The organism is Pseudomonas putida NBRC 14164 (genome assembly GCF_000412675.1).
In the GTDB taxonomy this organism is placed as follows: Bacteria; Pseudomonadota; Gammaproteobacteria; order Pseudomonadales; family Pseudomonadaceae; genus Aquipseudomonas; species Aquipseudomonas putida.
In genome coordinates this window covers 3,479,493-3,537,163 of sequence record NC_021505.1, presented here as the reverse complement: position 1 = coordinate 3,537,163, position 57,671 = coordinate 3,479,493, and the positions used below count along the sequence as shown (strand labels likewise).

The window sequence follows — 57,671 nt, the reverse complement described above, 5'->3', positions numbered from 1 at the left end:
GCTGTACTGGAACACCTCGGTCAGTTGGTCGGCATCGGTGCGCAGGGCCTGAACCGCAGCGTTGCCGTTGTCCACCACGTAGCGGTAGTTGCCTTGGGCATCGAGTATCAGGCTGCCGTAGTTGCCGGCCAGGGCTTGGCCCGGTATGCCGTTGAACCCGCTGGAATTGACCACCGCGCTGACGATCAGGGTATCGCCGTCAGGGTCGGTATACGCGCCGCGAATGCTGCCGCTTGGGTCCAGCCCTGGCTGACCGTTGTTGATCCCACCGGCCTCGATGGCATCGACCGTGACCGGGTTGACCAAGGGCGGGTCGTTGACGCCGGTAACGGTGATCACCAGTTGCGCCTGGTCGGTCAGGCCACCGCTGTCGTGAATCTGATAAGTAAAGATCACGTCCAGACTTTGCCCGGCTGTCAACGCACGGAGGGTTGGGTCGGCGCTGTTGACCTCGAAGGTATAGCTACCGTCCTCGTTGAGGATCAGCTGGCCGAAGTTGCCACTGATCAGGCTGTTGTCTGCCAGCCGGGCTACCGTGCCTGTGATGCTGGCGGGGGCGCCGCTGGCCACCGGGGTGAGTGTGCCGCCCGTGACTTCCAGGCCGTTGCGCACGCCATCGACCTTGAGCTGGGTCGCGGTTGGCTGATCGAGGTTGTCGACGTCGGTGTCGGCGCCTACGCCGGCATTGCCGGTGATCACGTTCCCGCTGGCATTGGCCGGCCCCGGGCTGCCATCGGTAGCTCCCGCGCTGGCAGTACCATGGTCATCCACGGCCACCGGCGCATCGTTGGTGCCCTGAATGGTGATCACCAGCACGGTGACCGCGGTCAGGCCGTCGGTATCGACCACCTGGTAGGTGAACTGCTCGACCAGTGTCTGGCCTGGCGAAAGCGCCTGAACGGTGGCATTGCTGTTATCGATGACGTAGCGGTAGCTGCCGTCAGTGTTGATGGTCAAGCTGCCGAAGCTGGCTGGCACGCTGGTCGCTTGGCCATTGGCTACCGGTACCAGTTGGCCGCCCCCGGTGCCATCGAAGCGGATTGCGTTGACTTGCTTGGTTTCGCCTAGCGCTGCGGCGTCGACGTCGGTGTCGTTGTCCAGCACGTTGCCGGTGGCATCCAGCCCAGGCGTGCCATTGTTGGTGCCACCGGCTTCGATGGCAGCGGCGGCGTCACTGGTCGGAACAGGGGTGTCGTTGCGGCCGTGGATGACCACGGTGAAAGTGGCAGTGACGGTTTTGCCGTTGCCATCGCTGACGCTGTACTGGAACACCTCGGTCAGTTGGTCCGCATCGGTGCGCAGGGCCTGAACCGCAGCGTTGCTGTTGTCCACCACGTAGCTGTAGTTGCCTTGGGCATCGAGTACCAGGCTGCCGTAGGTGCCGGCCAGGGCTTGGCCTGGCGTGCCGGTGACGCCGTCGGCGTTGACCACGGCGCTGACCGTCAGGTTATCGCCATCCGGGTCGTTGTACGCCCCGCGGATGCTGCCAGTCGGGTCCAGGCCCGGCTGGCCGTTGTTGACCCCACCGGCCTCGATGGCATCGACCGTGACCGGGTTGACCACGGGCGGGTCGTTGACGCCAGTGACCATGATCAACAGTTGCGCCTGATCGGTCAGGCCGCCGCTGTCGTGGATCTGGTAGGTAAAGATCACGTCCAGGCTTTGCCCGGCCGCTAGCGCACGGATGGCCGGGTCGGCGCTGTTGACCGCAAAGGTGTAGGAGCCATCCTCGTTGAGAATCAGTTGGCCGAAGTTGCCACTGATCAGGCTATTGTCGGCCAGCCGGGCCACCGTGCCTGTGATGCTGGCGGGGGCGCCGTTGGCCACCGGCGTGAGCGCGCCACCGGAGGTTTCCAGGCCGCTGCGCACGCCATCGACTTTAAGTTCAGTGGTGGTCGGCTGGTCGGCGTTGTCGACATCGGTGTCGGTGCCCACGCCGTTGTCGCCAGTAATCACATTACCATTGGCATTGACCGGTATCGGGCTGCCGTCGCTGGCGCCGGCGGCGGCGCTGCCCTGGTCGTCCACGGCCACCGGCGCATCATTGGCGCCTTGCAGGGTGATGACAAGGACGTTCACAGCGCTCAGGCCACCGGCATCGGCCATCTGGTAAGTGAACTGCTCGACCAGCGTCTGGCCGGGCGAAAGCGCCTGGACGGCGGCGTTGCTGTTATCGATGACATAGCGATAGCTGCCGTCGGCATTGATCGTCAAGGTCCCGAAGTTCGCCAGCACGCTGGTCGGTTGGCCGCTGACCAGCGGTATGATCCTGCCGCCACCAAGGCCTTCGTAGCGTATCGCACTGACCTGCTTGGTTTCGCCCAGGGCTACGGAGTCCACGTCGCTGTCGTTGTCCAGTACATTGCCGGTGGCGTCCTGGCCGGGCGTGCCGTTCTGGGTGCCGCCTGCTTCGATCGCGGTGGCGGAGTCGGCCTGTGCGACAGGGGTGTCGTTGGCGCCGTGGATGTTGATCTGCAGCACAGCGCTACTGCTCAGGCCGCCGCTGTCGACGATGGTGTAGCCGAAGGTTTCGGTGATGAAGTCGCCGGCCGTGCGCAGCGCCTGCACTGCGGGGTTGGCGTTGTCGACGATGTACTGGAAACCGCCGCCCGCGGTAATCGACAAGGTGCCGTACAGCCCTTGCAGCGTGGTGACTCCGTTGGCGGCCACGGCCACGCCTGCGGGGGTGATGTTGTTGGCCACACGGGTCACGGCGAGCACATCGTTGTTGGTCTGGATATCAACGTCGGTGTCGTTGGCCAGCACATTGCCAGTCGGATTGACCCCGGGGTCGGCGTTGTTCAAGCCACCGGCTTCCACGGCAATGGCCAGGTCGGCGTTGGCGATCGGCGCATCGTTGACCGGGTCGATGATGATGTTCATCACGTCCGTGTCGGTCAGCGCGTCGCTTGGGTTCTGCCCGGGGATGCCATCGCCGTTGAGCGGTGCGTCGCCGAAGTTGCCTTGGTCATTGGTGACCATGGTCAGGGTTTCGCTGTCGCGGAAGGTGTTGAAGTCCTGGTCGCCTTTGTAATACAGCTGGCTCAGCAGCACGTTCAGTGCGTTCAGCGTGCCAGTGAGCACCAGGCTGCGGCCGGCATCCGCGGGCGGCGTGGCCGTTGCTGCGGGCGGGGTGGCGGCCTGCCAGATGACGCCGTGCACCACCGCCAGGGTGATGGTCATGACGCCGTCGGTATTGCCAGCGTTGACGTCGATGTCGCTAGTGGCCAAGCCACCGATGTGCAGCACCGTGTCTTCCTGGCCGTGCTGGTCAGACACGGTGTTGACCGGCGCTTCATTGACATGCACGTAGCCAGCGTCGGCTGCGGCGGTAGCGCCTTCGCCGAGGGTGAGGTTGATGTTGCCAAGGCCGGCGGCCGCAGTGCCGGTGTCAGTATCGATACGCACGTGGAAGTTGTTGTTGGCGCTGGCCTGGTGGTTTTGCGCCACTGCGATCAGGTAGCTGCCCGAAGGCAGCAGGGCAAACTGGTACACCCCACCATTGGCGGTGACGGTCGTGAAGGTACGGTCATCGGCGGTGCCGAACTGGCCATCGTCACCGGCCCAGCTGAGGGTCACGTCAATGCCGTCCAGGCCAGGGCCGTCGGGGGCGACGTTATCGGTGGCGCTCCGGGTGTCGTCCCACAGCGTGCCCTGGATCACGCCCATGCCAGCGCCGTCGCTGAGGATGTAGTTGTTAAGGCCACTGGCGCCGTCCTGGCCGGTCCGCTCACCGTCGTTGCTACCGCCGGTATCGGGCAGCGAGCCCCCCCAGCCGTTGGTTTCGAAATCGGTAGGCAGGCTGGTCCAGGTGAGCACGGCGGCACTGGCAGTGTTGTCGGCGATGGTCTGGTTAGGCAGGGTGACGGTGTAGATCACCTGGATCGTGTCATTGGGTGCAAGCCGGGCGAAGTCCACGGTAATGCCCGCGCCATCGGTGAAGCTGACACCACCGGGCAGGTTGGCAAGGCTCAGTGCTGCGCCGTTGAGCAGGATGCTTTGCACCTGGTAGTTGCTGCCATTGGGGAACTGGTCGGCCAGGTGAGTGTTGTAGGCGGGCGCGCCGCCGTCCTGAGTGAAGCTGACCGACACGGTGGCATCGGTGGTGCCGGCCACGGTGCCTGGAGCCACATCGATGACCGATTTGTCCATGCCGGTGAAGCTGGGCTCCACCACGCGCTCGAACAGGGTGTCACTCTTGCCACGGTCCACGCCGCCGTTGTCGCCAACGTGCTCGAACACGGTCATGCCCAGCTGGGTGCTGGCCTGGTTGCCGGCCACGTTGCTGACCCGCACGTTGAACTCCAGGATCACGCCTTCGATATCGCTGTCGCCAGCCTCGGTGTTGGTCACGTTACCGAGGTTGAAGGTGATGGTCTGGCTGCCGTCGGCGTTGGTGGTAACCTCCAGCCGGCCGTTAGTGCCATCGAAAACGCCAGCGGGCGCAGTGCCGCCCAGGTCGGTGTGGATCGGCAAGGCCACATCGCTGTTCTGGTTGCCAATCATGTACAGCGAGCTACCGCTGGTGACCAGGTCGGTCGCATCGGTGGTCAGGCCACCCAGCTGGCTCGACACCATGGCGATCAGGATGTTGTTGAGGTCGGCGGTAATGAACTCAAGGCCCGCAGCCAGTTCGATGCGGATCTGGTAATTGGGGTTGTCACCGGTCGGTACCAGCACGGCCACGCGATAACGGACGATTTCGCCGACCACCACCGTCTCCACCAGGCCGCTGGTGTCGGTGGCGCCGCTGCCATTGGTGGCGGGGGGGGTATCGGCGACGCCGCCCACGCGTGACACCTGGATGCCGTTGGTGACCGGAATCAGCAACGCGCTCAATACCCGGTAATCGTTGAGCTGCCCACCATTGAGCAGGCCGTCGTCGCCGCTGCGTTCTCCATTCACGGTATCGGTGGTGGAAGTGGTGCCGTTCAGGCTGCTCCAGCGAACCTCGACATTGTTGGGGATGACTGCCTCACCCGCAGCAGTGGCGTTGACCACGCCGCTCAGGGTGATGACGATACTGCCGCCGTTGACGATGTCGATGTTGGCGCCGTTGGCGGTGACCAGTTGGCCATTGAGGATGACGAAGTCGATACCGCCGTTGTTGGTGGCGCCGCCGTTGTACTGGATGGTGCCGCTGATCGCCAAGCCGTCGATTTCGGTCGGCAGCACGTCGAGCAGGCTGATGTCGAAGGCGTCGGTACCGGAGTTGTTGGCCACGGTGATGGTGAAGGTGACAGTGTCGCCCTCGTCGAAGCCACCGAATGTGGGCGTCGAGGTGATCTGCTGGGTAACGCTGAGGGTCGGTTCGACGACGGTCACAGCGGGCTGCTGGGTGCTGTTGACATTGCGGTCCACCGGCGCGTTGCCGTTGGGGGTGTCGCCGTCGGGGTCGCTGTACAACAATTGCGCGCCGTTGTTCAGCGTGGTGCCTTGCTGGTTGCTGGTGACGTTGCTGGCCACCAGCACCAGGCGGATGACGAAGCTGTTGTTGCCGATTACGTTGTCGGCCGTGGCCCCGGCGCTGCCGAATACCAGCATCAGGTCGGCGCCGTCGCTGCCGTCGAGGGTCATCGGGTTGACGCTGAGCACGCCGTTGAAGTCGGCTGACAAGGCGCCGCTGCCGGCCGTGGTGGTGATGATCTGATAGCCCAGGTTGCCGTTGAAGCGCGGGTCCAGGCGCAGGCCCGGTGGGATCAGGTCACTGATGCGCAGGCTGCCGGTAGAACCCTCGGGCAGGGTAACGACGATGTCGTAGGTGATGCTTTCGCCTACCACCAGGTTGCTGCCGGTGGTGTGCGTGGCGCTGGAATCATCCTCGGTGAGGCTGCCGTCCTTGTAGGTCTTGCTGATGGTCGGCGCGGCGACTTGCTGGTTGGCGACTTCGGTGATATCGGTCGGGGTGAAGTCCTGCCCGCCGTTCACGCTGGCGTAGTACGTCAGTGAAGCGGTGCTTTGCAGCGTGCTGGAGGCGAGGACTGCATTATTGACGGTGACGTCGTAGGTGATCACCACGACGTTGGCGCCAGACAAGTCGCTGGCGGTGCCTGCGCGGCCGGCCAGCAAGGTGGCCTGGCCGTTGGCGTCGAGGAAAGTGATAGCGTTGCCAGTGACACTGTAGTCGGTACCCTGTACCAACAAGGTGCCGTCGCCGCGGTAGATCTGCAGGTTGGCTGCACTCAGGCTGCCGCCGACAAACGACAGGCCGGGGGGCAGGGTGATGCTGGTGCTGACGTCGTAGGCGCCACCGCCGCCGCTGTTTTTCAGGGCGGTGGCCAGGCGCAGGGTGTCGGCGCCGTCAATGCCGCTGACATTGCCGTCAACTGCCGCCAGGCTGGTGACGCTACCGCTGAACGGCACGCCACTGGTCCCCGGTGCAGTCCAGCTGCCGGTGGTGCCGGAGACTGTGCCATTGGTGCTGGAGACCACGCCGTGCTTGATGTCCAGTGCGGGTTCGGCGACCGACGCGATTACCGCCACATCCGATGAGGTGAGCACGGTCTTGTCGACTGTGGTGGTTTGCGTCGATTGCGCCAGCACGTCGAGTTCACGCTGGTCGGCGAACGGCTGGTCGCCAACTACCATCGTGAAACGCACCTGCACGGTGCCGCCGCCGAGGCCGCCGGAAACAAAATTGCCGAAGTTGAAGATAATCGAGTTGCCAGGGCCAGTAGTGACGCTGTCCGGCACATCGATAATGGTGTTGCCGCTGCCAAAGCTCCATTGGCCCACACCCGTGCCGAAGCTCCAGTTGATCCCCGTGGCGTTGAGCAAGGGCAGGGGCAGGTAGGCCGTGAGATTGAAGTTCTCGTAGTCGGCCACCTGCAGGTCGTAGCTGATGGTGAAGGTGACCACGTCGCCTGGACGCAGCTCGCCGTTGCCCGGTGGGTTGCCGCCGTTGACCTGGGTGAGCTCGATATCCACCGTGGACGTGTCGATCGTGCTGGTGGTGCTGGATCCGTCGGTCTGGGTGGCGCCGAGGTTGACTGAGTCGCGCAACACTGTGGCATCTACCGTGGCGTTGTTGCTGACGCTGTCGCCTTCGTTGAGCTGGTCGTGGGGTGGGTGATCAGTGGTATACGTGGCGTCGATCAAGGCGTCGTAGACGATGCTCAGACGGGTGGCACCTTCTTGCGCGGTATCGTCGTAAAGGTCTCCGAACAGCGCCGCAACGCCGGGCCCGGCTACTGCCTGGCGCAGGGATTCAGCGATGTCGAAGACCAGCGTGGTACTGCCGTCGGCATTGACCGTCTGGGTGTAGACCAGGGTGATGGCCTGCGAGCTGCCATGCTGCTGGATGACCAAGGTTGGCGCATTGCCCGGATCGAACGTCTGGCCATCGCTGAGCAGGTCGGTCAGGGTGAACTGGCCTTGCTCGAGGATGTTCTCGCCAAAGGCAAAAAAGTCGGAGATCGCCACATCCATTGTGTAGCGCAGGGTGTCGCCAGGTGTGAGGCCGGGCGTGCCGACATCGTTTTGCAGGTTGACCTGTTTGAGCAAGGTGATCGACTTGGCGACGAAGGTTATGCCCTGGCCGTTGCCGGTTTCACTGAACGGGTAGCCATCCGGAGTGACGGGGCGGTCACGCGGGTCGAGCGGGTTCCATGCGCCGGTTACGCTGGCAGTGCCGAAAGTGATGGTCACAGGGTTACCGGTGGTCGGGTCGATCACTGGCCGGCCGTTGGCGTCGATTTCCGGCACGTAGAAGCTGACTTGAGTTTCGCTGGCCGTGTTCAGGGTGTCGTAGTGAATGTCATAGCTAGCCACGAACGCATTGGGGTTGGCCAGGGCCAGGGCGATCAGTGCCGGGTTGGTGAGCACGGTACCGTCGTGCAGGGTGACCGACGTCAGGGTACCGCCTGGCCCAGGGGTAATGGCACTGACATGCACCTGTTCGGGCACCGTCTGTGTGACGGTGAGATTGCTCAGCGTCTGCCCTGGGGCCGGTGTGAGGGTGACGGTCTGGGTGCGGGTGAAGTTCGGCCCGGTGACTGTTTCGCCCTCCGGCATATTTACTGCCTGGGTAACCTTTAGCAGGGTTGGGGTGACCACGAAACTGTGCAGCGCGCTTTCCACCAGGCTTGGATCCTGGGTTGGGTTATTCAGCGAATCGTTGCCGTATTCGAACCCTGCGCGGGTATTGATGGTGAGATTGGGGGTGCCGTCGGAATAACGCGTATCGGCCAAGCTGCTCAATTGCGCGGTGATCTGGATGTCAATGCTGGGCTGGCCGTTGGTGACACTGGCGTAAGGCAGTTGCAGCACCACCATCTGGTCACCGGGCTTCATGCCCACGCTGGCAGCATTGATCACCAAGGCGTTACCGCTGGCGTCCTTGGCGAGGGGGTGCGTGGCATTGCCGTTGGCATCGAATGTAATGACGAAGGTGTTAACCGGTTGGCCCAGGTAGGTGGCCGAAACGAAGGCGGCACCGTCATCCCCGTCACGCCCGGTGACCGGCATGAACACATCGAGGAAGGGGGCATAGCCTTCTTGGGTCGAGGGGTTGCCGAAGCTGACGGTAAAGGTGAACTGCTGGCCAAGGGCAACCTCAGCACCGCCGCTGCTCAGGCTCGCGGTGGGGCTGGCATCGGCTAGCAGGCCCTGGAAGCTGTCGAGGGTGGTGGCCGCCAGCGCGATGGTCTTGTCAATATCGCCATGGTTCACCTCAAGGCGCCAGTCGCCACCGGCCAGCGGGCTGCCGGTAGCATTGCTGGATGCCCCGACGTCGGCACCTGTCCAGCGTGCCAGTTCGTTGACCAACGCCAGGCCTGCGCTGCCTGCGCCTACATCGCAACCATAAAGCTGAATATCCGCACCGGCGTTCAGCTCACCGCGCCAGGCACTCAGGCGGTCGCCCAGTTGCTCTACCGTCTGGCTGGTGAACGTTTGGTTGCCCAGGGTGAACTGACCCGAGGCGCCGTGCGAGAACACCTGGATGGAATCGACCTTGCCGAGTTGCGCCAAGGCATTGCTGATGGCCGCGATAGCATCCTGGCCGGGGTCCACCACCAGCGCAGTAGTGCCGGCTGGCAGGCTGGCAGCCAGTTGGTCCCGGTTTTCCACGCGCGCGTCGATTACTACCAGGTTTCGCGGCGCCGGCGCTGGAACAGTGGTTTGTGCTTCGCTGGCGGTGGGGGCGGGGTGGGCGCTGTCCTGAGGCTCGGCAGGGCCGGGATCGCTCTGGTGCTGCTGATCGACAGCGGCGGCTGCGGCACCGTCAAACAGTATGCGTTGCTCAAGGGCAACGGTCTGCGACCTGGGGCGCGAGACAGTGGCGAAACCGGCTCTGCTCTTGATGTCCATTTCCCTACCCTGCTCAAAAGATTGACGCCAGATACGAAGCTTTAGCAATCGTAGTCCGGTTTTTCCGTGGTGGGTAACCAGGTGCCGGAAGGCAGGGTTCAGAACCCGCTTTCCCGCAACCCAACCCCTATTACCCATGTCAGCGCCTCGCCCACAACGCTGCGCTTTTGCCCTTCGATCTTCAGCTTGCCGCGGGTTTCGCGCACACCAGCCAGCGGCTCATCCAAGGCCACCAGCACCTGGAAAAGTGCATGGCTGGGCACCAAGGGATCACCGGCCGTTGGTACTGGGCCACCGAAGTGTGAAGAAAGCATGCGGTGGGCTAACTGCGCAGCCCGAGTACTGCCGATTGCCAGCACCTTGCCGCGCAGCGCTATGGCCTGGCCTTCGGGATAAAATTTCACGGCATTGCCGATAGCCAGGTAATGCACCTGGTCCTGGGCGACGTAGGCATCGACCTGCCAGTGGTTGGTGTCAATGAGGATGCCCAGCGGCTCCTGGCGGTTGAGCCACTGGCCGGGTGCCACGTTAGGGTCCAGGTCCAGCCAGTTGCCCGCGAACGGTGCCTGCAGGCTGAGGCGAGCGATCTCGCTGCGCACGGCACGGGCTTCCTCATTTTGCACGTTCAGGCGCTGCTGGGTGGCAGCGTCCTCGGCCAGCCCGGCCGGGTCGGCCAGCAGGCCCGAAAGACGCGCTTGATAGCTGCGGGCACTGGCTTGGCTGCTGCGCATACGCGAATCGAGGTCCGGCTCTTCGAGCACCGCAAGTACTTCGCCGGCCTTTACCTGGCCCGCCTGGCGAAGGCTTTTCAACCGCGCAGGGTAGGGGGTGTAGAAGCGCAACTGGTGTTCGGCACGGGCGACGCCAACGGCATCGACCTGGCTGTGCCAAGGCATCGCCAGGGCCAGTCCGACCAGCGCCACGCACAGGTAGAACACCTGCTTGCGCCGGCCCGGGATACGTGCGCGTTGTTGCCACCAGTGGCTCAGCTCTCGTTTCACCGGCAGCGCGATGAACCACGCTAACTCGACCATGAACAGCACGATCCCCAGCAGCTTGAAGAAAAACAGATAGACCGCCACGGCAATACCGAGAAACAGCACCAGCCGGTACAGCCACGTGGCGAAGGCGAACGCTACCAGCAGCCGTCGCTGGCCCACCGCAAAGGGCTCGGGCCATGGCTCGTTCAGCCCGAGCAGGTTGCGCCGCAGTGCCACCCTCGCCAGTGCCGAGGCGCGTTCGTGCAGGTTGGGGAAGTCGAGCAGGTCACTGAGGATGTAATAGCCGTCGAAACGCATGAAGGGGCTGGCATTGAGCGCCAGCGACAGCACCCAGCTGGTGGTTGCCAGGTACAGCAGTGCGTTGCGCAGCGCGCCATCGTCACACAGGGCCCAACCGAGTGTCGCAAGGCCCGCGAGGGAAAGCTCGGTAATGATGCCTGCCGAAGCAATCGCCAGGCGCTGGCGGGGCCGTTTGAGTTTCCAGCTTTCGCCGGTGTCGGTGTAGAGCATCGGCCACAGCACCAGAAACGCCACACCCATGTGCCCGACGCGTAAACCCAGGCGCGTCGCCACCAGGGCATGACCAAGCTCGTGCAGGGTTTTCGCCACCACCAGCGCCAGGGCAAAGCTGAACAGGCCTTCGGTGGAGAACGACTCGACCACAGCATGGGTGAAGCTGTCCCATTGTTGCATTACCAGAAACACGCCAATCAGAGTCAGCCCGATCACCAACAGGCCGGTGAGCGGGTGAAACAGCCAACCGAGCGCAGCGGCCAGGCGCTGCAAGCCCGCTTGCGGGTGCAGCAGCGGTATGCGAAAGAACAGGTAATGGTGCAGCCACCAGCGCCAGCTCGACCAGGTGCGCGCTTCGCTGGCGTTTTGCAGCCTGGCCAGTTGCTCAGGCCCTGGGCGAAGCAGGTGGTGCTGCTCAAGGAACGCACGCAGCTCCAGCACCTGCTCGACATCCGGCTTAAGTGCGCTATCGCGGGAAACCTGCTCGCTGATCTGCCGAGGTGTCTGCCCCCAGCGCAGCAGGCATTCGAACTCCAGCCAACCGATCCGGTAGAAGCGGTTGACCACCGTGTCGTGAATCATCCAGGCCGGTTCACCCTCTCGGCTGTCTGCGGCCTCGCACAGGCGCAGGTCCTCACGAAGGGGGGGCAGCGGCAGGTCGGTCAGGTCCAGCATTACCAGCCGCTCCAGGCTCGCAACGTTGCCAGTGGGCGACGCAGCAGGTAGTAACCGAGCATCACGCGGTCACCGTAGAGCTTGGCGGTGCCATGCAGGCCGAGGCGGGCATGCTCGGAATGCTCGTCGATGCTCGCCAGCAGTCGATAGGCAACAACGCCGTCATCGCCAGGTTTGGCCTGATAGCTGGTTTCCAGGATCCTCCCTCTGAGCGGGCTGAGCGGATAGGCGGTGAGGAACAACGTCACTTCGGCACCTGGCTCCAGCGCAATGGCATCGGCCACGGCCAGCTGGATCTGCATGGCCGGTTGCGCCGGGTCGGCCACATGCATGATGCGCTCACCGGTCGATACTGGTTTGCCCAGCCAGTCGTTAGGGTCGCTGAACACAGCAACCCCCGCGCGCGGTGCCAGCACTTGGGTGCGCCGCAGTTGCGCCTGTACCGCAGCCAGTTCGGCCCGCCGTTGCTGGACGCGGCCTTGCAACAGGGTAAGCTCATTTTTACTTTGCGGGTTGTCGAATGCTCGCTGGCTGGCGGCCTGTAATTCGGCATCCGCCACGGCAACTTCTTTGCCAAGCACCTCGGCGCGGCTGCGCAGGGTGGTTTCATCAAGGGTAAACAGCGGTGTACCGGCTTTAACCGGCTGGTTGGGGCGTACCAGCATCTGGGCGATCACGCCGTCGATCGGAGAGCTGACGATCTGTGCGTGGAGGGAGACGATCTGCGCAGGCGCCAGTGCCGTCTGGCGCACCGGCACCAGCAACAGCCCGGCGGCCACCAGCAGGGTGATCAGTACCTGACGCCTGCCAGGGCGCCACCGACCCAAGTGGCGTCTCCGGGTCAGTGTATTCCAGCAGTAGGCCCAGGTGCGGATCAGGCCATCCAGTTGCTGGTGTACTACCCCTGGCGGGGGCTCTTCCAGCAGCAATACCAGAACACCGAGGCGCTGGCCGGCAGGCGCATGTAACGGTATGCACCACAGGCCGGTGGGCCACCACTCGGCCCAGCCCTCGGCAATATCTTCAGGCGGCGCAGCATCGGCCTGGGTCAACCAGACAGGCTGGGCGTCTACCAGGCGCTCGGCCAGCCAGCGGCTTGCTCGGCGCAACCACACCAGATAGGGTGAATCCTCGGTGGGCCGAGCCAGGCCGGACACGCACAGCAGCTCCAGGCTCGACTTGCCCTGCGCGAATACCAATGCCTGGTGAAAGGGGAGTAGCGGGTACAGGTCATTGGCCATGCTGAAAGCCAGTGCACCAAGACTCTCGGCAGCCATGGCCTTGTCGCGCAGGGCATCGAGCTGCAGCAATAGCTGCGGATGGGGCAGTGGCCTATTCACGGTCATCGTCGAACCGCGCGGTGCCGCTCATGCCGGCCATCAGTTCGGGGAAGGGCTGGTCGAAGCGTGCTTCGAGCTCAACCGTCTGCGCCACGGCATCGACCCTGGAATTGATCACACTGACTTTCGCCGGGTAAGTCTTGCCCGTCTCGTGCACATTCACCTCCAGCGGCTGGCCGGCGCTGAGGTTTTTCAACTGGCTGGAAGGCACATTCAGGCGAACCTTCAAGTCTCCATCACCGACCAGGTCAAACAACGGTGTGCCCGCACTAACGGTCTGGTAAGGCTTGACGTACACCTTGGCCACGTGCCCCGAGAACGGCGCCACTACCAGGCAATAGCTCATCTGCGCCTCACCCATGGCGCGGGCGCCATCGGCTTTCTGGACCTCGGTGTTGGCGGCTGCCACTTCAATATCGCCCACGGCGTCGAGCTTGCGCAGTTGCTTCTTCGCCTCAAGGTTCTGCCGGGCCATGGCCAATTCGGCCACCGCGACCTTGCCGCGCGCCTGAGCTTCGTTGCAATTGAAGCGGGCCAATGTTGCGCCCTTGGCCACTCGTTCGCCGAAGCGGGCCTTGAGTTCGCCCAGAGTGCCACTCATCTGGCTGGACAGTGTGGTTTCCATCTCCGCTGCCAGGAGTACGCGGATCAGTTGTGGATCAGGGTCAGCAGCGCCTGGTTCGGCCTGTGCAGCAGCGCTGGTGATGGCCAGTAACAAAGCTACATAACGGCATGCAATTACGCGTGAAGGCATTCTCGACTCCTTGCTCTAAGGCATCGTGGGCGCTGCGTGCGCGGCAAGATGCCTTCATCCCTGATACGAAACTGCACCGCTTGCGCACGCGGGCCCAAACTACAGGCAAGTCAGCATCAGCGCGAAGGATTGGCCATTACGGCGCAGGTTTGGCGGCATTGGCTGCCAACTTTTCTTCTGCCAGCTTGTAGGCCACGTAGTATTTGTAGATGTTACCAACGTAGTCCACGGTTTCGCGGCCAACCACCTGGGCCGCCGCTTGTTCCACATTGCCGAACCAGATGTTCTTGTCCCGCCCAGACTTTTCTGCCAATGCGCGGAACTTGCGCAGGTTGCCAGGGCCAGCGTTGTAAGCGGCGAAGGTCATCAGTGTTTTGTTCATAGGCGTCAATTGCGGGTCGTCAAGGTACTTATCTGCGAGCAGGCGCATGTATTTGCTACCTGCCTCAATGTTGCGGTCAGCGCTCTTGTCGATGTCGCCGATGCCGACGGTAGGATCTTTGGCCGTTGTGGGCAGCAACTGCATCACCCCCACCGCGCCCCTGGGACTACGCGCACCTTGATTGAGCTGCGACTCCTGAAAGCCTTGTGCCATAAGCATCAAATGATCAAATCCGTAGGTATCGGCATGCCGGGTGAACAACGCCGCCATTTCCTTGAACTTCTTCATTTCCGCTTCGGACGTGGCGTTGAGCACCCGCTTGCTGCTATTGGTGACGTATTTGGTGCGCAGGCTGTTGCCGAACGTAGTGCCAATCTTGTGCGATTTGACGAAAGCAGCCAGCTGGCCCTTCAACTGTGGGCTGTTGGGACGGATCGCCCAGGCGAATTCGGAGTTGTCGTGCAAGTGGAATTCGTCGTGAATCAGCAGGTCGGTATAGAGGGGCGCCCATATCTTGCCGATATATCGGTCCACTACCGTGGCCTTTAGCAAGCCGGCGTTAACCATTTGTAGAAGGTCTTCGGCCTCGAGGTTTTCATCCGCGGCCCTCAGGTTGATCGGTGCCAGCCCCTTTTCCTTGAACGACGCATTCAGTGCTTGCAGGTGTTCGTAGTAACTGCTTGAGGCGCGCACGGTAATGTCCATGCCGGAAAGCGCCTCGATGTTATCCAGTGGCGTGCTACCAGGGCCAGTCACCAAGACTTCTGGTATGTTCACCGCGAAGGGATCGGAGAATTCCACGGTTTTCAAGCGTTCGTCGGTGACGGTCAGGCCTCCAGCAGCGATGTCCCCTACGCCTTCAATCAGGCTGGGCATCAATGCGTTGCGTGCCGTAGGAATGAACATCACCCGCCATTGCATGGATTTTTTCGCGTAGGGCTGAGTCTTGTTTAGCCAGGCTTCAAGCCCTTTGCCCAGTTCATAGCTCAGCCCGCGCTGACGCCCACGATCGAGCTCGAAAAAAGTTCTGCTGTAAGGCACCAGCACTCGGATCAGTCGCCGCTCGCGCATGCCCTCGAAGTCACCGACCCAATTCGCTGGAACTGGCAGCACCAGGCGTTGCACTTCGGCTTCTTCTGCGGGGCTAAGCGCCACCGCAGGCAGCTCGACCGCAGTTTCGGCAAACACGGGGTTGATGCACAGCAAGAGGCAAACGGACAAACGCTCAACAGCAGAACGCAGACTGTTCATGTTCACTCACCGACAGGGCAGGATGATCAGGAAGTTCACACTGTTTGCAGGGCTACACCGTTAAAAGCGCCATACCAGCCCACCACCGATCACATGTAGCGCCGCATTGGAGTATTCCCCTGAAACCGTACCGCCAGACCGGGTTTTGGTCTGTTGGACCTCCATGTCACCTAGCCATATGAGGGTATAGCTCATGTGTACGTCGAGGTCCTCCTTCAGTGCGTAATTGAACCCGGTGGCCAACCGCCAGGTTTCGTTCATCGGGTTGTCGACGGTGCGGTCCTGGTCGTCAACCGCTGAGGAATCATAGGCAAGCCCTATGTTCCAGCGCAGCTTCGAGCTCAGCTGGTTCTGCGCACCCATCGACAGGTGCCAGGTATCTTTATACTGGCGTTCGGCGGTTCTTGAGGTGGACGCCGAATCGGTGTCGACTTCGACACCGAGCTTGCCGAAGTCGCTCCACTCCTGCCAACCCAGGCTGGCAAGCAGGGTCCACTGAGGGTCCAGTTGATAGGAGAGGCTGGCGGTGACGGTCTGCGGCACGTTCATTTCCATGCTCAACTGGTCAACGTCGAGGCGGTTGAGGGCCACGCGCAGCAGCGGGTTGGTGATGTTGTCCAGATCGGGTTTGTCTTTGAACTCCAGCTTGATCTTGCTGGTGTAGGCGAGCCCCAGCCTGGTTCGCTCGTTCAGGCTGTAGAGCAGGCCGACGTTCACCCCGGTGCCCCAGTCGGTGTCTTTGTAGCGCAGTTGACCGTCTTCGGCATTACCCAAACCAAGCACATTATTGTTCACCGCAACCTCGGTGCGGAAGTAACCGAGCATGAACCGCGGGCCGATGCCCAGCGACAGCTCATCGTTGATTTTGTAAGCGAAGGTTGGCTGGAAAGAAACCCCGATGATCGCCGACTCCTGGCTAAAGTAACGGCCAGCCCAATCGTCGTCGTAATCCAGTGCCAGGCCAAAGTTGCCGTACATGCCGAAGCCTACCGAGGTCCTTTCATCGAGTTGATGACTGATGAAAAAACTGCTACCGGGCAGGTACTTCAGGCTGTTTCCGCCTTCGTTGCCATCAAAGGTATTAGCGTTGTCACGTGAGAAATTCACGTCACCGAAAATCACCTGTGTGTTGAGGTTGACCTGGGTGCCGGCCAGCTGACTGATGCCGGCCGGGTTGGTCATCAGCACGCTGGGGTCGGTGGCCAGCACCGCGGAACCGGCATTGGCCAGCCCCGTACCTTCGTGGCCCGCCTCGTAGATCATGATTCCGCCGGCAACCGCAGGCAGGCTCGCGCCCAATAAGCCACCGAAGCCGAGGATGGGCAGGGCTGCGCGAAACATGGACGGCTTGAACCGGCAAATGTGCTTTGCGGACATGGAGCGGTCTCCTGACGAATTACAACGCAAAGTTCACTGGGCTGAAGGACAGCTGCTTTGGTCGCCGCTGGCCGCCCGGCTGATCAAGTTGGCGAGGCGTTTTACATTGTTCTGTTGTGCGCTCACTACGTCATCGATGGAAGGGCCGGCGGGCGTCTGCAGGGTGCTACGGCAGGTAAGCAGCTCACTGGCATCCGCCGCGCGCAGGCGCCACTTGACGTCAATCAGGCCGTACTGGCCGGGGATCGAATCAAAACGCTGCACCTCCAGCCGTACGGAGGCTTTGCGACGCCCGCCGGCATGGCTCAGTTGGTCGGTCAGGGCACTGCGTAGCTCATCGGCCAGGCTGGCGCCCCACCATTGGGTTTCGAGGATTGCCAGGCCGCTGTTGCCCTGGCGGATGACCATTTGCGGCCGGTCCACTTGCGGCGGAACACTCAAGCCCTCGATGACAACATCCGCACCGCCGTGGGCGCCGCCCGGTTGCGCGGGCGTCAGGGTGTGAAACTGGATCGGATCGCTGCGGCAGGCGGCCAGCAGCGTACACGCCAACAGAAGGGTGATCTTGAAGGGTAAGGCCATGGCTCAGCTCCTTTGCTCAATTGCGCGGCGGCCCTTGTAGATCCATCGGCGCAGCGTTGTTGGGGCGCCCGCGGATCAGCGATTCAGGGTTGCGGCCCAGATAATCCGAAAGCTCTCGCAGCGAGCGCGACATGCGTCCGAGTTCGTCGAGGGTTTCGGTCAGCTTTTCCCGTTGAGGAGAGTCTTCGGCCAGGGTCGAATTTGCCGATTGCAGGGTCTTGCTGACATCCGTCAGCGTGTTCTGCACGCCAGGCAGGGTTTTCGAATTGAACTGAGCCAGGCTTTTGCGTAACTCCACCAGGTTGCCGTCCAGGTTGCTTGCGATACGCTCCACCGGCAGTTTGTTTATCTTGTCGACCATCGCCTGTAGTTGTTCCTGCAACAGTTCAAGGCTGCCGGGGACGGTCGGTATTGCGATGGGCCTTGCGCTGGTGTCGAACGCCACCTTGGGTGCCTTGGGGAAGAAGTCCAAGGCGATATAGAGCTGCCCGGTCAGGAGGTTGCCGCTGCGGGCCTGGGCGCGCAGGCCGTTATCGACGAAGGTGCTGAAAATCTGTGCAGTGCCCGCGATATCATCGGGGTTATGGTGGAGCGCCTTGAGCAGCTTCTCGTGTGCCCGGCCTAGGCGTTGTGGGTAGACCACGATACCGACGCTGACCGGGAAGCTGCGTTTCACCTCATCGAAGTCCAGATTAACCGACACAACCTTGCCGATTTCCACGCCCAGAAACTCGACTGGTGCGTCCACCTTGAGGCCCCGTAGTGCCTGATCGAAACGCAGGGTCAGGTACTGCGCCTTGCCGTTTGGTGGGGCCAGGGCTGTTTGCTGATCGGCGAACAGGTCGAAAGCTCTGTCCTCGGCAGCCGCGGTATCGTTGGGGCTGTAGTCCGGCGCGCGGAAGGCGATCCCCCCCACCAGCAATGTTGAAAGCGATTCGGTCTTCACCGCAAAACCATTGGCGCCGACGTTCACATCGATGCCGCTGGCATTCCAGAAACGGGTATTTTCAGTAACGTAAGCATCGTTCGGGGCATGGATGAACACCTCGATGCTGACGCCTTTGCCGTCGGCATCCAACGCGTATGCCACGACCTGGCCAACGGGGATCTTGCGGTAGTAGACGGGGGAGCCGATGTCCAGCGACCCCAAGTCCTGGGTGTGCAGCGTGAAGCGTTTGCCTGGCTCACCATAGGTAATCGGCGGTGGGTTTTCCAGGCCTTTGAATTGCCTGACGCGGCTATTGGACTGGCCGATGTCGGCGCCGATATAGTCACCGGAAAGCAGTGTGTCGATGCCGGATACGCCCCCGGCACCGATGCGTGGACGCACTACCCAGAATTTTGAATCTTCCCGAGTGAACCCCTCCGCCTGCTTGGCCAGCTTGACTGTGGCATTGACGCTCTTCTGGTCGTCGCTGAGCTCGACTTCGGATACGTGGCCGATGACTACACTGCGATACTTGACTTCGGTTTTATTGGCGGTAAGGCCATCACCCGTCTTGAAGGAAAGGACAATGGTCGGGCCTTCTTGCATCTTGCTGTGGATGACCAGTGAAAGGCCCACCAGCACGGCGACGATGGGCACGATCCACACCAGCGACACACCGAACCTGCCAGTCTTGACTGGGGCATGCTCCGGATCTTGTGGTCCTTCATTGATGGATGGCTTCATCCAAGGGCTCCTTGGCGGATGGGCTTTCCCAGATCAAACGCGGGTCGAAACTCATTGCTGAAAGCATGGTGAAGACCACCACCAGGCCGAAGAACAAAATGCCGGGCCGCGGTTCAATGTCACCCAGGGCCTGAAACTTCACCAGCGCGGCCACCAGGGCGACCACCAGCACGTCCAGCATCGACCAGTACCCGATGAGCTCGACAAAGCGGTACAGCTTCGAACGCTCTTTGCGCGCCCATAGGCTTCCACGTTGCACAGTGATCAGCAGCATTGAAAGAGCAACGAACTTGATGCCGGGTACTGCGATGCTGGCAATGAAGATAATCAGCGCGATGTCCCACGCGCCATGCTCCCAGAACTCCAGCACGCCGCTCATGATGGTGCTGTCGGCCCCATCACCCAACATCGTTGTGTTCATCACCGGCAACAGGTTGGCCGGCACATAGAACGCCAGGGCTGCAAACATGTATGCCCAAGTGCGCGTCAGCGAGTTGGTCTTGCGCCGGTGCAAGGGGGCATCACACCGCGGGCAATGGTGCGGCTCGTCAGCCATGTCGCAAGCCAGGCCACAGCTGTGGCACAGGCACAGGTTGAGCTGGCTGGCCGTTGGTGGTGGGTTCATAGGATGCCCCATAACTCGCGAATGTCGCGCCCGGCGATGCGGATCATCAGCAGACTGAGCACGGCCAGTGCGAAAAGGCCGATGCCGGGCAAAACGTCGAGCATGCCGGCCAATTTGAAGACCGCTACCATTGCGCCAAGCAGGCAGACTTCGAGCATGCTCCACGGGCGCAATGTTTCCAGCCAGCGCATGGCCGGTTTGAACCCCGGTGCGCGACGGGAGGCCAGAGCGAAGCTCAGTACCCATACCAGCAGCACCAGCTGGAACCCCGGGGCGATGATGATCGATATGGCTGCGACCATGGCCATGAAGGTGATCGGCCCTTGGCTCAGGGCAACAACCGAATCCCATAACGTCGCACTGTTTTTTAGGCCTTTCAGGCTGATGCTCATCACTGGATAGAAGTTCGCGAACAGCCACAATATTGCCGCTGTGAACGTAAGCGCCAGGCGCTGCTGCACTGTCAGACCGTTGTAGCGTTCCAATACCCCGCCACACCTGACACAGATAGTTTTTTGGTGCCTGCCGAGCGTGGATTTTTTGTACACGCAATCGCAATGCTCGCAGATAATCAACGCGTCAGTTGTCGGCATGGATTTGCTCGATGAAACACACTGATGTGGGGTCTCAGTGAATATAGAAGCACTGTGTCATTCGGCAAATAATTCAGATTTCCCCCTCGTCAAGCCCGGCAACTCGGCTGGTGGCGTCCTTGAACAACTGGTAGCCGGGCAGGTTGCCCAACACTTTGTCTTCGAGCGCGTGCAGCGCCGCAGAGGCTTTCTCTGTTTTCGCCAGCAAGCCTGCCAAGAAGCACCCACCCACCAACTCGAAGATTCGCTCGGGAGGCCTTTGGGGCGGGTGTGAACTTCGGAGGGTTGTTGCCGAATGGCCCTTGCCGGCCCAGTCTCGCACGTGCGGCTCTTTGAGCGTGGCACCGATGAACGGTCGTTTCCCGATCCAGCAACGGGACAGATGCTGCTCTACGCTAACCCATGATTTATCGAGTATGCGGCGTCTGAGAGTTGCTCAATGCAGGATCAAAGTAGCCAAGGAGAGACGGTATGCCAGCAACTCTGCGCGCGAGGATCGCACATGCGGTCTTTGCTACCTGTGTGGCGGCCTGTTGGTAGCCCGCAGTGGCAACAAATCAGCTGGCCCAGAATGTAACGGCCTGGCGAATGCTGGCTCGGCGGCGCAGGGCACCGGTCCGAGCGTGATAATGGGCAAGCCCGCAGGTGTCGCGCTGCTGCCCGGCACGCAGATTAGCGCTGACACACAGGTCATCCTCGGCGACCTGCTGGGGTTAGCCGAGCGCCCCGACGACCAGCCCGCATGTCAGCGACATGAACCAACCCCTGATCAACGCCGTACTCATCCGCTTGGCGGTAGACACGCCGGAGTTGGACATCAGAGTACCGCAGCCCCAGCAGCACTGTTGATTGCAGCAAGGACACACGCTGGTCTGGCTTGGCAATATGGACGTGGAGCAGACAAGAGCGCGCTCCGGCGATACGTTGTCAGGCAGTCTCGATAGCGCCGCCTTGCACATCGTCGGTGGCGGTGCAACTTGGCGATTCTGATGGTTTTCATCCTGGGATAACCGCTTCAACGTGGAAGGAGAAGTTGCATGAAAAGTAGGGCGCTTATTGCAACCGTTTGTCTCACATCGCTGTTACTGCATGGCTGCGCCAGCAAATACGTGGAGCCTGATGAATACTCCGGATTTTTGAAGGACTACAGCAAGCTCAAGGAGGACAAATCACCTTCGGGCGCGGAGGTTATGCGCTGGATAAAACCTGGCATCAATGCAAACCAGTTTTCTAGCGTCTATGTGGAACCCAGCCAGTTTTACCCCAAACCACAACCCACTGAGAAAATTCCGCAACAAACCTTGCAAGGCATAACCCAGTATTACGATCAGGCGTTGAAAAACCAGTTTTCAACTGTACTGCCGCTAGCCACGAGCCCCGGGCCAGGTGTACTGGTAGTGCGCCCGGCGATCACCGGCGTAAGTGCCAAAACCAAAGGGCTGCGGCCGTATGAGGTTATCCCGATTGCGTTGGTGGCCGCCGGCATCAGTACGGCCACAGGTATTCGCGACCAAGACACCAGCGTGGCCACCGAGGCCGCATTCATTGACGGGAGTACCAACGAGGTGGTGTCCGAAGTGGTACGCAAAGGTGCAGGCGCGGACCTGGACAATTCCTCCCAGACCATGCAGGCCAATGACGCACGTGCTGTGCTTGATGGCTGGGCCAAGGACATGGTCAGTTCATTCAAAGCCCTGAAAAAGTAGCCCGTATGTTCCCCCTGGCGTGGATGTGCGTCAGGGGGCCATCGGCATCTGATACACGGATTCGATGTTTTAGGGCCCCGATGAAAACGGTCATGCTAAAGATCAACCTTCAGTTTGCGACTATGCTCAAGAACCAGTCGCCTGCAGCCGGAATGAAGCTGACGCAGGTAGCTTTCGCAGCCTATGCCTACTCCACGGATGTGCAATAAGGACCCTACATGCTTCGATCCTCGTGGTGTAACAGCGCAACGCTGCTGGGTTTCAGTATCGCTGCCTCCATTTCCAGCATTACCGCTCAGGCTGACAACGCTCGCGACTGGCAAAACCTGCCAATCGACCTGAACATGGTCTTCGGCTACTACAACCTCATCGACACCAACACGCCCATCGACACCTCGTTGCCGATCGATGGGCTGTCACTGAACGCCGACCTGTACATCCTGCGCCTCGCGCGATCCTTCGGGATTGACGGGCGCAATTCTGCGATCCAGCTGATCCAGCCGTATGCCGATGTGAGCGCATCGTTCGACGATGCGCGGTTTTTCGACGGTACCAAGCACAATGGCGGCATGGGTGATGTGCAGCTGGTTTTTGCCCACAACCTGTTCGGCGGGCCGGCGCTGACCCAGGAAGAATTCGCCACGTGGCAACCCGAGACATTCCTGACCGGGGGCTTGTGGTTAACGGCGCCCACCGGCGATTACGACAAGAAGCGCATCATCAACATCGGCGCCAACCGCTGGGTGTTCAAACCGGAGCTGGCGTTTGGTACACCTATCGGGCCGACCTGGCTCGAGGTCAACACCTACGTGTCCCTGTATGGCGACAATGATGATTACCAGGGCGACAACAAGCTTGAGCAGAAGCCGCTGTATGCCGTCGAAGGCCACTACAGCTACACCTTCAACCGTGCGCTTTGGGCCTCTCTCGATGCCACCTACAACAAAGGTGGTGAAACCAAGATCAATGGCGTTAACCAGGATAACCAGCAAGAGAACACACTGCTGGGTGCCAGCCTGGGCTTCATGCTATCGCCCCAGTTCGGGGGGCTGATTGCTTATTCCGATACCGTGTCCGAGCGCACAGGTTCGCCGGATGTAAACACCTGGACCTTGCGTTTGCAATATGTGTGGTGAGCACTGTCCGAAAGTAACGACGTTATTCACGCAGGCGTCTTTATCTGGACTCCAGAACAGCCTGGCAGGGTCGCTGACTCGTTTGATCACGGAGCTAAGGATGGGGCGTCGCAACAAAGGCAATATTCTGGGGTTGTCGTTGAAGGCCTTGTCCTGTTTGGCAGTTTTGATTACCTGCCTGCTCGGCCCGGTAAGCATTGCACTGAGTGCCGAGAAGGTGGGGGCTGTACCCAGGTTTGCGACCGAGTCCAAAGGCTATGTGCCTCCCGCTACTTGCCTTGGCTGTCACGTTGACCAGGCCAAGGCCTGGAAGGACTCGGACCACGGTTGGGCGATGCGCGACGCCGACGAGGCCAATGTGCTTGGTGATTTCAAGGATGCTCGCTTCGACGAGGCCGGTGTCTCGGCGCGTTTCTTTCGCAGGCAGGGGGGCTTTTACGTCAATACCGAGGGTGAGGATGGCCAGCCGGCAGACTTCAAGATTCTCTACACCTTCGGCCACTATCCACTGCAGCAGTACCTGGTCGCACTGCCCAGGGGGCGTCTGCAGGCCTTGACCATCGCCTGGGACAGCAGAGCCAAGGGCGAGGGCGGGCAACGCTGGTTCTCGCTCTACCCGGGGCAACGCTTCGCTCCCGATGACCCATTGCACTGGACCGGCCGGTACCAGAACTGGAACGGCATGTGCGCCGATTGCCATTCCACCCGCTTGATGAAGCAGTACGACGATCGCCAGGACAGCTTCGCCTCCACCTGGAAGGAGCAGAATGTTGGCTGCCAGAGTTGCCATGGGCCTGGCCAGGCGCATGTCGATTGGGCGAACAAAACCAAACCTGCGGAGCAAGCCTATGCTTCGGCCAAGGACATAGGGCTGGCTGTCGATTACAAGGCGTTGGGCAGCCAGGGCCTGGTCGAGCAGTGTGCGTTCTGCCACAGCCGGCGGCAGACCCTTGGCGTGGGTCAGCTCCCCGGTCATCCGCAGCTCGACCAGAGCCTCCCGGCAACATTGCGTCGGGGCCTTTACCACGCCGATGGCCAGATCGACGGAGAGGTGTACGAGTACGGCTCGTTCACTCAAAGCAAAATGTACAACGCTGGTGTTGGCTGCACCGACTGCCACAATCCCCACACCACCAAAGTCAAGATCGAAGGCAACGGGCTGTGCCTGCAATGCCATAACGGCAACCCACCCGTGACCCGCTTCGCCACCTTGCAGGCCAAGGACTACGATACCCCCGCGCATCATCACCATGTCGCCGGCAGCCCTGGCGCCCAGTGTGTCAGCTGCCACATGCCTACCAAAACCTACATGGTCGTCGACCCCCGTCGCGACCATAGCTTGCGAATCCCGCGTCCCGACCTGGCCAGCAAGGTCGACAGCCCCGATGCCTGCACCGCCTGTCACAAAGACCAGCAACCGGCCTGGGCGGCCAAGGCAATAGAGCAGTGGTTTGGCAAACCGCAGCGGCCGGTTTTGTTCGGCGAGGCATTCCAGGCGGTGCGCGATGGTCAAGGCATCCCGTTGAGCCTCTTGAACACGGTGTTGGCAGACAAGACCAAGCCGACCATCGTCCGGGCCACTGCTGCCGAACAGATGGCCGACCTGGGCCCTCAGGCCCTCATCAGCCTGGGTTGGGCGTTGAAAGATCCGAGCCCACTGGTGCGTGCCTATGCCACCTCCGGGTTCTCGAGCGTACCGCCAGAGCAGCGCCTGAAGCCGCTGTTGCCCCTGCTCGAAGACCCGTCCCTGGCGGTACGCGATGAGGCAGTGCGGGCGCTCGCCGATGTGCCTAAGGCGCAGATGCCGGCCCAGGCAGTTGAGGCGTTCAGCACCGCGCTGGCGGACTATGAGTCGCGGCTGCGTGGCAATGCCGACCTGCCTGGCGGGCGCTTGAACCTGGCGGTCCTGTTGAGCCGCCAGGGGCGTCAGCAAGAGGCCATGGACCAGTACCGTCAGGCATTGCACCTTGACCCTTACTTTGTGCCGGCTCGGGTCAACCTGGCCAATCTCGCAACGGCCGAACACCAGCTCGATGAAGCGGAAAAGGTGCTGCGAGCAGGCCTTGCGCTGGCCAAGATGCCGGTTACCGACCACGGTAACCTGGCGTACATGCTGGCCCTGTTGCTGGTAGAGCGCCGCCAGCCCGAAGAGGCGGTGGGGTTGATGGAAAAGGCAGCGGTCGCGCTGCCAGGCAATGCGCGCATCCGCTACAACCAAGGTTTGCTGCTGTCGCGCATGAACCGTCGGGATGAGGCCCTGGTGGCGCTGGAACGCGGCCTAGAGCAGGCCCCCGACAACGCCGACCTGCTTTATTCGTTGATCTACCTGCATGCCTTGGCCGGTGAACGCCGTGAAGCCTACGGCTATGTACAAAGGATGCGTAAAGCGGCCCCCGATGATTCACGCCTGCAAGGCATCGAGCCTTATTGGCAAACGTACGAAAGTACCCAATGAGGTGGCGAGCACGCGGCGAGCGACTAGATTTACCTCGTCGCCTTTGTGCAGTTGCGAACATCCGTGGGGCCTCCTGTCGATGCCCCGACTGACTAGGAACGGACAGTGGATATACGCGAGCAGATCGCCGCGCTCGAAGCCCGTGTGGCGCAGAGCGTGCTGGGCCAGGCCGAAACCATTCGCCATGTGATACTTGGCTTGCTGGCCAATGGTCACGTCTTGCTGGAGAGCCTGCCAGGGCTGGCGAAGACGCGCACGGTCAAGGCGTTGGCCACCCATCTGGAAGCCAGCATGCGGCGCATCCAGTTCACCCCTGACCTGTTGCCATCGGACATCACCGGCGGCGAAATCCTCCAGCAGACAGCGCAGGGGAACGAGATCAAGTTTCAACCCGGGCCGCTGTTCGGCAACGTGATTCTGGCCGACGAGATCAACCGCGCCCCGGCCAAGGTTCAGGCGGCTCTGCTCGAAGCCATGGAAGAACGCCAGATTACCGTGGCCGGCCAGAGCTACCCGATGTCGGGCCTGTTCATGGTGCTGGCGACCCAGAACCCCATCGAGCAAGAGGGTACTTACCCATTGCCCGAGGCGCAGATGGACCGGTTCCTGATGAAGCTGCAACTGGACTACCCCAAGGTCGAGGATGAAACCCAGGTGTTGCGCCTGGTGCGCGATGAGGAACAGCAAGCCGGACATCCGCACGCTGCACCTGAGCGCCTGGCCCAGGAGGTGGTGTTCGCTGCCCGCAGCGCGATCGCCGGCATCGCGGTATCGCCTGCGATCGACCGTTACCTGATCGATTTGATCAACGCCACGCGCCACCCGGCGGAGCACGACGCAGACCTCGGTCGCTGGATCAAGATCGGTGCCAGCCCGCGTGGCGGTATCAGCCTGGACAAGGTGGCGCGCGCCCACGCGTGGCTTGCCGGGCAGGCCTTTGTCACCCCAGACGATGTTCGTGCGGTTATCCACCCGGTATTGCGCCATCGCCTGCAGCTCTCCTACGACGCGGTCGCCGATGGCATCGGGGCCGACCAGGTGATCGACCGGCTGCTGGACAACGTCGCCATCCCGGCCTGAGCGGAGCGAGCCCATGCAACCGACCCAGGACGGTTTCGTCTACGCCTCGCTGAGCCAGCTGATGGCCTTCGAACACCGCGTGCGAGGTTTGAGTTTTCTGGCGCATCAGCCGCTGGCGAGCATCCTGGCGGGCAATCATGCCTCCCGCCTGCGGGGCCGGGGCTTGAGTTTCGACGAGCTGCGCCGTTACATCCCCGGCGATGATCTGCGCCACCTCGACTGGCGCGCTTCGTTGCGCTATGGCAAGCCGTTCGTGCGCACCTTCACCGAAGAGCGCGACCGGCCAACGCTGCTGCTGGTCGATCAGCGCATGAACATGTACTTCGGCTCCAGGCGCAGTTTCAAGTCGGTCACCGCTGCCGAGCTTGCCGCGTTGTCGGCATGGATCGCCCTGCAGGCCGGTGATCGGGTGGGCGGGCTGGTGCTCGACGATGAGCAGGTGGTGCACATCAAGCCGTTGCGCAGCCGGGCACGGGTGCAGGCGCTGTGCGCGGCCGTTGTGCACAGCAACAACCGCCTCAGTGCGGCAGGGCCGGACAGCGAGCAAGAGGGGCAACTGGACGCGATGCTGCGCGCTGCCATCGGCCTGGCCGGGCATGATGCGCTGGTGTGCATCATCAGTGACTTTGCCGGGGTGACGGAGCAGACCTTGAAGCTGTTGCGCCAACTGAGCGCGCACAATGATGTGATTGCCATGCAGGTGTACGACCCCATTGCGCTGGATGTGCCTGACAAGGGCCGCTTGAGCGTGACGCAGGGTGAGATGCAGATCGAACTGGAAGTCGGTCGGCGGCAGGTGCACCGGCCGTTGGGCGAGTTCCTCTCCGGGCGCCTGCAGGAAGTAGCCCAGCTGCTGCGTCGCAGCCAGATACCCTTGATGATGATCAGCACCGGCGACGAGGTGCTGGGGCAGGTGCAGCGGGAACTGGGGCGGCTTGGCGGTACTGCCCGATGAGTGCCCGGCCGTCGCCTGCCGCCATCGACCAGCTCAAGGAGCTGCCGTTGCCGGTACCTCCGTTCAGTTATGCCCCGCAAACCTGGGGCTGGGCAGTAGTGCTGGCAGTCGTGTTACTGGCCGGGCTCGCCTATGCCCTGTGTGCCTGGCGGCGCTGGCAGCGCAACCGTTATCGGCGCGAGGCGCTGTCGCGGCTCGATACCCTTGTGGCTGCGCTGGCCCATCCCGAACAGCGCCTGCCAGCGCTGCGTGAGTTGCCAGAACTGCTCAAGCGCGTAGCGCTTTCCATGCCCGACGCACCTGCGGTACACAGTTTGTCAGGCCCGCAATGGCAGGTGTTTCTGCAGCATCGGGCACGCTTTGCGTTGCCTGGGCAGTTCGCCGCGCAACTGCACACGCTGGCTTACGCGCCTGACCTGCAGGTGCAGGCGATCGACGAGCCGCAGTTGCGCACCCTGGTACGCACGTGCAGACGCTGGATCGAGGCCCATCATGTGGCAGTTTGATTACCTGTGGGTATTCCTGGTGCTGCCCTTGCCTTGGGTCGTTCGCCGCTTCATGCGGCCTTACCACGAGGCGCGCAGCGCGCTGCGGGTGCCATTTTTCTTCGCCATGAGCCGCGCGGTGAATCAGCTGCCGGGCACTTCGCCAGCGTCGGGGGGGCGCTGGCAAGTGCTCTTGAACCTCCTGGTATGGGGGCTTCTGGTGGCAGCCTGTGCGCGGCCCGTGCTGGTGGAAAAGCCCATCGAGCGTGAGCAGCCTATCCGTGACATGTTGCTGGCGATCGACATTTCGCAGTCCATGCAGGCCACCGACTTTACCGACGCCAATGGCCGCCAGATGGACCGATTGAGCGCGGTGAAAGAGGTAGTGCGTGACTTCATCGCTCAGCGCAAGCAAGACCGCATTGGCCTGATCGTGTTCGGCACGGGTGCCTACCCACAGTCGCCCCTGACCCTCGATCACGCCAGCCTCTCGCTGCTGCTCGATGAAGTCGGTGTGGGCATGGCCGGTCCGAACACCGCCATAGGCGACGCCCTTGGCCTTGGCATCAAGCTGCTGGACCAGGCCAAGGAGCAGGAGAAGGTGATGGTGCTGCTGAGCGACGGCAATGATACCGGCAGCGCCATCACACCCGCGCACGCGGCGGCCTTGGCCAGTGAACGGGGTATCGTGGTACATACCATTGGTATCGGAGATCCCCAGGCCAGCGGCGAAGACAAGGTCGATTTGCAGGCGCTTGAGCGTATCGCGCGCACCACCGGTGGCAGGTTCTTCCGCGCCGATGACCGGGGCGCGTTGGCGCAGGTGTATGCAACGCTCGACCGGATCACCCCGCACCGCGTCAAGACCTTCAGCCATCAGCCCAAGCGTGACCTGTTCTGGTGGCCACTGGGTGCTGCCCTGCTGTTGCTGGCCGTGGGGCATAGCCTGGCCGCCATCACCGGCACGTTGGGCGTGCAGTCAGCGCAGGGGAGGCGGTGAATGGATATCGACCTCAGCGCCTTGCATCTGTTGCGCCCTTACTGGTTGTTGCTGTGGCTCCCGGCCGTGCTGCTGCCTTGGGCCTGGCAGCGGCGGCATGACCTGAAGCGGCAATTGCACGGCGTGATCGCTCCGCATCTGGTCGAGCACCTGCTCGTTACCCCCGAGGCGCAACAGCGTCTGCGGCCCGCTCACCTTCTGGCGGCACTGCTCGGCCTGGGGGCCCTGGCCGCTGCCGGGCCGACTTGGCAGCGCGACATCCCGGCGTTCGTTGACAACCGGGCGCCATTGATCCTGGCGCTGGACCTGTCGCCGTCGATGGATGCCGACGACGTGCCCCCGTCTCGCCTGCAGGCCGCGAAGCATACGTTGCACGACCTGGTGATGCGCCGCGCAGGGGCACGTACGGCGCTGATCGTGTATGCCGGCAGTGCACACCTGGTGCTGCCCGCCACGCAGGACCCGCAACTGCTCGACACGTTTTTGCAAGCGCTGACCACCGATCTGATCGCCAAACCCGGCAAGGACGTGGTGGGCGTGATCGAAGTCGCTAAACGCTTGCTCGCTGCCGAGCAGGTGCCCGGCACGCTTGTACTGCTGACCGATGGCGCCGATGCCGGGCAGCTGCCGGCACTGGCGAGTCGGCTCAAAGGCAGCGACCTGCAGGTGATGGTGCTGGCAGTCGGCAGCCACGACAGCGGAGTCGTGCACGATGCCAAGGGCCGTCCCCGCGTCGATGCCGAGGGGCGCCCACTACAGGCGGACTTCGATCAGCAGGGCTTGAGGCAATTGGCCAAAGCCGTCAATGGCCCGCTGGGCAGCTTGACCCTGAACGACGACGACCTGGACTGGATCGAATTGCATGCACAACAGCATTTTCAGGCAGCCCAGGGCGACCCCCAGCAGGTGCACTGGAAGGACGCCGGTTACTGGCTGTGCTGGCCGCTGGCGCTGATCGCGCTGTTATGCCTGCGCCGAGGCTGGAAGGTGCACTGGATGGCCACCATACTGGTGACGGTGCTGCTGGGCGCGCAGCCGCAGATGGCGCGTGCGGGGCCTGTTGCCGACGCGTTCTTCACGCCTGACCAACAGGGCCGTTGGGCCTTTGAGCACGGCCACTACCCACAGGCCGCGGCGAATTTCAACGACCCGTACTGGAAAGGCCTGGCAGCCTATGTCGCCGCCGACTACGACGTTGCCCTGGTCAGCCTGGGCAAGCTCGATACCGCCCAGGCCTTTTTCTACCGGGGGAATATCTATGTGCGCCAGTTCAAGTTTCCCCAGGCGGTCCAAGCCTATCAACAGGCCTTGAAACGGCAGCCGGCATTTCCCGAGGCCAGTGCCAACCTGGCGTTGGCACAGGCACTGCTCAAAGACTACGAAGACCAGCAGAAGGCAGGCACACCGGACGAGAAGGCCGACAAGGTGGTAGAGGACCAGACGCCCTCCAAAGGCGCCACGCAGAAGCAGCAGCAAACGCCCCAAGCCGCTTCGGACCAGCTCTGGCTGGATAACCTGACAACGTCGCCGGCGCAGTTCCTCAGGCGCAAGTTCCTGCTTCAGGATGCCTCACGGCAAACAGGGGAGGGCAGCTGATGAATCGCCTGCTGTTGCTGCTAGCGCTTTACCTTCCCCTGCTCGCGGTGGCAGCACCCGAGGCACGTGTGCAGGCGCGTTTGCTGCCGGCTGGTGACACGGTGGCGGGCGCAACGCTGGAGTTGCAGGTCGACCTGTTGGTCGATACCTGGTTCACTCAGCCGGCCGTGTTGCCGGTCATCGAATTGCCGGGTGCTACGGTGAGTGCACCGAGCGGTGAAGCGCAGCACCTGAATGAACGACTCGACGGCAAGACCTTCTTCGGGCTGCGCTACACCTACCAGATCACCCCGCAAACCGCCCAGACCTTTACACTCCCTGCGCAAACTTTTCAGGTGTTCCCCGGCCAGGCAGATGCCCCGGTCACGCTCGCCAGCGAGCCGCTGTCATTTGTTGCCAAGCCCTTGGCCGGCGATGCGTCCGCGCACCGCCTGGTGGCGCGAGAGGTCAGCCTTGAGCAACGAACAGCGCTGTCGCATTCGCCGCTGCGGGCAGGGGATAGCGTAACCCGCCACGTGCTCACCCGCGCCGAAGGTGCGCAGGCGATGCTGATACCGCCGCCCCCGCTGGTTGAAATCGAAGGCCTTAAACGCTACGTGCAGACACCCCGTGTCGCGCCCCTCAGTGATGGCCGTGGGGGCTCTATCGGTGGCCAGCGCGAGGACAGTGTCAGCTATGTGGTATCGGCCGCCGGACGTTACCAGCTGCCCTCGATCGAACTGCAGTGGTGGGACGCGGCGACCGGGGAGGCCAGGCAAGCAACGTTGCCCTCGATAGACGTCGATGTCATCGACGGGGGCTACAAGGCACCGTTTTCCATCGACCAGGACCTGCGCGCGCTCGGCCGTCAGGCGCAGTTGCGCCTACCCGATAACGGGTTGTGGGCGGCCGGCTTGCTAATGCTGGGCGCAGGGCTGATTTACCTTGCGCGGCCGTGGATGCAGGCGCTGTGGCGGTACTTGAAAGGCTGGCGAGCCGCACGACGTGCGTCGCGCTTGCAGTCTGCCGACCATGCCTGGCGGCAGGCGCGGGCACAACTTGCGCAAGACCCACCCCAGCTCGACGGGCTATACCTGTGGATCCGGCGGGTTACCGGGCATCGCACGGTGTCGGAATTTTCCTGCGCTTTACCGCCCTCATTGCGAATACGTCTACTAGACTGGCTCCAGAACCGTTACGCCAACAGCGATGACGTGCGCCTGGCCCCGCCGTCATTGAAGCCGGTGCTGCCCGCGCTGCGGCGAGCGGCAGTGAGCACACGGCAGGTCAGTCACCCTCAAGGCTTGAAACCACTCAACCCCTGAGTCTTTTGCCTGAAGTGGATAGGCAGCACAGAGGAGGGATACTTCATGCTCGACCTTTACCGCACGCGCTGGTGGTTGACCTTGTTGCTGGTGTTGCCTTTGGCGGTGCAGGCCGCGAACCCGCTGCCGTCCTGGCGCGATGGCCCCTCACGGCAAGCCATCGAAGCCTTCGTCGGCGCCGTGACCACCGAGGGCAGCAAAGATTATGTGCCTGTGGCCGAGCGTATTGCCGTCTTCGACAATGACGGCACGCTATGGAGCGAGCAGCCCCTGTATTTCGAAGTGCTTTTCGCCCTCGATGAGGTCAAAAGGCTCGCACCGCAACACCCGGAATGGGCCAGCCAGCAGCCGTTCAAGGCAGTCCTGGAAGGTGACCAGAAGGCACTGAGTGACAGCGGCATGGACGGCATGTTGAAAATTGTGGCCGCCACCCATGCTGGCGTCAGCACCGAGGCATTCATTGCCAACACCCAACGCTGGCTGGCGACGGCTGTGCACCCCCGCACGCACAGGCCGTACACCGAGATGGTCTTCCAGCCGATGCTCGAACTTCTGCAGTACTTGCGGGCCCACGGCTTCAGGACCTACATCGTTTCGGGCGGCGAGGTGGCCTTCATGCGTGCCTTCGCCGAGGAAGTGTATGGGGTGCCGCCCGAGCAAGTGATCGGCACCATGCTGGAAGCGCGCTTCATTGATGACAACGGCAAATTGTCGATCGAGCGGCTGCCCAAGTTGCTGCACAACGATGATGGCCCAGGCAAGCCGGTGAGCATCGATGCGCATATTGGCCGCCGGCCGATCCTGGCCTTTGGCAACTCCGATGGCGACCTGCAAATGCTGCAGTGGACCATGGCCGGCGACGGCAAGCGCTTTGCCGGGCTGGTGCACCATACAGACGCAGCGCGTGAATGGGCCTACGACCGCGACAGCAAGGTCGGGCGCCTGGACAAGGCGCTGGATGCCGCCACGGGTGCGAACTGGACCGTGGTTGACATGGCCCGCGAGTGGCAGCGCATCTACCCATTTGAAAGCAACCAGGCTCGATGAAAGAGAACCGCAGGCACAGGGAACCAGCCGAGCAGTAGGTCGATCGTGCACGTAGTCGTGGCACATGCCAGCAAACGTGATACGGAGAAATCGCCTTATGAAGTCCAGTAGAAGATGGTTAACCACATTCGCCCTGGCCGCTACGGCGGCGGTGAGCGTATGTGCGGCAAATGCCGCAGAAAAACCGAATATCCTGGTGATTTTCGGTGATGACATCGGGCAGACCAATATCAGCGCCTATGGCAAGGGCGTGGTCGGCTACCAGACCCCGAACATCGACCGCATCGGCCAGGAAGGGATGATGTTCACCGACTATTACGCCGAGAACAGTTGCACCGCCGGTCGCTCCTCTTTCATTACAGGGCAGACGCCGCTGCGCACCGGCTTGTCCAAGGTCGGCATGCCAGGTGTGCCGGTCGGCCTGCAAGCCCGTGACGTAACCATCGCCCAGGCACTGAAGGCGCAGGGTTATGCCACCGGCCAGTTCGGCAAGAACCACCTCGGCGACCGCGACGAGTACCTGCCCACCAACCACGGTTTCGATGAGTTCTTTGGCAACCTTTACCACCTCAATGCCGAGGAGGAGCCCGAGCGCCCATTCTGGCCCAAGGATGACCCGGACTTCATCAAGGCCGCTTCACCGCGTGGCGTGATCAAGTCCAGTGCGGACGGCAAGATCGAGGACACCGGCGCCTTGACTCGCAAACGCATGGAAACCATCGACGATGAAACCACCCAGGCAGCGATCAATTTCATCGACAAACAGGTCAAGGCCGACAAGCCGTTCTTTGTCTGGATGAACACAACACGCATGCACGCCTTCACCCATGTGCGTGAGTCGATGAAAGGCCAGAGCGGCATGGTCGGCAACGATTACGCCGATGGCATGCTCGAGCATGACGGCGACGTAGGCAAACTGCTCAAGACCCTGGATGATTTGAAGATCACCGATAACACCATTGTGGTCTACACCACGGACAACGGACCGAACCAATGGTCGTGGCCGGACGCAGCTACCACGCCGTTCCGCAACGAAAAGAACTCCAACTGGGAAGGCGCCTATCGCGTACCTGCGATGATCCGTTGGCCAGGCAAGGTCAAGCCGGGCACGGTGTCCACCCAAATGTTCTCGGGGCTGGACTGGTTCCCGACACTATTGGCAGCAGCAGGCGATACAGGCATCAAGGACCGACTGCTCAAGGGCGCCGATGTAGGAGGCAAGAACTTCAAGGTTCACCTCGATGGCTATAACCAGCTCGATTACCTGACGGGTAAAACCGACAAGAGCGCGCGTGACGAGTTCTATTACTTCAACGATGACGGTGTACTGGTTTCCATGCGCTTCGCAGACTGGAAACTGGTGTTCTGCGAGCAGCGGGCACCCGGCGGGCTGCAAGTCTGGAGCGAACCGTTCACCTGTCTGCGTGTGCCCAAGATGTTCAACCTGCGTATGGACCCTTACGAGCGTGCTGATATCGTCTCGGACCAATACTACGATTGGATGACCAAGAACGATTACTTGATCTTCCAGGGTACCCGCAAGGCAGCCGCATTCCTGCAAACCTTCGTCGAGTATCCACCGAGCCAGCGTCCGGCAAGTTTCAGCATCGATCAGATCCGGGCTGACGTGGACAAGAAGATCGAAGAGAAGATGAAGCAATAACGGCAACGCCCCGCGCCCGCCCTTGGCGGGCGCATTCTTTCATATCCAGTGCGGACAGGCCTTCGGGTCCGCTAAGGCTTGATGATGCCAGCAGTTGTGAACCTTCCCCGTACCGACAATCCCGGCGCTGCCGAAACGCAAGCACCGCTGCAATGGCTGATGCCTGCGGCGCTGCTGTTCGCCTCTGGCGGTGCAGCGCTGATCTACCAAGTACTTTGGGTCAAGCAGCTGTCGCTGGTGGTCGGGGTTGAGGTCTACGCCATCACGGCAGGCATCAGTGCGTTTTTTGCGGGGCTGGCACTGGGTGGCCTGCTGTTCGGTCGCTGGGCAGACCGGCTGAGTCAGCCGTTGAAACTGTATGCGGGGCTGGAGTTGGCGGTTGCGGTACTGGCCGTGGCGGCGACCCTGGGCCTGGCGCAGAGTGCGGCACTGTTTGCTCGCCTGGAGGCGAGTGTCGGCTTGCTGGCCTGGCTGCTGCCATTCAGCCTGGTCGGGCTACCGGCATTTTTGATGGGCGGAACCTTGCCTGTGCTGGTTCGCGCGCTGACCCCCACTGAGGCGCAGACGGGCGAGGCAGGTGGTCGATTGTACGCCGCCAATACCGCCGGCGCGATCTGCGGCACCTTGCTGGCGGCATTCGTCTTGCTGCCTCTGCTCGGGGTCACCGGTGCCGCCTGCGTGGCGGGGGCATTGAACCTGCTGGCCGCGTTGGGCGCCTGGTGCGGTTGCAGCAGGGACGAGCGGCCCCTGCCGACCTCGGGCGACACTGCGCTGCCGCGCACGCCGCAGGCTCGCCTGGCGATCGCCCTGTATTGCCTGGCGGGCGGCGTGGCGCTCGGATACGAAGTGGTGTGGACGCAATCGATCGTGCAATTCATGAGCACGCGCGCGTTTGCGTTCTCGGTGGTGCTGGCCACTTACCTGGCGGGGCTGGTTCTGGGCAGTGCATTGTACGCCCGGCGCGCCGACCGCATCCGTGACCCTTGGGGCCTGTTCGCCTTGCTGATCGCGTCCGCCGGGCTGCTGGCGTTGTTGCAGATTGCCGGGCTCGGGCGTTGGCTGGTGGCCTTGCAGACGCTGCTGGAAAGCCAAGTGGTGCACCTGACCGGCAGCCAATTGGCAGGGATGTGCGCACGCTTTGCGGCTGCCGCATTGTGCGTGGTGTTTGTACCGACCACTTTACTCGGTGCGGCATTCCCCCTGGCACTGCGACTGGCCGTGGACAGCGGCCGGGTGGGGCGTGACGTTGGGGCGGTGATTGCCCTCAATACCCTGGGCGGGATCATTGGTGTCATGCTCACAGGGTTTGTCCTGGTCCCTGAACTTGGGCTGGTGCGTACCCTGGTTGGACTCGCATGCGTGGCGGCGGCGATCGGGGCCGTCGCGGCCTGGCGCGGCCACGCTGTGCACAAGGGCATGCGGGCCGTGGTGTTGCTGGTTGGCGGTGCAACCCTTGTTACCGGCGTCTTCACCCCATCAGACCGGCTGGCGCAGTTGTTGCCAGGCGCTCGGAGCGGCGAACTGGTGTTCTACCAGGAAGGCCGCGGTGGCACGGTGGCAGTGGTCAGCCAGCAGCGCCAAGGGCAAGCGTTCAACCGGCTGTACATCCAGGGTGTGTCCAACACCGGTGATGCCATGCCGTCCCTGCGCTACATGCGGTTGCAGGCATTAGTGCCTTTGCTGATCCATCGCGGCGAGCCGCGCTCGGCACTGGTGATCGGCTTCGGCACCGGCATCACCGCCGGGGCGATGCTGCGCTATCCAGGCCTTGAGCACCCGGTGGTGGCCGAATTGCTGCCGCAGGTGCTGGCTGCAGCGCCACTGTTCTCGGGCAACTATGGTGCTGTTAACGATCCACGCCTTGACATCCGTCTGCGTGATGGGCGCCGCGAGCTTTTGCGCAACGAGCAACGATACGACGTGATCACCCTTGAGCCACCACCTCCCTCAGCGGCAGGTGTGGTCAACCTGTATTCGCGCGATTTTTACCAGTTGGCAGCGTCTCGATTGCACGAGCATGGCCTGGTCGCGCAATGGCTACCGCTTCCTACACAGAATGACGAGGACACGCGCGCGCTGGTACGCAGTTTTCTGGACGTGTTCCCGCATGCCGCGTTATGGACCACCGAGTTCCACGAGATGCTGTTGATCGGTTCGGCAACGCCGATGGTGCTGGATGTTTCGCGCATTCGCCAACGCTTCGAGCAACCCCAGGTTTCGGCGGCTTTGGCCGAGGTCGGGATAAGTTCGGTCGAAGCGATGCTGGCCACCCGGGTGACTGACAGGCAAGGGCTTGAGCGTTATGCCGGCGACGCCCAGCCGGTGACCGATGATCGGCCCCGTATCGAGTACGCGCCGTGGGTCCGGCCCCGCGAAATCACCCGTGTCCTGCCAGCATTGCTGGCGCTGCGGGTAAGGCCGCCATTGGAAAATGCCAACCCTTCGGTGCAAACCGCGGTGGATGAGGAGTGGGCGTTGCTGCATCGTTTTTATGAGTGGTCGCTGCTGGCGTACAACGGCGATCGTCAGGCCTGGATGCGTGAGGCGCGGGCCTTGGCGCCAATCGCCGCAGAGAACCCTTACATGCGCTGGTTCACCGGCGGCAAGCGCTGATCGCAGGGGTAGCGCCCGGGCCAGGCCGACGGTGCAGCAACGCAGGGCACCTGCATCACAGTGAGTGAAGGGACAACGCCAATGATCGAGTTCGTGCTCCAGGCACTTGCGTGCAAACCCTGAAATCGCTGTATTCCTGGCCATCGCCTCGGGCGTCCTGCTGGGGCGGATACACCTGGGCAGCATTCACCTGGGCTCCGTTGCCGGTGCACTGCTCTTGGGGCTGCTCATTGGGCAAATAGGGATTGAAGTGCACGAGCGTTCGAGCGCTCATTGGGCATCGAGCAGAAGGACGCTGCCTTGGGCATTCCCTATACGCGTATCGTCGTGCGTGCTCACCTCGCGCAAGCTGGCGGGCAGAACCTTGAGACAGATCAAGCAGGCGTTGGTGGGTGCGACGCGCATGGGCTGCTATGTCGCCGGCATTACTCGCCAGGCCTGGATTTGCCACTGTTGCCCGACACGTTATTGCGCCGTGGCGATGTGATTACCCTGAGCGGGCGCAGCGGCAGTGTCGAAGCGCTGGCCGGCGCGCAAACTGAAGCGGTGTCGATGAACAAGATCATCGGGCAGTCCGGCAGCAATACGCCGGTCATCGGCTTCACCGTGTGCTATGCCATCTCCAACGTTCTGCTGGCGGTCTGTGGGCCGGTGATCATTGCACTGACCATCACCTGAGCAGATTGCCTTGCCAAACGGAGGTCTCCGCGTTGCCCCTGATTTTGCCGACACGTACTGGCCACATCGTTTTCCGCCGCTTCTGACCGATAGCTGTGGGTGAGCCTTCTATTTGACTGCCTGTATCGTTACAATTCGCGGGTTCCACCAGAACATTCCCCATACGTCGTCCGGCAACAGCGACGACGCCACCCCTGGCGATGCTCCCTGCCCAGGGCTTCCACCCTCAATTGAGCCAAGGCTCAGTTGAAACGCTTGATTGACACTGCGGGCCTGAACTGCGGTGTATCCAGCCGACATGCGTAACACTCTTGTGCTGTCTGCCTTGCGCCCGGCCAACGGAGCCTGGTCCAGATCCGGCAATCCTGCCCCGCACGATCAATGTGGTCGTCATCATCAGGCCCTTTCACGCACTTGCGCTGGCGCCGGGCGAGCCTGCCTTGAGGACTGCTGCCCAAACGCGCATACGCGCGCGTGCAATCGCATGAAACAACCGAATGGATGGAATTCGCTCCTACTGTGAGGCAGGCCTGATCAGGCGGAGTTGAATGAAGTACGCAACAGGAGAAAGCTCATGCCCTTCGTACCTCCCAAGGATCAACACTGCAACGGTAACGATCCGACCACTTCAACGACTGCTGGCCCCTGCGTGAAGTCGATGCCAGCACTCGAGCGCAGCAAATTCGGCGGCACGGCACGCCGCCCTGGCCGACCAGGCGACGCTGACGATCCTCCCGTATCTCGCAGTGACCTCAGCAAAGGTCACGGCCAATTGGTCGTACATCAGGAGGCGCGCATCAACTGGCGCGTTCTGCTGATCTCGTCAATGGTGATCCTGGTGTTTTCCATTACCACGATCCTCATGCCCGATGCAGCACGCTCGGCGATGAAGCGGACAACCGACTGGATTGCGACGAACCTGGGTTGGTACTACGTGCTGACGATGACCCTGGTCGTCGGCTTCGTGCTGTGGGTGGCGTTATCCAGGGAAGGGGACGTGCGCATCGGCCCTGACCACTCGCGGCCGCAGTACAAGCTGGTGACCTGGGTTGCCATGCTGTTCGCCGCAGGGGTCGGCATAGACATGCTGTTCTATTCGGTCACCGGCCCGGTCGTACAGTACTTGTACCCGCCCAGCGGCGAAGGCGGTACTGCCCAGGCCATGCAGGACGCGGTCATCTGGACCATGTTTCACTATGGCATCGCAGGGTGGGCGATGTATGCCCTGCTGGGAATGGCCATGGGTTATTTCGCCTATCGGTGGGACATGCCGCTGTCGATTCGCGCCGCGCTTTACCCGCTGTTTGGCAAACGCGTACGCGGCCCCTTGGGCGATGGCATCAGTATCATTGCGCTGGTCGGCACCGTGTTTGGAGTCGCCACGTCGATGGGTATAGGTGTGGTATTGCTGAGTGTTGGTTTTTCGCTGATATTCGCCCTGGAACAGGGCCTCTCATTACAGATCGCATTGGTGATGGGTGCTGTGGCGCTTACCATTGCGGCCACCACCTCCGGGGTTGACCGAGGCATCCGCTGGATCGCCGAGTTGAACCTTTGGAGCGCCGTGGCGATGATGCTGTACATCCTGATAACAGGGCAGACGGCGTTCTTGTTGAATGCACTGGTGTCGAACATCGGTCAGTTTCTCGTCACCTTTCCTGCGCGTACATTCCAGACGTTTGCCTACGAGCCCGACGGGGCCGGCTGGATGGGGGGGTGGACGTTGTTTTTCTGGGCCTTCTGGCTGGCCTGGGGGCCATTCGTCGGCGTGTTCCTGGCGCGAATCTCGCGGGGCCGCACCTTGCGTGAATTCGTCCTGGCGGCAGTCACAGCGCCGGTACTGTGCGATTTCATCATTGTCTCGCTGTTCGGCAACAGCGCACTTTTTCAGGTGCTCCAGGGCAACACCGAGTTTGCCACGCTGGCGATGGACAGCCCCGAGCGGGGTTGGTATGCACTGCTTCAGATGTTCCCGGGCTCGACGTTCCTGATTGGACTGGCAACGCTGTCAGGCTTGCTGTTCTACCTCACCAGCGCCAACTCCGGGGCGATGGTGATGTCGAACTTTTCTGCAACGATTCCCGACCCTTCCCAGGACGGCCCGAGCTGGTTGCGGATTTTCTGGGCCTTGCTCACGGCCATGCTCACTGTGGCGATGCTGGTCGCAGGTGGGGTCACGACCATGGAGTATGCAACGCTGATCTTTGCGCTACCGGTGACGGTCATTGCTCATCTGGTGATGGCATCCTTCTACAAGGTATTGCGCATGGAACGTGCCGAACGTGAAGGGCGCGTGCTGCGCCGTCCCTCGATGGCGGCGAGCGGGGGGCATGTACCGGAGCGCTCCTGGAAGCAACGGCTCGAGCACCTGCGGGCGTACCCATCGCTGCACCAGGTCACCCAGTTCCTGGACCGGACAGTCGGGCCAGCGCTGGGCGAAGTCGTCGCTGAATTCCGCCATCAGGGCTATCACGTCACCCGGGAAAACCTGGTCAATACCAGCGGTATCGAGGAACCGCTGCTGCAGGTATCGATGGACGAATTCCGTGACTTCCATTACCACGTCGCTATTGTCGAGGCGCCTGTGCCCATGTTCAGTGGCCGCATGACGCGCGAGATCGATGTCTATTACCGTTTGGAGGTGTTCACCCAGACGGGGTCTGGCGGTTATGACTTGATGGGCCTGACCAAACAGCAGGTCATAGATGATGTGCTCAATCGCTATGAGGCCCACTTGGCGTTCCTTGTTTTCTCCAGCGAGAACGCTACCGCCTCTGTGTTGACACCCAGGCAGTCGTAATGCTGTCCGTGACATTTTTGGCGTGCGCAGCGACCTTCCGTGGGTGACGCACCCAGTGTTCTGGTTCAAACGGGCTTTGCCTGGCTGTTTGGCACAGGTGGCGCTGTGATTGCCCCTAGCGCCTGGCCAGGCCGGCGCTGAGAAATGAGCTTCGAATGAGGGGCCTGTTAACGAAAGCTGCTAATGCTGGTATAGAGACATCCGCGAACCGTCTTTGTCAGCAGGAGCCGCCCATGCAACTCAGCCGTGCCAACCTGGCCGACTTCGTTTACTTTCTGGCTATTGTCCGCCACCAGAGTTTTAACCGGGCAGGCCTTGATGTGGGTATCAGCGCGTCGGCGCTCAGCCATGCAATCAAAGGTCTGGAGACTCGCCTTGGTGTTCGGCTGCTGAATCGAACCACCCGCAGTGTGACGCTGACCGCCGCCGGCGAAGAGTTGCATTCCCTGATCAGTGGGCCTATCGATGAAATCGGCCAGGCGATGGAGGTGCTCAATCGCTACCGCGATGAGCCCACTGGACGCATTCGTTTAAACACCTTGAGCGATGGCGCGGATTTTCTCCTTGGCCCCGTATTACCCCTTTTCAATGACCGTTACCCCGACATCGAAATCGACCTGACGGTCACCAACCGTTTGGTGGATGTGATTGGTGGCGGGCATGACGCAGGCATTCGTTATGGCGGTACGGTGCCGGAAGACATGATCGCCCAGCGCCTGTCGCCGGACATTCGCTGGGTGGTGGCAGGCTCTGCCAACTACCTCCATCGCTTTGGCGAGCCGAAGCATCCGCTCGATTTGCTCAAGCACCGCTGCTTACGGATTCGTCTTGGCAATGACCGGATGTACGACTGGGAATTCGAGAAGGATGGCGAACAGTTGGCCATCGCTGTTCCGGGGGCGATCACCATTGATGAGACGCGCATTGGCGTGTCATTGGTTCGGCACGGCGCTGGCTTGATGTACGCGCCTGAGCCGGTGATCACGCCGCTGGTGGCCTCCGGCGATTTGCTCAGGGTGCTGGATGACTGGTCCAGCGTCGCGCCGGGTTTTCACATGTATTACTCAAGCCACCGGCAACTGCCGGTGGGCTTGCGGTTGTTGATTGACCTGATTCGCGAGGTTCAGCCGTTGGGGCCGATCAGCCCCTGATCAGGCCAGTTCGTGTTTGCTGAAATCAGACACCTCGCGGTTTGGCACTCAGCTTTTGTGCTTCCACACTTCATTCGGCGGCCTCGTATTGCGCTTGGCTGACGGGTTCCAGCCATTCAACGTTCTTGCCGTCGAGAGACTCTTGAATGGCCATATGGGTCATGCCGGTGGTGGCCGTTGCGCCGTGCCAGTGTTTGACACCTGGGGGCGTCCAGATCACATCCCCTGGTTTGATCAACTGCTTCTTACCACCCGCTTGCTGAACCCAGCCTGTGCCGGCGGTCACCACCAAAGCCTGCCCCAGCGGGTGGGTGTGCCACATCGAACGGCCGCCCGGTTGGAAGTTGACGTAACCCGCCGACACCCGAGACGGCGCTCGGGTGGGGAATAGCGGATCAATCCGCGCGCTACCGACAAAACCGCTCGCCGGCCCCTCGATGGAGGGCTGCTCACCATTCTTCACAATCAGCATGGGTTGATCGGGGGCAGGGTGGGCTGCAATGGCCGCATTCGAGATCAGTGCAGTAGCAAGGGCTAACCCGGCGGTGATTTTTGGCATCAGTAAGCTCCTGAGGCGAAGATCATTTCAGTGGGCAACTTAATGCAGCACAAGCGTAGCGACTACTGAGGCCAATCGGCATGAAGTTGTGAGTAACGCTCATCAATTACCCAGATCTGGCGCCCCCATTGATGAGCCTTACTCACTGGAGCATCCTGTTTTCCCTGCCTAGTTCTCAGAAGCTTTCCTGATTAGCCTGCCAACCATAAGAGATGCCGCGGGTCCGGCCTCGCAGTTTTTCGGTGAATTGTGCTAGCGGAGATCTATCCTTGAGCTTTTCCTTTCAAAACCAAGTCGCACTGGTCACCGGTGCAGCATCTGGCATTGGCCTGGCTACCGCCAAGGCATTCGCTGATGCCGGCGCTGCCGTTGCTCTGGCCGACATCAACGGCGCAGCCGCCCAATCGGCGGCTGAAGCGCTGGTCAGCAAGGGCCACAGAGCCATCGGTTTGGGTTGCGATGTCAGCGACCTGGATCAGGTTGAAGCGATGGTTAAAGCCACCGTTGCCGCCTTTGGCCGCTTGGACGCCGCGTTCAACAATGCCGGCATCCAGAACCAGTTAGCCGAAACTGCTGATGCCTCCAGCGAGGATTACGACCGGGTCATGTCGGTGAACTTGCGGGGTGTGTGGGCCTGCATGAAATACCAGTTGCAGCACATGCGTGAGCAAGGCAGCGGCGCCATCGTCAACTGTTCCTCGCTGGGTGGCCTGGTGGGCGGCGCACAACGGGCCAACTACCACGCTGCCAAGCATGGTGTGATCGGCCTGACCAAAAGCGCCGCTCTGGAATACGCCGCCCGGAACATTCGTGTAAACGCCGTGTGTCCCGGCCTGATATGGACCCCCATGGCCGATCAGATGGTGGCCTCGGGGCAGAAAGACGCGCTCGACGGCATGTTGCAACTCATCCCTATGGCCCGCCACGGCCGCCCCGAAGAAATTGCCGATGCCGTGTTGTGGCTGTGCAGTAACTCCTCCAGCTACGTGACAGGGCAGTCCATTTCTGTCGATGGCGGCTTTGTGATGCGATAAGCCACGCCCACTGAACGCCTATTCAAATGGATTCGGAGCCGTAAGCATATGCCACCTGCCGTCACCGCAACTTTACGCTCAGCGATGCTGGTCATCCTTGGCTTGTTCATCCTGTTGGTCGGGCTTGGCATGGCCGTTGGCGGCGCCTACCTGATCAGTTTGGGAGGCTCCTGGTACTTTGCCTTGGCAGGGCTGGGGCTGCTGGTGGCGGGGGTATTGATTGCCCGGCAGCGTTGGCTGGGTGTGGTGCTGTATTTGCTGGTGCTGGCGGGCACGGTGGTGTGGTCGTTGTGGGAAGTCGGTCTTGGGTTCTGGCCGTTGTTTTCCCGCTTGGTACTCTTTGCGGTGTTGGCGGTATTGCTGTTGTTATGTGCTCCGACTAGCCCCAAGGCCAAACGCCCCAGTCTCTGTCTGGCCGCTGTGCTGATTGTCGCCCTGGGCGCAACGTTTTACACGGCACTGCAACCACAGCCGATTCAAACCGCAGATGGCGCCACTGCCCCGGTGCCAGGCGTCGCGGTGGGACGAGTGGACGGCCCTGACTGGCGTTACTTTGGGCGGACGCCTTCCGGCACTCGGCACGCTGCGCTGGAACAGATAACCCCAGACACCGTTGCCGGACTCAAGGTGGCGTGGACCTACCGTACCGGCGAAATTCCCGAGGGCCGCCAAGGTCACGTGGTTACACCTCTGCACGTCAACGGCATACTGTACGGCTGCACCCAATCCAGCAAATTGTTCGCCCTGAATGCCGATACCGGTGAAGAAATCTGGCGTTTCGACCCTAAGGCCGCAACCAACAACGTTTACCCACGTTGCCGTGGTGTGGGCTATTACGACGACGCGGCAAACACTACGGCGAGCAGCGCGCAGAACGCCTCTTCCCTGTGTATGCCTCGGATTATTGCCACCACCGTAGATGCCCGCATCATCGCAGTTGATGCCATGACCGGTGCCCCCTGCACACACTTCGGTGACGGCGGCAGCGTAAGCCTGCGGGTGGGTATGGGTGAGCAAAACCAGGAACTGTATTTCCCCACTGCAGCGCCCACCGTGGTGCGGAATCTGGTGGTGGTAGGCGGGCTGGTATGGGACAACCAGAAAGTCGGCGAGCCTTCGGGTGTGGTTCGGGCATTCGATGCACACACCGGGGCGCTTGTATGGGCCTGGGACCTGGGCAATCCCGCGATCACCCGGTTACCGCCGGAAGGTGGGACTTACTCGGCAGGCACGCCAAACGTCTGGTCGACCCCGGCATTCGATGACGCCTTGGGGCTTATCTATTTGCCAACCGGCAACGCGACGCCCGACTTTTGGGGCGGTCACCGCACGGCGGCAGACGAGCGTTATTCGTCGTCCATCGTGGCGCTGGACATTGCCACCGGGCGCGAGAAGTGGCGCTTCCAAACCGTACGGCACGACATCTGGGATTACGACGTGCCTTCGCAACCGGCGCTCTACGATGTGCCGGACGGGCAGGGTGGGACGATCCCTGCGCTGATTCAAACCACCAAACGCGGCCAGATTTTCATGCTCGACCGTCGCACAGGTACGCCGATTGCCAAGGTTGAAGACCTCGCCGTGCCTCAGGGCGGTGTGGCAGATGACTGGACGGCACCGACACAGCCGTACTCGATCGGCATGCCTTCCATTGGTACCGAGCCGCTTAGCGAACAGCGCATGTGGGGGCTTACTCCGCTCGACCAGTTGATCTGCCGAATCGACTTTCGCCGCTCCCGTTACGAGGGTGAATTCACCCCACCGAGCGAGCAGCTGACCTTGCAGTACCCAAGTTGGCTGGGAGGCATGAACTGGGGCTCGGTAACCATCGCCGAGAACCTGGGTTACCTGGTGGTCAACGACACCCGTGTAGCGACCTGGAGCCGGATGATTCCGCGCCAGGCCTACGACAAGGGCATGAGCAACGGCGGCCATGAAGGCAACGCCCCACAGCTCGGCACCCCGTGGGGCATCGAACAAGGGCGCTTCCTGTCCCCACTCGGTGTGCCGTGCCAACAACCTCCGTATGGAACGATCAGTGCGATTGACCTGGCAACGCGTCAGTTGGTCTGGTCCATGCCGTTGGGAACGGCCGAAGAAACCGGCCCGCTTGGTATCGCCACACACCTGCCCATGCCCGTCGGCATGCCGACCCGTGGCGGGCCGATATCCACTTCCGCCGGCTTGGTGTTCATGGCTGGCACACAGGATTTTGCCATTCGTGCACTGGACGTGCGCACCGGCAAAGAGCTTTGGAAAGGCAAGGTTCCGGTCGGCGCCGAGGCCACACCAATGACATATCTGTCACCCCGTAGTGGTCGCCAGTTTGTGGTGGTCAGCGCTGGTGGCAATTCCGCCACAACTGAAAAGGGTGACTACGTGGTGGCGTTTGCGCTGCCCAAGCCCGAACAACGCGATTAACTAACTCACCACGAGGACAACCCAATGGAACTCAAGCGCGCAGGCTCACAGCCATCGATCAAAGGCCCGGAGGAATGGTTTACCGGCGCCGTTCGTATCGACCCGCTCAACTTCCCGCCTGAACCCGCTCGCGTCTCGGTCGCCAGCGTCACCTTCGAACCGGGCGCCCGCACCGCCTGGCACACCCATCCTCTGGGGCAGACCCTTGTCGTCACGGCGGGCTGCGGCTGGACCCAATGCGAAGGTGAACCCATTGTCGAGATTCGTGCAGGTGACGTGATCTGGTGCCCGCCTGGCCACAAGCACTGGCATGGCGCGTCCGCGACCACCTCCATGACCCATATCGCCGTGCAGGAAGCCCTGGATGGCAAGAACGTTACTTGGCTGGAAAAAGTGACCGATGAGCAATATCAAGTTGGGCCTACCTCCGATGTAACTGCGTAGTCTCCGATGGTTCATGGGGCGCCAACGGCGTGATCTGGCACCTGGCCGATTTCGCTCAAGCGGCTGGGTATCGATACCTGCAAGGGCTGGCGCAGCCTCTTGCTACTGCTTGATCAGATCACTGGGCTTCCAACTCTGGTCGAAGAACGCTTGCTTGGGACCGTATAGGCGCACGATCACCAGGAAGCCTTTGCCCGGTACGGTCCGAATCCAGTTTTTCCCTGTGCCTGGTGATTCAGGGCCAAAGTAGATGTCGGTCGAGCCGTCGCTGTTCTGCGCGGGCTTGTCCATCTGGTTGAGCGACGGGAAAGGCTGGCCGTTGTCCAGGCCCGAGGCTGTGAGGTTGTCATAGGCCGTCACCGACCAGAACAACGCCGCCGGCACATTTGCCGGAAGATTGAGCTTGTAGGTGTGGGCGCCATCGAGGAACTTGCCGTCGGCATCGCGGGTAGTCGCCGGGTACTTGGCGCCGGCGCCGACCAAGTTCATCACCATGCCCGGGCTGTCCGAGTAGGCAGAGGTGAAGAACGCCACTCGCTGCTCAAGATTGGTGAATGTGCCGCTGGCCTGAAACTCGGTGTTTTCCCCGGCGAACGTGTTCACATATTGGCGATCCGTGTAGTACAGCCCCCCTGGCTCTTTCATCAGCAGATGGCTGGTGACCACCTTGCTCATCTTGAACGCGGTGCGTGCCGCCTCATCCAGCAGTTTGCGTCGCTCGGCATCCGGGGCGAAGGCCTTGCCCTTTTCGATGCCGATGGTATGCAGGAAGCCGCGCATGTCCATGTCCGCCGGGTCGACCGCTTCCGCTTCTATGAAGCGCGAGAGCAGTTCGAAGTAACGGCCGTCCTCGGGGAACAGCATGTTGATCGGCGCACCGGTAGCATCCGGGAACTGCATGGGCAGCGCCGAATCCTTCTTGCCTAACGGATAGATCTTCGTGCGCTCCACTTCGGCCACCGGCACGCTCAGGTCCTTCGGGTCCTTGAAGAAGGTGCGCCAGAACAGGAACACATTGTTGGTGCGCGAGCGGTAGACGAAGCCCTCGGTAGGCTCAGGGCCGTCATAACCTGGCGGCAGCAGTACATAGGTACCGCCCTTGCCCTTGTCGGGACCGGCCAGGCCGACGTCACCGCGCCAGGTCTTGCCATCGATGGTCGGCCCCACAATCGGCCGCTGGAAGAAATCATCGAACATGCCCTGCACCCCGGGCGGTGCCTCGACCACCAACGGACCGTACTTCGCCAGGTCCAGGTAGCTCATGGCGTAGACCAGGTCGGAGTTCGGGGTGGTCACCAGCGTCTTGGCATTGATGCGCTTCTTCCAGGTCGGCAGGATGTTGTAGCCGGCACCGAACTGTTTCTCCGACGCCTCTTTCATCGACCAGATGTTGATTGCTGGCAACGCCCACAGGTACGACTGTACTGCACGCTGAAAGACCAGTTCGTCTATCAGGCTGCGGGCGGTGGCTTCAGTCGGGAAGCCATTTTCGAAAGGCTGGTTGGCCAGCTCTTCGTAACGCGTGGCGGCATTGGCGACGCTGCCCAGCGAGACCGCTACGGCCAGGGCGGTCAGGGTGTTGCGCAAGCTGCTCATGGGATGTCCTTATGTGGCGCAGTTTGAAAGGGGGGCCTGATGCGGCTGTCAGTTGGCCTTGACCACCGCCGGCGGGGTCCACTGGCCGTTCATTGCAGAGGCTTCAGGCCAGTAGGCTCGAACGTACAGCGAGAAATCGGCGCCCTTCGGCGAGGGCAGCCAGTTGCTTTCCTTGTCGGCACCCGGCGATTCGCTCTGCACATACAGCGTCAGCGAGCCGTCAGCATTGTGTTTCAACGCTTTGTTCTTGGTACCCAAGGAGTACCGGCCCAAGGCGTTTTCGGCAAAGAAGTGCTGTTGGTTGTAGAGCGTGAGTGACCAGAAACCTTTTACCGGCGGCAAGGCATCCTTGGCGAACGTCACGCTGTAACGTTGGGCACCGTTGAGGCGTTGTCCGGTTTGATCCAGGTCCTGGTAGAAATACTTGGTCTCGATCTGTTTGTTGACGAAGATGTTCGACCGGGCGACCGCCGTGCGCAGGAAGTAATCGGTACCGAACGCTGCGCCGTTGGTGATCGTGCTCCAGTGATGGGGCAGTTGCTGGCCGTAGTTGCGGAACTGCAACAGCGGCTTGACCACTTCCTCATCGGTTTTTTGTGCTTCGTCAATCATCGCCTGCTTCAGCTGAGGGTCGCGCTGGGCAATCTGTGCCAGGTTTGACAATTGAGCGTAGCGGGCCTCTTCACCGGGCAAGGGTTTGGCATCTGCGAGAATGGCCGGCAGTTCATCAAAGAACTTTTCCGGGAACACCCAGCGGGTTTCTTCATCACCCGCCGCTTGCGCAGGGAATTTGGGCGACTTGCGCCAGTCACGCTGTTTGGCTTTGCCATCGAATTGCGAAAGTGGGTACATGTCGATACCCGACAGGAATGGCTGAATCGCTTCGCGGTCCTGGTCGGTGTCATCCTGGAAAACACGGGGGATGACAAAACCGGTATTGGTCTTGGCCCGGAATACCTGGGTAATCCCTTCGGGTACTTTTCCGTTCCATTCAGGCCCGACCAGCAGATAGAATCCGGGTTTGCTGCCATACATCTTGCCCAGTTCGGCGAAGCTGTCCGAGCGCAGGTCCACCACCTGGTACACCCAGAAACGGTCCTTGAAATCCGGTACTTGCAGCACCACCGGCTCAATATCCAGGGCAATGCTGCCAGCGCCGTAGACCACGTCCTGGTTGGGGCAAGCGACCAGGCGTTCGCCCGGCGAGATGTAGTCGGTGAGCATGGACAGGTGATTGATCGGCGCCACCGGCACGATGCCACCCATCAGCCCTGCTTCGGGCAGGTCCTTGAATTTCTGCCTGCGGTTGTAGATGTTGGCCATCGTCCAGCCCCAGAAATACGCATCCCTGGCCTGCATGCGCACATAGGCCTCGGTCACTTTCACATCCGCCGCAGGGCCGGTTACCTGCACGGCCGGCTGCTCGCTCGCCTGCACTGCGGCAGTGATCAACAGCGCGCTGGTTGCCAGCGCCAGGTGGGCAATCAATGCACCTTTTCTCATGCGGTCATCTCCTTGTCCGTTACTTCCCCAACGTGATGTTCAAACCCGCGAACAACGTGAACTGCGGCACGCCTGGGCCCTTGTGGTCCACCGTCCACTGCGGCTCGACGAACCAGTTGTAGATGTTGCTGCCCACCTTGCTGGCCTTGCCGATACCCAGGCCTAGGGGGATGTAATGGGTGTCGTTCTTCAGGTCGAAGGTCCAGGTGCCGGTGGAGCGCAGGTACCAGCCCTTGGGCAGGTTGTGAATGATGAATGGCTAAAAGGTCGCGGTCTCGACATGGGGCCGGTCATCGTCACCGGCAAAGGATGACTGGTACTGCACAAGGGCACCCAGCAGGCCGCGTGGGGAGGCATCGATGGCCACGGCAGCAAACCCGCCCTGCCATTTGCCGGTCCCCAACTCATCATGCTCGGCCGTGGGGGCGGTGATCTGCGGGCCGATGCCGAGCTGAACGCCCTCGGTCTTGAGCAGGAAGATATCGAACAGGTTCAAGTCGCCCATGCCCGTGCTGTAGCCGCCGTGCGGGTCCGGGCGGGTACTGATGGGCACCGTGGCGCGCAGCAGTTGCGGTACACCAATGAAGCCCCTGGGGCGATTGGCAACGTGCCGCGCACCAGCAGGTCGTTGGTGTGCGCGTTGGTGTCATACAGCGACGGCGTGTAGTAATCCTGAAAGTTCAAGCCCGGGGCAAGGTTGAGCGGATTATTACTTTTGTTGGCTGTTTCGGCATTGTCGGCCTGCGCGCAGAGGGGTGTTGAGAAAAGAATTGCCACCGTCAATGGCCGTAACCATAGCCCTCTGCCATGCATGCATTATCTTCCTTGAGTAGGCAAATCGGTGACTGACCGACTCGTATCGTTTGATCGGATGCCTCAAAGCTAGCAGAGGATTTCAATCGTGCTAGCGTCGACGGTTATGAACCGGGCAGTTAAATCTCAGATAACTAATCAGATTGTCACTTGGTGGCTATGCTCAATAATCGATCGCCTTCACCACGGACGGGCGAGCGTCGGTCAGTTACTCAGCATTTGCCCCTTCCATGGATGAACACTAAGGACCCTACATGCTTCGACGCTCGTGGTGTACCGGCCCAACGCTGCTGGGTATTAGCATCGCTGCTTCCATTACCGCCATTCCCGCTCAGGCAGACAACGCTCGCGACTGGCAAAACCTGCCAACCGATCTGAACATGATCTTCGGCTACTACAACCTCATCGACACCAACACGCCGATCGACACTTCATTGCCGATCGACGGGCTGTCACTGAACGCCGACCTGTACATCCTGCGCTACGCGCGATCCTTCGGCATCGACGGGCGCAACTCTGCGATACAGGTAATCCAGCCGTATGCCGATGTAAGTGCATCATTCGACGATGCGCGGTTTTTCGACGGGACCAAGCACAATGGCGGGATGGGGGATGTGCAGCTGGTTTTTGTGCACAACCTGTTTGGCGGGCCGGCGCTGACCCAGGAAGAGTTTGCCACCTGGCAGCCCGAGACATTCCTGACCGGGGCCATGTGGGTCACGGCGCCCACCGGCGATTACGACAAGAAGCGCATCATCAACATCGGCGCCAACCGCTGGGTATTCAAACCGGAGCTGGCATTTGGCACGCCCATCGGGCCGACCTGGCTCGAGGTCAACACCTACGTGTCACTGTATGGCGACAATGAGGATTACCTGGGCGACAACAAGCTTGAGCAGAAGCCGCTGTATGCCGTCGAAGGGCACTACAGCTACAGCTTCAACCGTGCGCTGTGGGCCTCTCTCGACGCCACCTATAACAAAGGCGGGGAAACCAGAATCAATGGCGTCAACCAGGATAACCAGCAAGAGAACACACTGCTGGGCGCCAGCCTGGGCTTCATGCTATCGCCCCAGTTCGGCGGGTTGATTGCCTATTCGGACACTGTCTCCGAGCGCACAGGTTCACCGGATGTGAACACCTGGACGTTGCGATTGCAGTATGTGTGGTGAAGACTTCAATCAGCGTAGGGCCTTTTGCAGACGCTACCACCCATGGGCTGGAGAAAAGACATGCCGGCTTGCCCCTTACCGACTGACGAAACGCTGCGCCAGCGTACCCTTGATGAGATGAATGTGCTGGATACACCGGCTGAGCATTACCTCGATACCCTGGTGCGCCTCACTCAAGAAGTGGCGCACGTGGATACTGTACTGATCAGCCTGATTGATCACGATCGGCAATGGTTCAAGGCCAGGATTGGGCTAGATGTTAACGAGACTCCGCGCAATGTGTCCTTCTGCGGCTACGCCATTCTGGGTGACGACACCCTGGTGGTGCCTGACGCCGAGTACGATGCGCGATTTGCCGATAATCCGCTGGTGATTGGCGCACCCTACATCCGCTTCTACGCCGGTCACCCCTTGCGTGCCGGGAACGGCAAAGCAATCGGAACGTTATGCATGTTCGACCCTCGCCCACGCCTGCTAAGTGAGGCCCAACAGGCCAACTTCAGAGACTTGGCCACGCTCGCAGAGGGTTATCTACAACTGCGCAGCTTGATACAGGCCAACCACGACTTACGGCTTGAAATGGACCGTGAGCAACGCAAGGCTTTGCTTGATCCGCTAACACAGCTATGGAACCGCGGCGCGGTGGCGGCCTTCCAGGATCGGGAACGCCGTTTGGCAAAGGAGAAAGGTCTGAAGCTGGGTGCTCTGTATGCGGACCTTGACCACTTCAAGTCGGTAAACGACAAGTATGGTCATGCTGACGGTGACCAGGTGCTCTGCGAGTGTGCGCGTCGCTTGCGAGCAGCCCTTCGCCCGGACGATTTGCTGGTACGCCAGGGCGGTGAGGAATTCGTCGCATTGCTACGGGTAAAGGACGCTGACGAGCTGGTGCGGATCGCGGAACGCGTGCGCCTGCTCGTTGGCAGCAGACCGATGCAACTCTCCAGCGGTGCGCTAAGGGTGAGCCTCAGCCTAGGATCTACTTTAGTGGCCGATAGCGAGCAGATCGATGATGCACTGCGGCGTGCCGACAGCGCACTTTACGCAGCTAAACAGGGAGGGCGAGACCGAGTTGTCTATCTCCCGCCGATCCCGTAAGAGCCTAATCTGGGCCATGGCGGTCACACAAGCGCATCAGAGGCTCGCTTCGGTCATTCTTCAGGTGGTTCGGCCGATGGCCTTGTCCTGGAAGTTTGACCAAGGAATTGTATAGGTCAACGACGGCAAGCTTTGCGAGAAACAGCGTACATCCGAGGAGGCGGCCGTGGGCAATTTCCCTATCTTGGTGACCGTGCTTTCGATGGTGCTGGGTTTGTCCATCACCAGGATTCTTTTGGGCGTCATGACCGTTTTCCGGATCCGCCGGACGGCACCGCCAGATTGGGTAGCCCTTGCGTGGGCATTCACAATTTTTCTTTTCCAGCTGGAATTCTGGTGGGCCCTCAATGATCTTCCCACATTCAAGAAAGACTTTTCTTTCGTCGAGTTCCTGCTTCTGGTCAACCTGACCCTCTCCCTGTTCAGCGCAGCGGCGTTGATCTTGCCCAGTCGCAGCGAGGACGCCAAACTGGTGGTATTCGACACCCGTGGCAATCGCGGTGGTAACAGCTTGGTCGGGCCGAGGATTCTGTCTGCACTCTTGGGTGAGGCGTTTGTTGAAAGCCTGGGCCAATCCTCACATTCGTATGCAATGTGGCGGGTCTCTCCTCTGGCACTTGCCACACTCGATAGCGCATTGGTCAGCATGCAAGGCAACCACGAAAAAAACAGCGATGCCTACACGTTTGTTTCAGGTATGCGTGAGTCGATGAACGCTGCGCTTGTGGGGAAGCAAGACTGGCTGAGACAGCCCGATACGTCATCGCTCGACCAGGGCCGGGTAAAGGATTCCAGTCCAGTAAGATTCAAAGGGCAGCTTGTGTTGGTGACGGACTCATTCTGTGCAAGTGCCTTTCTGCTTGCCTGCGCCAAGCGCGCCAGTTCCATCCTGAGCAAGTCCAGTGGTGGCTGACTGATCTTCAGCGCGAGGATGTGCTGGTTGGCGATGCGCACAAGCAGCGCCAACCCTTCGACTGTTTCGTCTGAATTCAGTCTGGAGCCTGCTCGGCCGCGGTCTCGGCAACGGGGGCCGCAGCACGTGCTTTCGACTTGGCACGATTGCGTCGGTCCTGGCCGCGATGGCGAGCAGCTTGCTGCTTCGCATGGATCGCCTGAGTGGCGGTCACAATACCGGCGACCTGGCCATTCAAGTCCAGACGCGGGGCGTTCTCGACCATGCTTGCCCAGTAACGGGTGCCCCGGCACCAGGTGGAAATACCCAGCTTGAGCTGTTCACTGGTGATGCCAAGCAGCTCCAGGTGTTGCTCGGCATCCTTGAAGATGCCTTCTTTGAGCGGAACCTTGGGGGCCGGATTGACAGGGAAGGCCAGTGGAAAATGCTTCTGCAACGGCCAGATCGCCGCTACCGCCGGGTCCTGCTCACGAGGCTTCGCCTGGGGCGGAGACTTGCGCTTGGGGGGCTTCGGGCTTTCGGCCTTTTCCTGCACTTTCTCCGCCCGCAGGCGGTCACGTAGCTCAGCTAGTTGTTCAAAACCCATTGTTCAATTCACTGCTTCGAAGTTGATTGCGAGGCACAAGGATAAGCCATGCAGCGCTACAGATCAGCTTAAACAGATGAATTGCCCCAATTTTTCTGGACACGGCGTGCCTGTTTCCCCAGAGCTTCGTCCTGCAGCACATCGGTATTTAGCGCGACTCAGTATCAAGTCGCTGCATTTGGTATCGCTTATCCGAAAGGCGGCGAATAAATACAGCCACGCCAGCAAAGCCGCAGTCGTACGAATACACAGGCCTTTCTGTGTCTGACTTGAGGTAAGCGATCATGGCTAATAATCAAGACAAGGGCGGCAATCAGGGCAATGCTGACACCGGTGCGGGCAGCAACACCGCGGGTACCGGGCAGCAAGGCGGTCAAGGCTCGGGCGGTGGCATGCCGAACCAGCAACAACCGGGTCATAACCAGCCAGGGCAGAAGCCCGAAGACAAGATGAACAAGGACTGGGACCGTTCCAGCGATACCGGTAGCAAAGGCGGCCGGCCTGCAGACAATGTAACCGACCAGCAGAACCAGGCGGATAAAGACCGCATGGGCGGCCAGCAATCGCAACGCGATAACCCGCAGCGTGACCAAGACCGCTGATTGTCGCTAAAGCGCACCAGGGTGGGCTAGCCATCCTGGTGCAAGCGGGCCGTGCAGCCGCTTCAGATTGATCGCTGATTGACGCGGGCAGATAGCTGTTCGGCGGTTTCCTTGCGCTCCGAATAGCGGTCCACCAGGTAATCCTGACGGTCGCGTAGCAGCACGGTGAACTTTACCAACTCCTCCATCACATCCACCACGCGGTCGTAGTACGGCGAAGGTTTCATGCGGCCAGCCTCATCGAATTCCAGGTAGGCCTTGGGTACGGAAGACTGGTTCGGCACAGTGAACATCCGCATCCAGCGGCCAAGCACCCGCAGCTGGTTGACCACGTTGAACGACTGCGAGCCACCACACACCTGCATCACCGCCAAGGTCTTGCCCTGGGTGGGGCGAACGGCGCCCATCGCCAGGGGCACCCAGTCGATCTGCGCCTTGAACACCGCAGACATCGCCCCATGGCGCTCCGGCGAGCACCAGACCTGGCCCTCCGACCATTGCACCAGCTCGCGCAATTCCTGCACCTTGGGGTGCTCCACCGGCGCATCGTCAGGCAGCGGCAGGCCAGAAGGGTCGAAGGTTCTGGTCTCGGCGCCGAAGTGCTCCAGCAGGCGCGCGGCTTCCTCTACCAGCAAGCGGCTGAAAGAGCGTTCGCGGGTAGACCCATACAGCAGCAGGATGCGTGGTTTGTGCTCGCTGGCAACGGTTGCCGTTGGGGGCAGATCGAACAACGCGAGGTCGAGGTTGGGGAGATGATCGGACATTTTTTACTCCTGCTTATTGCGTGCCGATGCGATCCAGCGCGTGCTTGAGCTGATCACGGTCGAGGCTAGCGAATGGAAGGGCGAAGAAGGCTCGGCAGCGCGATTCGATGTGGGCCAGCGTGGCCTGGAAGGCCGCGTCGACTGGCGCCTCGTCACCCACCACATCCGACGGGTCTTCCAGCCCCCAGTGCGACTTCAGCGCGGGTCCGAAATACACCGGGCAGGCTTCGCCGGCGGCCCTGTTGCAGACGGTAATGACGATGTCTGGCGGGTTGCCCTCGAATGCGTCGTTGCCCTTGCTACTCAGGCCAGCAGTCGAAATACCGGCCTGCTCCAGCGTGCTCAGGCTACGGGGCAATACTTGCCCCTTGGGGAAGCTGCCTGAACTGATCGCTTCGAAACCTGCCGGGGCAAGGTGGTTGAACAGCGCTTCAGAAAGGATGCTGCGGCAGCTGTTGGCCGTGCACATGAACAGGACTCGCATGGAGGGCTCCTTTGCTTCGTGGCGGACGTCAGGGGCGCCGGCGCAGTGCCAGGGCCGAAAGGGTGATCAACAACAGGCGGCGTCGCGAACGGGGCGGTCGTCCATGCACTTGAGCCGAAGTGTGTTGTCGGCCAACCATTGCGAATTGGCCTGCAAGGTGACCTGCAGCATCTCGTGAACCCAGGCGGGCAGCGCTGGATTAAGGCGGTAATACACCCATTGGCCCTGGCGCCGGTCCAGCAACATGCCATTGCTGCGCAGCTGCGCCAGATGGCGGCTGATCTTCGGCTGGCTGTCGCCCAACGCGCACATCAGTTCGCACACACAAAGCTCTCCCAGGCCGGCGATGAGCAGGGTGGCGCGAGCGCGGGTTTCGTCAGCCAGGCATTTGAAGACATCGGGCGGAGTGATCATCGCGGCACCAATACATATGGAAAGCCGAATATACGTATTTCCATATATTCATGGCAACCCCCGCAATGCAGAAACTGGCCGCATCGGTTTCAGCCCTCATTCAGAGGCCGCGACTGACCGACAGCTTTTTCGCAGTCCCTCAGACGTCTGGTTTGCACTGGGTAAATTGACAGCCCGTTCAGGCACCTGCCTTGGCTTGCTGTTCCAGATGCACCTGCAATGCCGGGTCGATTTGCAGTGCGCTGGCCAGTTCGTCAAGGTAGGCCCGCTCGGCGTCCTGCTGGTCATCCACCAGCATCACGCTGGCCAGGTACATTTCTGCTGCCATGGCCGGGTCCCGTGCCGACTGGGCCACTTCGGCAACATCGAGCGGCTTGCTGACTTCTTCATCCAGCCATTGCTGTAGCTGTGGGTCGCTGGTTTGACGTTTGATTTCAGCGTAAATCAGTTGCTCTTCCTGGTGGTCGATGCGGCCGTCTGCCTTGGCTGCCGCAATCAGCGCGCGCAAGATGGCATGGCTGTGGTCCTCGGCCTCGGGGCCGGACAACTGATCGACAGTACGCACCGCCTGTTGCGGGGCTGTCGCCTGGCTGCGCTGCCAGCTTTGATAGGCCTGGAACGCCATCATGCCCAGCGACGCCAGGGCGGCCAAATTGGTGCCGCCCGCAGAGCGCCCCTGGGGCAAGCCGCCCGTGCCGCTGCCAGCACGGCCACCCAACAGGCCACCCAGCAAGCCGCCCAACCCGCCCAGGCCGTCTTGCCATGACATGCCGCCGCTGCCTTGACGCCCTTGCGAGCCTTGCCCGGCGCGCAGCAACTGTTCGAGTAGATCACTGGTGTTCATGGCTGCGCCCCTCGCTCGGTAGTCGTTGCCCAGACAAGCAACGATAGCCCTCTCAAGGCGATTCGCCATGACCGTCTGGCCCCTGGGCCCGGCCGGTGGAGGCTGTGCTATCACTACAGCAACGCTGTTCGTGCCATGGGCCAGGGAGTGCGCAATGAATCGCCTTTTGACTGTGTTGCTGGTGCTGTGCGCCTTGCTGCCGACGATGGGGCAGGGCAAGGAGGCCATCGGCAGCGCCACCGATGGCATACCGGGTGAGCCGGCAGAACTGCAAATCGCCAACCGCAGCATTATCACGTTACACGCCACACTGCTGGGCGAAACGCCTGCTGCCCGCGTGCAGCGGGCCACGTCGGTGATCGAGGAGGCACTGCGCGGCACCGACGAGCTCAAGGTGAGCATTGACCCGATCGTCAACAGCCACCTGGTGCTGCTGGGTGGGCGCCGGGCCTTCATCGTCGCGCCGCAGGACCTGGGCGTGGAGGGCGGCGACACCCGCGCGGCCGCCGAGCAGGCAGCGGCCACCTTGCGCCAGGTAGTGGACGAAACCGGCGAGGCGCGCAGCTTGCGTTTTATGCTCAAGGCGCTGGGCTTTTCCGCCATCGCCACACTGGTGTTCGTGGTGCTTATCAAGGGCGCCAACCTGGGCCGGCGCAAGCTGCGCGGGCGCCTGACGCAGTT

41 protein-coding genes and 3 pseudogenes (2 of these 44 cut by a window edge) are annotated in these 57,671 nt (G+C 61.4%); 24 read left to right on the top strand and 20 right to left on the bottom strand.

The features are described 5' to 3' along the window. The 11 genes from PP4_RS15685 to PP4_RS29275 all read right to left on the bottom strand — a co-directional run. A protein-coding gene (locus tag PP4_RS15685) for a VCBS domain-containing protein (protein ID WP_016500179.1) crosses the window boundary here: on the bottom strand, positions 1-9,309 show its 5' portion. It extends 5,007 nt beyond the left edge of the window; 9,309 of the gene's 14,316 nt are visible here — the first part of the coding sequence; the start codon lies at positions 9,307-9,309; its stop codon lies beyond the left edge, outside the window. 98 nt (positions 9,310-9,407) lie between these two features. Then, positions 9,408-11,498 carry an HlyD family efflux transporter periplasmic adaptor subunit gene (locus PP4_RS15680; RefSeq protein ID WP_016500178.1) on the bottom strand — a complete coding sequence of 697 codons (2,091 nt, stop codon included), beginning with the start codon at positions 11,496-11,498 and terminating at the stop codon, positions 9,408-9,410. After that, complete coding sequence (locus PP4_RS15675) at positions 11,498-12,844, bottom strand: efflux RND transporter periplasmic adaptor subunit (protein WP_016500177.1); 1,347 nt, start codon at positions 12,842-12,844, stop codon at positions 11,498-11,500. The genes PP4_RS15680 and PP4_RS15675 overlap by 1 nt, the downstream gene beginning before the upstream one ends. Next, positions 12,831-13,592, bottom strand: coding sequence for an efflux RND transporter periplasmic adaptor subunit (locus tag PP4_RS15670; protein ID WP_016500176.1), 762 nt, complete (start codon positions 13,590-13,592; stop codon positions 12,831-12,833). The genes PP4_RS15675 and PP4_RS15670 overlap by 14 nt, the downstream gene beginning before the upstream one ends. A gap of 136 nt (positions 13,593-13,728) precedes the next feature. Beyond that, complete coding sequence (locus PP4_RS15665; protein WP_016500175.1) at positions 13,729-15,225, bottom strand: MltF family protein; 1,497 nt, start codon at positions 15,223-15,225, stop codon at positions 13,729-13,731. 60 nt (positions 15,226-15,285) lie between these two features. Then, on the bottom strand, positions 15,286-16,602 hold the full coding sequence (locus tag PP4_RS15660; protein WP_016500174.1) for an OmpP1/FadL family transporter: 1,317 nt from the start codon (positions 16,600-16,602) through the stop codon (positions 15,286-15,288). A gap of 33 nt (positions 16,603-16,635) precedes the next feature. Further along, positions 16,636-17,184 (bottom strand): PqiC family protein, encoded by a 549-nt coding sequence (locus PP4_RS15655; protein ID WP_016500173.1) that lies wholly within the window; start codon positions 17,182-17,184, stop codon positions 16,636-16,638. Positions 17,185-17,200: 16 nt separating this feature from the next. Further along, positions 17,201-18,856, bottom strand: coding sequence for a PqiB family protein (locus tag PP4_RS15650; RefSeq protein WP_016500172.1), 1,656 nt, complete (start codon positions 18,854-18,856; stop codon positions 17,201-17,203). Beyond that, positions 18,837-19,481, bottom strand: a complete 645-nt coding sequence (locus PP4_RS15645; protein ID WP_016500171.1) for a paraquat-inducible protein A — start codon at positions 19,479-19,481, stop codon at positions 18,837-18,839. Before PP4_RS15645 ends, PP4_RS15650 begins: the two co-directional genes overlap by 20 nt. Beyond that, positions 19,478-20,074 carry a paraquat-inducible protein A gene (locus PP4_RS15640; RefSeq protein WP_041167766.1) on the bottom strand — a complete coding sequence of 199 codons (597 nt, stop codon included), beginning with the start codon at positions 20,072-20,074 and terminating at the stop codon, positions 19,478-19,480. Before PP4_RS15640 ends, PP4_RS15645 begins: the two co-directional genes overlap by 4 nt. A gap of 73 nt (positions 20,075-20,147) precedes the next feature. Continuing rightward, the gene (locus PP4_RS29275; protein WP_158490998.1) at positions 20,148-20,291 is read right to left on the bottom strand and encodes a hypothetical protein; all 144 of its coding nucleotides are present in this window, start codon (positions 20,289-20,291) and stop codon (positions 20,148-20,150) included. A gap of 632 nt (positions 20,292-20,923) precedes the next feature. Here PP4_RS29275 and PP4_RS29860 point away from each other — a divergent pair. The 16 genes and pseudogenes from PP4_RS29860 to PP4_RS15560 form a co-directional block, all read left to right on the top strand. Then, positions 20,924-21,064: pseudogene (locus tag PP4_RS29860) on the top strand (transporter); the annotation flags it as partial. Between the two features lie 47 nt (positions 21,065-21,111). Then, complete coding sequence (locus PP4_RS15630; protein ID WP_016500168.1) at positions 21,112-21,780, top strand: DUF3313 domain-containing protein; 669 nt, start codon at positions 21,112-21,114, stop codon at positions 21,778-21,780. A 218-nt stretch (positions 21,781-21,998) separates the two neighbouring features. After that, the gene (locus PP4_RS15625; protein ID WP_016500167.1) at positions 21,999-22,916 is read left to right on the top strand and encodes a transporter; all 918 of its coding nucleotides are present in this window, start codon (positions 21,999-22,001) and stop codon (positions 22,914-22,916) included. Positions 22,917-23,016: 100 nt separating this feature from the next. Next, a complete protein-coding gene (locus tag PP4_RS15620) occupies positions 23,017-25,371 on the top strand; it encodes a tetratricopeptide repeat protein (RefSeq protein ID WP_016500166.1) in 2,355 nt (784 codons plus the stop codon). A 105-nt stretch (positions 25,372-25,476) separates the two neighbouring features. After that, positions 25,477-26,451: an AAA family ATPase gene (locus PP4_RS15615; protein ID WP_016500165.1), complete on the top strand. Its 975-nt coding sequence runs from the start codon at positions 25,477-25,479 to the stop codon at positions 26,449-26,451. A gap of 13 nt (positions 26,452-26,464) precedes the next feature. Next, positions 26,465-27,406, top strand: a complete 942-nt coding sequence (locus PP4_RS15610) for a DUF58 domain-containing protein (protein WP_016500164.1) — start codon at positions 26,465-26,467, stop codon at positions 27,404-27,406. Further along, on the top strand, positions 27,403-27,912 hold the full coding sequence (locus PP4_RS15605) for a DUF4381 domain-containing protein (protein WP_016500163.1): 510 nt from the start codon (positions 27,403-27,405) through the stop codon (positions 27,910-27,912). The genes PP4_RS15610 and PP4_RS15605 overlap by 4 nt, the downstream gene beginning before the upstream one ends. Further along, on the top strand, positions 27,899-28,891 hold the full coding sequence (locus tag PP4_RS15600; RefSeq protein ID WP_016500162.1) for a vWA domain-containing protein: 993 nt from the start codon (positions 27,899-27,901) through the stop codon (positions 28,889-28,891). Before PP4_RS15605 ends, PP4_RS15600 begins: the two co-directional genes overlap by 14 nt. Further along, positions 28,892-30,487, top strand: coding sequence for a VWA domain-containing protein (locus tag PP4_RS15595; protein WP_016500161.1), 1,596 nt, complete (start codon positions 28,892-28,894; stop codon positions 30,485-30,487). Next, the gene (locus PP4_RS15590) at positions 30,487-31,791 is read left to right on the top strand and encodes a BatD family protein (RefSeq protein ID WP_016500160.1); all 1,305 of its coding nucleotides are present in this window, start codon (positions 30,487-30,489) and stop codon (positions 31,789-31,791) included. Before PP4_RS15595 ends, PP4_RS15590 begins: the two co-directional genes overlap by 1 nt. Positions 31,792-31,836: 45 nt before the next feature. Further along, positions 31,837-32,838 carry an HAD family hydrolase gene (locus tag PP4_RS15585; protein WP_016500159.1) on the top strand — a complete coding sequence of 334 codons (1,002 nt, stop codon included), beginning with the start codon at positions 31,837-31,839 and terminating at the stop codon, positions 32,836-32,838. A 97-nt stretch (positions 32,839-32,935) separates the two neighbouring features. Beyond that, positions 32,936-34,501 carry an arylsulfatase gene (locus PP4_RS15580; protein ID WP_016500158.1) on the top strand — a complete coding sequence of 522 codons (1,566 nt, stop codon included), beginning with the start codon at positions 32,936-32,938 and terminating at the stop codon, positions 34,499-34,501. An 84-nt stretch (positions 34,502-34,585) separates the two neighbouring features. Beyond that, positions 34,586-37,114, top strand: coding sequence for a spermidine synthase (locus tag PP4_RS15575; protein WP_041167765.1), 2,529 nt, complete (start codon positions 34,586-34,588; stop codon positions 37,112-37,114). 106 nt (positions 37,115-37,220) lie between these two features. Beyond that, positions 37,221-37,601: an aspartate-alanine antiporter-like transporter gene (locus PP4_RS29985; protein ID WP_080642798.1), complete on the top strand. Its 381-nt coding sequence runs from the start codon at positions 37,221-37,223 to the stop codon at positions 37,599-37,601. A gap of 765 nt (positions 37,602-38,366) precedes the next feature. Next, positions 38,367-40,592, top strand: a complete 2,226-nt coding sequence (betT, locus tag PP4_RS15565; RefSeq protein WP_080642797.1) for a choline BCCT transporter BetT — start codon at positions 38,367-38,369, stop codon at positions 40,590-40,592. 233 nt (positions 40,593-40,825) lie between these two features. After that, positions 40,826-41,743, top strand: coding sequence for a LysR substrate-binding domain-containing protein (locus PP4_RS15560; RefSeq protein WP_016500154.1), 918 nt, complete (start codon positions 40,826-40,828; stop codon positions 41,741-41,743). Positions 41,744-41,813: 70 nt separating this feature from the next. Here PP4_RS15560 and PP4_RS15555 read toward each other — a convergent pair whose 3' ends face one another. Beyond that, positions 41,814-42,302 (bottom strand): (R)-mandelonitrile lyase, encoded by a 489-nt coding sequence (locus PP4_RS15555; protein WP_016500153.1) that lies wholly within the window; start codon positions 42,300-42,302, stop codon positions 41,814-41,816. Positions 42,303-42,571: 269 nt separating this feature from the next. Between PP4_RS15555 and PP4_RS15550 the strand changes: the two genes are divergently transcribed. Genes PP4_RS15550 through PP4_RS15540 form a run of 3 tightly spaced genes read left to right on the top strand, consistent with a single transcriptional unit; the run spans position 42,572 to position 46,201 of the window. Next, on the top strand, positions 42,572-43,336 hold the full coding sequence (locus PP4_RS15550) for an SDR family NAD(P)-dependent oxidoreductase (protein WP_016500152.1): 765 nt from the start codon (positions 42,572-42,574) through the stop codon (positions 43,334-43,336). 48 nt (positions 43,337-43,384) lie between these two features. Further along, entirely contained in the window at positions 43,385-45,757 is a 2,373-nt protein-coding gene (locus PP4_RS15545) for a membrane-bound PQQ-dependent dehydrogenase, glucose/quinate/shikimate family (RefSeq protein ID WP_197538700.1), read from the top strand. 24 nt (positions 45,758-45,781) lie between these two features. Further along, the gene (locus tag PP4_RS15540) at positions 45,782-46,201 is read left to right on the top strand and encodes a (R)-mandelonitrile lyase (RefSeq protein WP_016500150.1); all 420 of its coding nucleotides are present in this window, start codon (positions 45,782-45,784) and stop codon (positions 46,199-46,201) included. Positions 46,202-46,303: 102 nt separating this feature from the next. On the opposite strand, the gene PP4_RS15535 is transcribed toward PP4_RS15540, so the two are convergent. From PP4_RS15535 to PP4_RS15525, 3 genes and pseudogenes are all read right to left on the bottom strand, one after another. Further along, positions 46,304-47,797: a DUF1254 domain-containing protein gene (locus tag PP4_RS15535; RefSeq protein WP_016500149.1), complete on the bottom strand. Its 1,494-nt coding sequence runs from the start codon at positions 47,795-47,797 to the stop codon at positions 46,304-46,306. Positions 47,798-47,845: 48 nt separating this feature from the next. Beyond that, a complete protein-coding gene (locus PP4_RS15530) occupies positions 47,846-49,300 on the bottom strand; it encodes a DUF1254 domain-containing protein (RefSeq protein WP_016500148.1) in 1,455 nt (484 codons plus the stop codon). Positions 49,301-49,319: 19 nt separating this feature from the next. Then, positions 49,320-50,113 (bottom strand): annotated as a pseudogene (locus tag PP4_RS15525) (hypothetical protein). 254 nt (positions 50,114-50,367) lie between these two features. On the opposite strand from PP4_RS15525, the gene PP4_RS15520 reads away from it, so the two are divergent. From PP4_RS15520 to PP4_RS29720, 3 genes and pseudogenes are all read left to right on the top strand, one after another. Continuing rightward, positions 50,368-51,285, top strand: a complete 918-nt coding sequence (locus PP4_RS15520) for a transporter (protein ID WP_016500145.1) — start codon at positions 50,368-50,370, stop codon at positions 51,283-51,285. Positions 51,286-51,345: 60 nt separating this feature from the next. Further along, positions 51,346-52,383 (top strand): sensor domain-containing diguanylate cyclase, encoded by a 1,038-nt coding sequence (locus tag PP4_RS15515; RefSeq protein ID WP_016500144.1) that lies wholly within the window; start codon positions 51,346-51,348, stop codon positions 52,381-52,383. A 166-nt stretch (positions 52,384-52,549) separates the two neighbouring features. Then, a pseudogene (locus PP4_RS29720) lies at positions 52,550-52,846 on the top strand (hypothetical protein); the annotation flags it as partial. Positions 52,847-53,372: 526 nt separating this feature from the next. Here PP4_RS29720 and PP4_RS15505 read toward each other — a convergent pair. Next, complete coding sequence (locus PP4_RS15505) at positions 53,373-53,882, bottom strand: ProQ/FinO family protein (RefSeq protein WP_016500142.1); 510 nt, start codon at positions 53,880-53,882, stop codon at positions 53,373-53,375. A gap of 284 nt (positions 53,883-54,166) precedes the next feature. Here PP4_RS15505 and PP4_RS15500 point away from each other — a divergent pair, with 284 nt between their 5' ends. Next, complete coding sequence (locus PP4_RS15500; protein ID WP_016500141.1) at positions 54,167-54,484, top strand: hypothetical protein; 318 nt, start codon at positions 54,167-54,169, stop codon at positions 54,482-54,484. Positions 54,485-54,546: 62 nt separating this feature from the next. Here the strand turns inward: PP4_RS15500 and arsH are convergent, their stop codons facing one another. From arsH to PP4_RS15480, 4 genes are all read right to left on the bottom strand, one after another. Further along, the gene (arsH, locus tag PP4_RS15495; RefSeq protein ID WP_016500140.1) at positions 54,547-55,248 is read right to left on the bottom strand and encodes an arsenical resistance protein ArsH; all 702 of its coding nucleotides are present in this window, start codon (positions 55,246-55,248) and stop codon (positions 54,547-54,549) included. A gap of 13 nt (positions 55,249-55,261) precedes the next feature. Further along, positions 55,262-55,732, bottom strand: a complete 471-nt coding sequence (locus PP4_RS15490; protein ID WP_016500139.1) for an arsenate reductase ArsC — start codon at positions 55,730-55,732, stop codon at positions 55,262-55,264. A 66-nt stretch (positions 55,733-55,798) separates the two neighbouring features. Beyond that, a complete protein-coding gene (locus tag PP4_RS15485; protein WP_016500138.1) occupies positions 55,799-56,146 on the bottom strand; it encodes a metalloregulator ArsR/SmtB family transcription factor in 348 nt (115 codons plus the stop codon). A gap of 178 nt (positions 56,147-56,324) precedes the next feature. Beyond that, positions 56,325-56,990: a tellurite resistance TerB family protein gene (locus PP4_RS15480; RefSeq protein ID WP_016500137.1), complete on the bottom strand. Its 666-nt coding sequence runs from the start codon at positions 56,988-56,990 to the stop codon at positions 56,325-56,327. 154 nt (positions 56,991-57,144) lie between these two features. On the opposite strand from PP4_RS15480, the gene PP4_RS15475 reads away from it, so the two are divergent. Next, positions 57,145-57,671: the start of a mechanosensitive ion channel family protein gene (locus tag PP4_RS15475; RefSeq protein ID WP_016500136.1), read on the top strand. It continues 1,102 nt past the right edge of the window; the window shows 527 of its 1,629 coding nt (coding positions 1-527); its start codon is at positions 57,145-57,147; its stop codon lies off the right edge, out of view.

Coding starts and splice junctions, on each gene's coding strand:
- PP4_RS15680 (WP_016500178.1), bottom strand. CDS start 11,498: ATGCTGGACCTGACCGACCTGCCGCTGCCCCCCCTTCGTGAGGACCTG.
- PP4_RS15675 (WP_016500177.1), bottom strand. CDS start 12,844: ATGACCGTGAATAGGCCACTGCCCCATCCGCAGCTATTGCTGCAGCTC.
- PP4_RS15670 (WP_016500176.1), bottom strand. CDS start 13,592: ATGCCTTCACGCGTAATTGCATGCCGTTATGTAGCTTTGTTACTGGCC.
- PP4_RS15665 (WP_016500175.1), bottom strand. CDS start 15,225: ATGAACAGTCTGCGTTCTGCTGTTGAGCGTTTGTCCGTTTGCCTCTTG.
- PP4_RS15660 (WP_016500174.1), bottom strand. CDS start 16,602: ATGTCCGCAAAGCACATTTGCCGGTTCAAGCCGTCCATGTTTCGCGCA.
- PP4_RS15655 (WP_016500173.1), bottom strand. CDS start 17,184: ATGGCCTTACCCTTCAAGATCACCCTTCTGTTGGCGTGTACGCTGCTG.
- PP4_RS15650 (WP_016500172.1), bottom strand. CDS start 18,856: ATGAAGCCATCCATCAATGAAGGACCACAAGATCCGGAGCATGCCCCA.
- PP4_RS15645 (WP_016500171.1), bottom strand. CDS start 19,481: ATGAACCCACCACCAACGGCCAGCCAGCTCAACCTGTGCCTGTGCCAC.
- PP4_RS15640 (WP_041167766.1), bottom strand. CDS start 20,074: ATGCCGACAACTGACGCGTTGATTATCTGCGAGCATTGCGATTGCGTG.
- PP4_RS15630 (WP_016500168.1), top strand. CDS start 21,112: ATGAAAAGTAGGGCGCTTATTGCAACCGTTTGTCTCACATCGCTGTTA.
- PP4_RS15625 (WP_016500167.1), top strand. CDS start 21,999: ATGCTTCGATCCTCGTGGTGTAACAGCGCAACGCTGCTGGGTTTCAGT.
- PP4_RS15620 (WP_016500166.1), top strand. CDS start 23,017: ATGGGGCGTCGCAACAAAGGCAATATTCTGGGGTTGTCGTTGAAGGCC.
- PP4_RS15610 (WP_016500164.1), top strand. CDS start 26,465: ATGCAACCGACCCAGGACGGTTTCGTCTACGCCTCGCTGAGCCAGCTG.
- PP4_RS15605 (WP_016500163.1), top strand. CDS start 27,403: ATGAGTGCCCGGCCGTCGCCTGCCGCCATCGACCAGCTCAAGGAGCTG.
- PP4_RS15600 (WP_016500162.1), top strand. CDS start 27,899: ATGTGGCAGTTTGATTACCTGTGGGTATTCCTGGTGCTGCCCTTGCCT.
- PP4_RS15595 (WP_016500161.1), top strand. CDS start 28,892: ATGGATATCGACCTCAGCGCCTTGCATCTGTTGCGCCCTTACTGGTTG.
- PP4_RS15590 (WP_016500160.1), top strand. CDS start 30,487: ATGAATCGCCTGCTGTTGCTGCTAGCGCTTTACCTTCCCCTGCTCGCG.
- PP4_RS15585 (WP_016500159.1), top strand. CDS start 31,837: ATGCTCGACCTTTACCGCACGCGCTGGTGGTTGACCTTGTTGCTGGTG.
- PP4_RS15580 (WP_016500158.1), top strand. CDS start 32,936: ATGAAGTCCAGTAGAAGATGGTTAACCACATTCGCCCTGGCCGCTACG.
- PP4_RS15575 (WP_041167765.1), top strand. CDS start 34,586: ATGCCAGCAGTTGTGAACCTTCCCCGTACCGACAATCCCGGCGCTGCC.
- betT (WP_080642797.1), top strand. CDS start 38,367: ATGCCCTTCGTACCTCCCAAGGATCAACACTGCAACGGTAACGATCCG.
- PP4_RS15560 (WP_016500154.1), top strand. CDS start 40,826: ATGCAACTCAGCCGTGCCAACCTGGCCGACTTCGTTTACTTTCTGGCT.
- PP4_RS15555 (WP_016500153.1), bottom strand. CDS start 42,302: ATGCCAAAAATCACCGCCGGGTTAGCCCTTGCTACTGCACTGATCTCG.
- PP4_RS15545 (WP_197538700.1), top strand. CDS start 43,385: ATGCCACCTGCCGTCACCGCAACTTTACGCTCAGCGATGCTGGTCATC.
- PP4_RS15540 (WP_016500150.1), top strand. CDS start 45,782: ATGGAACTCAAGCGCGCAGGCTCACAGCCATCGATCAAAGGCCCGGAG.
- PP4_RS15535 (WP_016500149.1), bottom strand. CDS start 47,797: ATGAGCAGCTTGCGCAACACCCTGACCGCCCTGGCCGTAGCGGTCTCG.
- PP4_RS15530 (WP_016500148.1), bottom strand. CDS start 49,300: ATGAGAAAAGGTGCATTGATTGCCCACCTGGCGCTGGCAACCAGCGCG.
- PP4_RS15520 (WP_016500145.1), top strand. CDS start 50,368: ATGCTTCGACGCTCGTGGTGTACCGGCCCAACGCTGCTGGGTATTAGC.
- PP4_RS15515 (WP_016500144.1), top strand. CDS start 51,346: ATGCCGGCTTGCCCCTTACCGACTGACGAAACGCTGCGCCAGCGTACC.
- PP4_RS15505 (WP_016500142.1), bottom strand. CDS start 53,882: ATGGGTTTTGAACAACTAGCTGAGCTACGTGACCGCCTGCGGGCGGAG.
- PP4_RS15500 (WP_016500141.1), top strand. CDS start 54,167: ATGGCTAATAATCAAGACAAGGGCGGCAATCAGGGCAATGCTGACACC.
- arsH (WP_016500140.1), bottom strand. CDS start 55,248: ATGTCCGATCATCTCCCCAACCTCGACCTCGCGTTGTTCGATCTGCCC.
- PP4_RS15490 (WP_016500139.1), bottom strand. CDS start 55,732: ATGCGAGTCCTGTTCATGTGCACGGCCAACAGCTGCCGCAGCATCCTT.
- PP4_RS15485 (WP_016500138.1), bottom strand. CDS start 56,146: ATGATCACTCCGCCCGATGTCTTCAAATGCCTGGCTGACGAAACCCGC.
- PP4_RS15480 (WP_016500137.1), bottom strand. CDS start 56,990: ATGAACACCAGTGATCTACTCGAACAGTTGCTGCGCGCCGGGCAAGGC.